Here is a 57,671-nt window from a genome sequence, read left to right on the forward strand (position 1 = left end):
CGGCGGTATGAAAATACCGCCGCTGTTTCTATGTAAGGTTTTGTTTATTTGTATTCCTTGGAAACAATGACGTTGCCGTCCTTATCCACGTATTCCACAATCAGCGACTCTGCGCCGGAAACCTGTTCTTTGAGTTCCTTAAGGCCAGCCTGGAAAGTAGAAGCCATCTGCTCCATGCCGCTCTCCAGAGTCTGCTTGGCCGCGTCGGCATCTCCGATGTCCGTGGTGAACTGATAGCGGTACACCAAGGAGTTTTCTCTTTGGATCAGCTCCAGCTTCATACCGCTGCTGTCCAGCGTGTCCTTCATCGACTCCATCTGCGATTGGATGCTGCTGATATACTTATCCATGCTGCCCGCGCCGGAACCACCGCACGAGGCAAAAGACAAGCACATGACAAGACAGCATACTGCAACCAAAAGTTTCTTCATCCTGATCTCTCCTCAAAAAGTTTTTTGCCCCCTACCGCAAACGCCGCAATGACGGAAAGGGAAAGAAGCATAAACGTCCCAGAGCGAAGCCCTGGGACGTTTGGAGCGGGAAACGGGATTCGAACCCGCGACTTTCGGCTTGGGAAGCCGACGCTCTACCGCTGAACTACTCCCGCGAAGTATTCCAGATTATAGCACGGGTTCGGAAAAAATGCAAGAGGTTATGGAATACTTTGTTCGAATAATTTTCCCGCCTGATCCGGTTGGTCGCAGACGGCGAAAAACACATACCCGTTCTTTTCCAGAATCACAGAGGTGGAAACTTTGGTGTATTCGGTGTTGCTGTAAGACCGGTAAGAGGATTCCTTCAGGCTGATATGCTCGCCCACCGCGTCCTTGACCGACGAAACCGATTCCTTGGAAGACGCCTGGATGATTCCGATTTCATCCGCGTTTCCCTCCGTGTCGCTGACCAAATACGCGAAATCCGCCACCTCGCTGTCCTTGAGCACAAAGTGCAGAGACATCTGGGGCTTTTTGATCACAGAATAGTCCTTGATCTCCAGCTTTGCCGCGATCGCTTCCACCTTTGCCGCCGCGTCTTGCTCATAAGCGGCGGTGGACGCATCGTTTGAGGAACAGGAAACAAAAAGCAGGCAAATCAAACTCAATATGGCCAATCCTCCCACACGGAAGAAGAAAGCCAAACGCTTGCGCATATTGTTTCACCACACAACCTTCAAAATTCCAACAGAACAAGAACCGACCCTTTGCGGTTCCCTTCTTATTATACTACAAACCAAGGCTTACGCAAGCTGACAAAACAGACAGAAAAGAAAAGAGAAGAAAGTGCATATCATACAAAGAAAAAGAAACGATGCTTTTTGCCGGTTTCCAGCAAAAAGTCCGGAAAACAGGAAGAGAAAATTTCCCCATTGTAAAGAAGGGGAAAGGCATGGCTTTACATAAAAATGACGAAGCGATTCGGCTGTTCCCAGGAGTAATCCACATTTTCCACCGAGTTTTCCACCGAACAGGACCGGGACAACCGCTTTTTTTCGTGAAAATGTGGAAAACTTCGTTTGTTTTGCCCATTTTCCACATGTGCCCGGTGGAAAACTGAAGTTTACGTAATGCGGGAATAAACACCAATTTCGTAGATATACGGCGAGTTATCACTCCTTGACGGATAAGGGAGCTTTTGTACCCAGTTGATTGCAGAATTGGAACGGCGCAAAACCGGGTCAGGCGGAGACGCCTGAAGAGACCGCAGCGGCCTGTTCTTCCACCGAAAGGATGGAAGCCCCCTTATAATAGTGGGTGAGAATGTCCTGCCATTTGGTGCCCTGGCGCGCCATGTAATCTGCTCCGTACTGGCTCATGCCCACCCCGTGGCCGTATCCCTTTACCGTGAAGGTGAATACCCCGTCCGCCGCCAGGATGCTGAAATTTGCCGACCGAAGCCCCAAAGCCTCCCGAATCTGCCGGCCGGACAAGGTCCCGCTTCCCACGGCGATGGAAGTCACCGTGCCGGCGGGACTCAGCTGCGCTTCTCCGAACCAGGCCGCCGTATCCTCCGGCAAGGTCAGGTCCGGGAAGGCGGTCAGCAGGGCCGACTGCAAATCAGCCGCCCCAAAGGAAACCTGGGTCTGGTATTCGGGGGCCAGCGTGTCGCCCGGGCTTTCCACCGACTGCAGGTAGGCGACGTCATTGCCCCAGTAGACCCCGGCGGTTTCGGTTACGCCGCCGGAAATGGCGTGATAGACCGCCAGAATCGGCTCGCCCTCGTACACCAGCAGCTTACCGGAAACCTCCTTGACGGCCGCCTCAATGCGCTCCCAGGCGGCGGAAAAGCTGTCTCCCCACTGAGCCTGAGCTTGTTCTTTGGGGATATAGCCTTCCTTTTGAGCGGTATTGACGGTAAAATAGGCGCCTTGCAGGGAGGGGTCCGGGCTGGCCTTCTGCTGCTCGCGCTTGCGGTAGGCACCGGTGTAAGCTGCCACCGCCTGGGCTTTGAGGGCCTCCGTGTGGAAGGAGGGAGGCATTTCCGCCGCTACCGCCCCGCACAAATAGTCGTATGCGCTCACCGTCAGCACCTTCCCGTCCGCCTCATCCAGCAGCAGGAAAGTGTCCTCCGGCTTTGTGGGGGAAGGGGATTGGCCCTGGGGCTGGGAGAATAGGTTTGTCCCCGCCATCAGCGGCAAAAAGAGCATGCAAATCAGCAAGGCAAGCGCAAGACAAAGATACCGTTTCATAACCCGCTCCTTTGTTCATCTTGAGAATTGTTTTGATTGTCATTCCTGCATGTAGGGGATGAAAAAAGGAAAATGCCGGAGCAACTTCCCCAAAAATGCAGGAACTCTTTCGCAAACTTTCAAAAAAATCGAAAAACCCGTCGGATATTCTTGACTTTGACCGGGTGGTATTATAAAATGACAACTAACGCTATGATTTGGAAGCATTTGAATGGAGGAGATACCGTGACGCCGTACGCCAACGAAGACCTGCGGGGGGATACCCTTAAAGATTTATGCGACGAGTTTCGGAAAAATAACCACATCCGGGCGGAGGACTACGAACGCTTTGGAGTCAAGCGAGGCCTTCGCAACCAGGATGGATCGGGCGTCATGGCGGGCCTAAGCCTCATTTGTAATGTCCACGGCTACGTGCTCGACGACGGGGAAAAGAAGGCGGTGCCCGGCAAGCTGATCTACCGGGGCGTGGACATCAACGACATTGTGGACGGCTGCGTCAAAGAGCAGCGGTTCGGATTTGAGGAAGTGGTGTGGCTCCTGCTCTTCGGCAAACTGCCAAACCCGCGCCAGCTGCATATGTTCGCAAGGCTGCTGGCCGATTCCAGAGAGCTGCCGGAATACTTTGTGGAGGACATGATTATCAAAGCCCCGTCCCCCAACATTATGAATAAGCTGGCTCGTTCGGTGCTTGCCCTTTATTCCTATGACGACGACCCGGAGAACAATTCCCTGGAGAACCTGATGCTCCAGTCCATCCACTTGATCGCCCAGTTGCCCACCATCATGGTCAACGCCTACCAGGTTAAGCGCCGGCACTATGATCGGGAGACCATGTACTTTCATCCGTTGGACCCCCAGCAGGACACGGCGGAAGCCATTCTGGGCACCTTGCGCATGGACCGCAAGTTCACCCCCGAGGAGGCAAGGCTTCTGGACTTATGCCTGATTCTCCACGCCGAGCACGGCGGAGGCAACAATTCTACCTTCACCACTCGTGTGGTCACCTCCTCCGGTTCGGACACCTATTCGGCCATTGCCGCGGCCATCGGGTCTTTGAAGGGACCCCGCCACGGCGGCGCCAACATCAAGGTTATGGAAATGCTCGGCTACCTATTAAGAGGAGTCAAGGATTATGACGACGACGAGGAAATCGCCCGCTTCCTGGAAAAGATGATCGACCGGGAGGAAGGGGACCGGTCCGGCCTCATCTACGGCATGGGCCACGCGGTTTACACGCTCTCCGACCCGCGGGCGCTGATTCTGCGCGACAATGTGCAGCCTTTGGCCGAAAAATGCGGCCTTAGTGACGAACTGAAGCTTTTGGAGGCGGTGGAGCGGCTGACGCCTCAGGTGTTTGCCCGAAAGAAGGGAAACACCAAGGCCATGTGCGCCAATGTGGATTTGTATTCCGGGCTTGTCTACCGCTGCCTGGGGATTCCCCAGGAGCTGTTTACCCCCTTGTTCGCCGTTTCCCGGATCGCCGGATGGTGCGCCCACCGGATGGAGGAATCGGAGATGGGCAAGCGGATCATCCGTCCGGCCTACAAGTCGGTGGCGAAAATGTCCACCTATGTCCCTCTTTCCCAGCGGGAATAAGGCTGCCAAGCGAAGGAGTGGGAAAATGCAACCGGTCCGATTACATCCGCAGTGCATCCGCTGTTTGCTTGAGAAGCAGTTGAATCATTTTCCTCAGGGCATATCCGAGGAAGAACAGATTGTATATATGCAGCGGGTCCTGCGTACGCTTGCAGATGCGCCCAAAACGGCCAGCGCGCCGGTTGTGGTGCGTGAAATTGGCAGAATTCAAAGGCAGATGTTCGGCTATGAAGAGGACTATTCGGAAGTAAAAACCCATTTTAACCAGATCATGCTGGAACGGGAAGAGGAGATCCGGGGAAAGCTGCGCCGGGCGAAGGACCCTTTGAAGCTGGCGGTACAGTATGCCATGACTGGAAACTACATTGATTTTGGGGCCATGCAGAAGGTGGACGAAGCGAAGCTGGACCGGTTACTCCAGCAGGCAGAGGAGCTGCCGCTGCAGGAGCAGGAATACCAGTCCCTCAGGCAGACTTTGTTAAGCGGGAAGAGCGTGGTATATCTAACGGATAACTGCGGTGAAATCGTGCTGGACAAGCTGCTGATGCAGGAGATTAAACGGATCAACGAACAGGCGCGTGTTACGGCGGTCGTCCGTGGACACAGGGTGCTCAACGACGCGACGATGGAAGACGCCAAACAGGTTGCGCTGGCCGACGCGGCATATGTCATGGATAACGGCAGCGACATTGCCGGCACATGCCTGGACGACATTTCCCGGAAAGCGAAACAGGCACTGGACCAGGCGGACGTAATCCTGGCCAAAGGGCAGGCAAACTTTGAAACGCTGTGCAAATGCGGAAAAAATGTGTACTATCTTTTTATGTGCAAATGCAGCTTATTTGCAGACCGGTTTGGGGTGCCGATGTATCACGGCATTTTGATTCACGACAGGAACTGCTGCGCTTAAGCTGGATATGATTATGTCATGATAAAAGCCGGACGGCGAGTGAAAGCTCGCCGTCCGGCTTTTTGTGCAGTGACAGGAAAGAGACCGGCAAGGGTCTCCCTTTTATTCCTGGGCGCCGCACTATTTCTATAGCTTCGATCCGGCGTGTTTTTCCTGCGGGCCGCCGCTGCTTTCAGGCCTTCGCATTGCGCCGTAAAACCGCAGAGAGGCCCTGCTTTCACCTTTTGTCCGGCAGGTCTGGTTAGTTTACATAAGATATCGACTCGTCTCCAAATTACCCCAGGGGGAATCTGGAATTTGAGAGGATATCTTTGGCAGGTTGCTGTAAGAAAAGAGGAAAGGAAGGCCTATTTTATACAAATTGGTAAATTAAAGCAGGAGCAACCGGGATTCCCCAGGATTTGGTGTGAAAAGTTTACAAAATCGCGTTCCTTTTCTATTGCAATGGAGGCGCGTTGTCGCTATAATTGATACCAGTGGTGCGAGATGGAGCCAAAAAGCATTAAAATGGTGTAAGATGGAGCATAACACAACCGAAGGGAGGGGAACGCCGTGCTCTTGGGCCGATACCAGCATACTTTGGACGCCAAGGGCCGTGTGTTTGTCCCCGCAAAGCTTCGGGAGACGTTGGGGGAACGCTTCGTCGCCACCAAAGGCAAGGATGTTTGCATCTGCATTTACCCTATGGAAGAATGGTCCCGGCAGGAGGCAAAGCTTCTGGCCCTGCCGTCGAAATACAGCGACCTGCAGCGGTTTTACTTTTCCAACGCCGCGGAACTCGAGCCGGATAAGCAAGGGCGCGTCCTGCTGCCCGCCGACCTGCGGGAGTATGCCGGGCTTGAGAACGACGTGGTCATCATGGGGGTGGGCAACCGGGTGGAAATCTGGAACGCCGCCGACCGCCAGGCAAACACCAGTGAGTTAACGCCCCAGAGCGCGGCCATGCTTATGGACGAGCTGGGCATTTAAAGAACACAATCCAAGTCAGAAAGGGTGGTACGCGTGGAATTTTCCCATCGTCCGGTGCTGCTTGACGAATGCATCAACGCGCTTGCCATCCGGGCAGACGGCGTTTATGTGGACGGGACCGCCGGAGGCGGGGGGCACTCCCAGGAAATTGCCAAGCGCCTGACCACCGGGCGGCTCGTCGCTATTGACCAGGACCCGGACGCCATTTTAGCGGCGGGTGCCCGGCTTTCTCCCTATCCCCAAGCCACCCTAGTCCGCTCAAACTTTTCGCGAATGGCCCAGGTACTCGGGGAACTGGGCATTTCCAAGGTGGACGGGGTCCTTTTGGACATCGGCGTTTCCTCCCATCAGCTGGATACCCCTGAGCGGGGATTTTCCTACCATGCCGACGCGCCGCTTGACATGCGCATGTCCCAGGAAGGCCCCTCGGCCAAGGATCTGGTAAACGGGCTTCCTGAACGGGAGCTTTCGAGAATTTTATTCGAATACGGAGAGGAGCGCTATGCCAGGGGAATCGCCCGGGCCATCGTGCGCCGGCGGGAGCAAGGGCCCATCGAAACCACCGGCGAACTGGTGGATGCGATCAAAAGCGGAATGCCCGCAGCCGCCAAACGAGAACAGGGCCATCCGGCCCGCAGGACCTTCCAGGCCCTGCGCATCGAGGTAAATGGCGAGCTCGACCGGCTCAGGGAAGGGCTTGAAGCCGCGTTTTCGTCGTTAAAGGTAGGCGGGCGGCTGGCAGTCATCACCTTTCACTCGCTGGAGGACCGGATTGTCAAACGTCAATACGCCGCCTGGTGCAAGGGCTGTACCTGCCCGCCGGATTTCCCGGTGTGCGTCTGCGGCAAGACCCCTCAGGGGAAGCTCTATACGCGAAAGCCCATTGAAGCGGGAAAAGAGGAGCTCGAAGAGAACCCCCGCAGCCGCAGCGCCAAGCTGCGGGTCATTGAAAAAATCAAGGAAGAATGAGGAGGAAATCCCCTCCCGTATGAATAGAAAGGAGGCAGCGGAGTGGCCGCCAGCCAGAGAAACGAAGCCTATGACTTTTCCCTGTTTGAAGAGCGGGAAAGCCGGGTCATACGGATGCCGGAAAAGAAAAAGGAAAAAAAAGTGCAGAAGGCCAGCGCCGTGGAAGGATACCTGCGGGCATTTTTGCTGGTGGTCGCCGCCGCCGTCGCCCTTTCGGTGGTGGGCTACATGGTCTACTGCAAGATGACTCTGTCCGAACTGGGAGACCAGCTGGTGAACGCCAAGGCGGAGCTTACCTTGGCGGACAGCGAGTTTATCCGCCTGCAAACCGATTTACAGGAAAAAATGGCTACCCGTAACATTGAGGAGCAGGCTAAGGCCCTGGGAATGGAACGGCCCCAGGCCAACCAGATCGAATACGTCGTCATCAACGATACCGACAAGGTGGAGGTAGCGCAGCCGTCCCAGGAGAAGGGGTTCTTCGAATCCATCTTCGACACGATCGCAAGCTGGCTGTCATAATGAGAGCAAAGGCGAAATATGTATGATGTGGAGCGCCGCGTCCGGGAAAGGGACGGCGCGGACACAATAAAAAAACGGAGAGTTGAGAGAACATCTTAACTCTCGTTTTTTCAAAGGGAGGAAAGAGGAATGTCGAAAGGCCCGACGAGGAAGATGGTCGTGAAAATGACGGTGCTCATGGTGCTTCTGGTCTTTGTCGCCTTCGGTACGGTGCTTGGACAGTTGGTAAACATCCAGTTCATCAACGGCGACTACTACCAGGAAAAGGCCATCAACCAGCAGCTGCGCACTTCGACCATCAACGCGGCCCGCGGCACCATATACGACTGCAATATGAAGGCAATGGTCACCAGCGGCACCGTCTGGACGGTGGTGCTTTCTCCCGCCGACATTGATTCGGACGAGAAGCTAAATAAAATTGCCGACGGCCTGGCGCCAATTTTGGGCATCGACCGGGCTGTCATCATGGAAAAGGGACAGAACAAAAAGTCCCAGTTTCAGATCATCGCCCGTAAGGTGGAGAAGCCGGTGTTCGATGCCATTTCCACCTTTGTGGTGGACAATGACATTGGAAATGCCGTGGTCATGATCGAAGACTCCAAGCGCTACTATTCCTACGGCGACCTGGGCGCTTCCATCATCGGCTTCACCGGCACCGACAACCAGGGCCTCCAGGGCATCGAGGCCGCTTACGACAACGTGCTCCAGGGCGTGCCCGGCAAGGTGGTAGTGGCCAAGAACGCCTACCAGACCGACATGCCCTTTGACTATGAAACCCAGATCGAACCTCAGGACGGGAGCAGCCTGGTTCTGACCATCGACGAAAGCATCCAGGCCTTTGTAGAACGCAGTCTGGAAACGGCGGTGCAGGAGAACGACGTGGGCAACCGGGCCGCCGCCATCGTTATGAATGTGAAAACCGGCGAGATTCTCGCCATGGCCACCGAGCCGGACTACGACCTGACAAAGCCCTTCGAACTTTACGACCCGAGCCTGCAGTCCATCATCGACGCGGCGTCGGAGGAGGACAAAGAAAAGACCACTACGGATGTATTCAACTACCAATGGAGCAACAAGGCCATCACCGATACTTATGAGCCGGGTTCCGTTTTCAAGACATTTACCTCCGCCATGGCGCTGGAGGAAAAGAAGGTTTCCGCGTCGGATACCTTTTTCTGTCCGGGCTACCAGATTGTGGGTGGCATTCGCATCAACTGCGCGAAAACCACCGGTCACGGCTCCTTAGACTTCTGGGGCGCGCTGCAAAAGTCCTGCAACCCCTCCTTTATGCAGATCGGCGAACGGGTGGGGCCCCACCTGTTCTTCCAGTACTTCAAGTCCTTCGGCTTTACCGAGAAAACCGGGATTGACCTGCTGGGAGAGGCCGCCAACACCGGCCTTTACCACAAAGAGGAAGACTTAAAGCCCGTCGAGCTTGCCACCTCTTCCTTCGGCCAGACCTTCAAGGTTACCCCCATCCAGATGATCACCGCTTTCTGCGCGGCGGTCAACGGCGGCAACCTGATGGAACCCTATATCGTCAGCAAGGTGCTTGACAGCGACGGCAACATCATCGAGAGTACCCAGCCTACCGTGCGCCGCCAGGTGATTTCTGCAGAAACCTCCGCGGAACTTTGCAAGATGCTGGAATCGGTGGTGTCCATCAGCGGCGGACGAAACGCCTACATCCCCGGCTACCGGGTGGGCGGCAAGACCGGTACCTCCCAGAAGCAGGATAAGTGGAATGAAGATCATACTGCTCGTCCTTACCGCATTGCTTCCTTCTGCGGCTTCGCCCCGGCGGACGACCCGCAGATTGCCATGCTGGTTCTTCTCGACGAACCCCACGGAGACAACGCAAACGGCGGCGCCATCGCGGCACCCGTGCTGCGCGAGGTGTTCGAGGACGCCCTGCCTCATCTGGGCATCCAGCCGGTCTACAGCGAAAGCGAGCTGGAAAACGCCGATACCAGCGCCCCGGCCCTGGTGGGCCTTACCACCTCCCAAGCCCAGACCAAGCTTACCCAGTCCGGCTTTAAAACCAAGATCATCGGCTCGGGCGATACGGTGCTCAAACAGGTGCCGTCTCAGTACAGCACCATGCCCCGCGGCGGGACCGTAGTGCTCTATACCTCCTCGGATACCGGCCAGGAAGGGGACGTGGTGGTGCCCGACTTTGCCAGCATGACCCTGTCCCAGGCAAATGCGGCGGCGGTGGGCGCCGGGCTCAACGTGCGCATCACCGGCATCGGGCTGGAAAGCACCGACGCGTACTGCTCCAAGCAAAGCATCGCCGCGGATACGACGGTGCTGCGCGGAACCGTCATCGAGCTGGAATTCCTGCACAAGGTGGATGAAAACGTCGGCAACCTGATTGAATAGCATAAAAGCAAACCACAATAGAAGAAGGAGGCCCTGCCATGACGCTCGGCGAGCTGCTGGCGCCCCAAAGGGTGCCGCAGAGCTTGACCGACGTGAAAATCAGCGCCATCGCCCGCAACATCGAGCGGGTGACGCAGGGAAGTCTATTTGTTATCACCAAAAAGCATCTCCATGAAGGAACACAGCTGGCCCACCAGGCCCTCAAGGCCGGGGCTGCCGCCGTGGTCACCCAGGAGGACTTGCAGCTGGAGCGGCAGGTTCTGGTGGAGGACACTGCCGAAAGCTACGCCAAGCTCTGTTCCGCCTGGTTCGGCCATCCCGCCCAGAAGCTCAAGCTCCTGGGCGTCACCGGCACCAACGGAAAAACCACCGTCACCCACATGCTCAAGGAAATCTTAGAGCAGGCGGGGCACCGGTGCGGCCTGGTGGGAACCATCGGCAACGAAACCGGCAAAAGCGCCCTGGAAGCCCACAACACCACCCCCGACGCTTTCGAGCTCCATTCCCTGTTCGCCAGGATGGTGGAGGAAGGGTGCGAGTACGCGGTGATGGAGGTTTCCTCCCATGCGCTCGACCAGGGCCGGGTAGCCGGCTTGACTTTTGAGGCGGGCGTGTTTACAAACCTGACCCAGGACCACTTGGATTATCACAAAACCATGCAAAACTACCTGCTTGCCAAGCGCAAGCTGTTCGAGCAGTCCAAGCAGGCGGTGCTCAACCTGGACGATCCGTACGGGCTGAAAATCGCCGACGGCCTTTCCTGCCGGAAGGTTACCTTCTCCATCCGCTCCGGCAACGCCGATTACTTTGCCGATTCCTTCACCCCCCACCCGGCAGGAATTGATTTTAACCTGATCGCACCCCAGGGGAAAAGCCGGGTGAATCTGAAGGTGCCCGGAGCGTTTTCCGCGTCGAACGCCCTTGCCGCGGCGGCCTGCGCCCTTGTGGTGGGCATCCCGTTTTTGACGGTGACAGCGGGGCTCAATGCCTTCCCCGGAGTCAAGGGCAGGCTGGAGCTGGTAGAGACCGGGCGGCCCTTTACCGTGGCCATTGATTACGCCCATACCCCAGACGGGCTTCGTAAGGTCATTGAGGCGGTGAAAACCTCCGCAAAAGGGCGGGTGGTGGTCCTCTTCGGCTGCGGCGGAGACCGGGACCGCACCAAGCGTCCCCTCATGGGGCGGGTGGTTGCGTCCATGGCCGATTATGCTATAATAACCAGTGACAATCCCCGCACGGAGGATCCGAAGAAGATCATCGACGAAATCCTGGAAGGGATGGGAGGCGGAAGGGCGTCCTATACCGTTATTGTTAATCGGGCCCAGGCCATCCGTTTCGCCATCCAAAACGCAAGAACGGATGATTTTATCCTGCTCGCGGGAAAGGGCCACGAAACCTACCAGGTGCTGCGCGAAGGGGTCATTCCTTTCGACGAACGGGAGATTATAAAAGAGGCGCTCAAAGAGCCGCTTTCCTAGCGGCGGAGAATCAGGAGAAAAGGGGAAGCTAGATGAGAATGTCGGTATCCGAAGCGGCTATGGCCGTGGGCGGAAAATGGGAAACGGACGCGGTCTTTTCCAGCGTCTGCACGGACAGCCGAAAGCTCAAGCCCGGATGTCTGTTTGTGGCCGTGGAAGGGGAAAACTTCGACGGCCACGCCTTCATCCGCGCCGCCGAAGAACAAGGCGCGGCGGCGGTTTTGTGCCACAAGCGGGTGAAATCGGGCTTGCCTGCCATTCTTGTGAAAAACACCCAGACGGCCCTTTTACGGCTCGCCGCTTATTACCGCTCGAAGTTTGACATCCCGGTGGTGGGCCTGACCGGCAGCGTGGGCAAGACCACTACCAAGGACATGACCGCCTGTGTCCTTGCAAGCCGGTATCGTACGCTTAAAACCCAGGGCAATTTCAATAATGAAATCGGCCTGCCGCTGACCGTGTTCCAAATGGACGAAACCACCCAAGCAGCGGTGCTGGAAATGGGTATGAGCAATTTCGGGGAGATTTCCCGCCTATCCCAGGCGGCGGCTCCCACTCTGGGAATCATCACGAAAATCGGCGTGTCCCACATGGAGACGCTGGGCTCCCAGGAAGGAATCCTCAAAGCGAAACTGGAACTGCTCGATGGGTTAAAGTCAGGAGCGCCACTCTTACTCAATGGGGACGATCCGTTTTTAAAGGACATTACTTATTCAAGCCGCCCGGTGCTTTTCTTCGGGATCGAAAACCAGGCGTGCGACTTTAAAGCGGAGGACATCGAGCAGGGGGAAGACAGCACCCGCTTTATGGTGTGCTATGAAAGAAAGCGGTATCCGGTTACTCTGCCTACCATCGGGCTTCACAACGTCTATGACGCGCTGGCAGCCTTCGGGGCGGGGGTCACTCTGGGCGTGCCGCCCCGGGCGGCGGCCAAGGCACTGTCGGGATACCTGCCCTCCGGCATGCGCCAGCGGGTGGTGCGCTGTGAGGGCCTGACCGTGATTGAGGACTGCTACAACGCCAGCCCCGACTCGGTCAAAGCCGCCCTGACCGCCCTTGGGGAAATGCCCTGTAAGGGACGGCGGGTCGCGGTGCTGGGCGATATGCTGGAGCTGGGCGGCATTTCCGAAGAAGCCCATCTTTCCTGCGGCATGCAGGCGGCGAAGAACGCCGACCTTTTGTTTGCGTTCGGCCCCTTGGCAAGCGGGTATGCGAAAGGGGCGCGTGAGGCCGGCATGCAGGCGGTATGGGAGTTTGACGGCAGGGCGGGCAAAGGACCTTTGATTGACGCGCTGCTGGAAGCATTACAGGACGGGGACGCGGTTCTTTTTAAGGCGAGCCGAGGGATGAAGCTGGAAGAGGCCATCGCCCCGCTTTATGAGAGGTGGAAAAAACAGTGTTAGGTGCGGCGACAGGGATAGCGGCCTTGGTGGCGTTTGCGGTAACGGTGCTGCTGGGCTTTGTGGCAATTCCATTTTTAAAACGGCTGAAATTCGGGCAAAGTATTCTGGAGGACGGCCCGACCTGGCATATGAAAAAGCAGGGAACCCCCACCATGGGCGGTATTATGCCCATCGCGGGGGTGGTCTGCGCGGTGGCGGTGACCTTTTTGGTCTTTACCATCGCCTGGCCCACCGTGCTGCCGGGTGAGACCTCCCTGCAGAAAACCAGGCTTTGGTTTGGGCTTTTGATGGCCCTGTGCATGGGCCTGATCGGGTTTCTCGACGATTATATCAAGGTAGTCAAAAAGCGCAACCTGGGCCTTACTTCCAAGCAAAAGCTTTTTTTGCAGATTCTCGCCGCCTTGGTGTACGCCATCCCGGTGTACCTGGCAGGGGAGCACGGCATGTACATCCCCTTTTACGGGGACTTTGAGATGGGGATCTGGTACATTCCCGTCATGGTGTTCATCATCGCCGCGGTGGTCAACGCCGTCAACCTGACCGACGGCTTGGACGGCCTGGCATCCAGCGTCACCTTCTTCGTCTCGGTGACCTTCATGGTCACGGCGGGGCTTCTGAGTATGCTGGGAGTGGCCATTGCGGGCGCTGCCATGGCAGGCGCCTGCCTGGGCTTTCTGGTGTGGAACTTCTACCCGGCTAAGGTGTTCATGGGAGACACCGGCTCCCTTTTCATGGGCGGAATGGTCTGCGCGCTGATTTTCGGCGTGGATATGCCGCTTTTGTTCCTGCCGGCGGGCATCATTTTCCTGGCGGAAACCCTGTCGGTCTCCATGCAGGTGATTTTCTTCAAGCTCACCCACGGCAAACGTCTGTTTAAAATGGCGCCGCTGCACCATCATTTTGAAATGAGCGGCTGGCGGGAGGTCAAGGTGACCACCGTCTTCTCGATTGTGACGATTGTCGGCTGTATCGCAACGCTTTTACTTGTGATTTACGACCGTATTTTATAACCACACCTGCGCACCCTAACCCATAAGAGAACTTGATTTTGGGACCTTCGTTTATACGCTTGTATATACGCGCCCCGGGAGGAGGAATATGCAGATGCAGTCGCAGCCAAGCAAAAGAACCGTCTCATCGGGGCATCCGAAAAAGCGCCGGCCGGCCGCAAAGCCGCGTCCGACGGTCAGCCACCCGGCGACCGAGAAGGCAAAGCATCAGCACAGGATAAAAAAACGTCCGGTTCCCGCTGCCGACGCTCAGACGGCCAGCCTGACCCGCGGGAGCGAATCGCCGCTCAAGCGGCGCAACAAGCTTTTTTCCGCCGGCGGATCCTTTGATATTCCGTTTTTCATCATCGTCATGGCGCTGCTCATCATCGGCGTGCTGATGATGTTTTCCGCCAGCTACGCTTATGCCTATTATTCGTCCAAATTCGGCAACGACGGCTTGTTTTTTGTAAAGCAGCAGGTGCTTTTTGCCGTCATCGGCGTGGCGGCCATGCTCTTTATTTCCGCCATCAACTACCGGGTGCTCCATTTCTGGTCGCTGATTATCTTCGGCATCAGCGTGCTGCTGCTCATTGCCGTCCTCTTTTTCCCCGACCGCAACGGCGCGCACCGGTGGATCCCTTATCCCATCAACTTTCAGCCGTCGGAAATCGCCAAATTTGCCGTCATCGCCATTTTTGCGCATTTTATGAGTCTCAACCAGAAGCGGATGAACACCCTTCGCCATGGGGTTTTGCCCTATGTGTCCATCCTGGTTGTGGTGAGCGCTCTTCTGATTGTGGAGCCTCACCTGTCCGCCACCATCCTGGTGTGCGCCATCGGCGGCATCATGATGATCGTGGGGGGCACGCCGCTGAAATACTTCGGCATCGCCGCGGGTGCGGCAGTGGCTTGTTTCGTGGTGGTTTTCTTCTTCCCGAACCTGCTCCCTGGCGGCGTCGGGGAAATGGTGCAGGAAAAGCTCGCCCATGCCTACCAGCGCATCGAGGTCTGGCAGGATCCCTTTGTGGACCTGCGAGGGGACGGCTGGCAGACGGTCCAGTCCCTCTACGCCATCGCCTCCGGCGGCTTTATGGGCGTGGGACTTGGAAACTCCAGGCAGAAATACATGTATATCTCCGAGCCGCAGAACGACTTTGTCTTCGCGGTGGTGTGTGAAGAGCTGGGCTTTGTGGGCGCGGCGGTCATCATCATCCTGTTTGCGCTGCTGGTCTGGCGCGGATTTGTCATCGCCATGCGGGCGGAGGATAAGTTCGGCGCCCTTTTGGCGGTAGGTCTTACCGTACAGGTGGGCTTGCAGGCTTTCCTGAACATCGCCGTGGTCACCAACACCATCCCCAACACCGGTATCAGCCTGCCCTTCTTCAGCTACGGCGGCTCGTCGCTGATCATGCTGCTGGCACAGATGGGGGTGATCCTCTCGGTGTCCCGAGGGTCGAAGCTGCGAAAATCGGTTTAGAGAAGTCTAAGAGGAGGAGGGAATTTTGATGCGGGTGCTGCTGGCCGGCGGGGGAACCGCCGGACACATCAATCCGGCCCTGGCCATCGCGGGAGAAATCCGCAAAAGGGAGCCGGACGCACAGATCCTGTTTGTTGGCAATCCCAAGGGAATTGAGGCTAAGCTGGTGGCGAAGGCGGGGTATGACTTTCGCCCAGTGGACGCGCGGGGCTTTTCCCGCAGTCTGTCGCCCAAAGGCATCGTCTATAACTTAGGCGCCCTTCGCCGGGTGATGACCGCCACCGGCCAGGCGAAAAAGATCATCGAGGAATTTAAGCCCGACATCGCCGTAGGCACCGGCGGCTATGTCAGCGGCCCGGCCCTGCGCAAGGCGGCCAAGATGGGGATCCCCATCGTCATTCACGAGCAAAACGCCTATCCGGGCGTGACCAATAAAATGCTGGCAAAGTCCGCCCAGTGCGTCATGCTCGCTGTGGCGGATGCGCGCAAGCATTTTGAGGGGGACGCCACCTTTGAGGTGACCGGCAATCCCCTCCGCCAGGAAATCTTGCAGTATACCAGGGAACAGGCGAGAGAGGAACTGGGTATTCCAAAGGACGACCTGCTGATCCTCTCCTTCGGCGGAAGCCTTGGGGCGGACCGGATTAACCGTGCCATGGCCGACCTGATCGCCTGGTGCTACCCGCTCAAAAACGTGCGGGTCATCCATGGGACCGGCCGGGCCGGGTATTCCTGGACGCCCGCTCTCATCGAGCAAAAAGGCGTGCCCCTAAACCGGGCGAAGAACATCGACGTGCGCGAGTACATCGACGACATGGCCCGCTGCATGGCGGCGGCGGACCTTTGCATCTGCCGCTGCGGGGCGATCACCTTGAGTGAATTGCAGGCCATGGGCAAGGCGTCCATCCTGATCCCGTCTCCCAACGTCACCGCAAACCATCAGTATCATAACGCCATGACGCTGGTCAAGCGGGACGCGGCCTGCCTGATTGAGGACGATAAGCTTACCGGCGAGACCCTGGTGCATACGGTAAAGGAGATCCTCGCGACCCCAGACCGGCTCAAAAAGATGGGCGAGCGGGCCAAGGAAACCGCGATTTTAGATGCAGGCGAACGCATCTACCGGGTAATCACCCGCGTTCTAAAGCAGAAGAAGTAAACCCTGTCTTGCACCCAAAAGCACGTACCGGCATACGATAGGTTGCAGGGGAATTTGATTCCTCGGTTGTGCTTTTTATAGGAAAGGGTGCTGAAAATATGGCAAAACTGATGGTACAGGGCGGAAAGCGCCTTTGCGGCGAACTGACGGTGCACGGCGCGAAAAACAGCGCGCTGCCTCTTTTGGCGGCGTCCCTCCTGGGCGACACTCCCAGCATCATACATAATTGCCCGGAGCTTTCGGATGTGGACTCGTCCATTCATATTCTAGAGTGGCTGGGTTGCCGGGTGAAGAGGGAAGGGAGCACCATCGTCGTCGATTCCTCCAGCATCGACCGGTGCGACATTCCGGATAATCTCATGCGAGAAATGCGTTCTTCCGTGGTGTTTTTGGGCGCCATCGCCGCCAAATGCGGCAAGGCGCGCATCAGCTTTCCCGGCGGGTGCGAGCTGGGACCCCGTCCCATCGACCTGCATCTGACCGCGCTGCGGCAGCTGGGCCTAACCATCGACGAGGGCCATGGGGAACTGGACTGTTATGCCAAAAATGGCCTTACCGGCACCGAGATTACTCTGTCTTTCCCCAGCGTGGGTGCCACGGAGAACATCATCCTGGCCGGCGCCACGGCGAAGGGGACCACCCGGATCCTCAACGCCGCCAGGGAACCGGAAATCAGCGACCTGGCCGATTTTCTAAACGGCTGCGGCGCGCGCATCTATGGAGCCGGGGAAGGGACCATCCGCATCGAAGGGGTTTCCCGCTTGAGCGGGACCGAGCATACCGTCATCCCCGACCGCATCTGTGCGGCTACTTATATGGCCGCCGCCGCAGTCACCCAGGGAAACATCTGCCTGCGGGGCATCATCCCCGCCCACTTAGGCCCGGTTCTCTCCCTGTTTTCCGAGGCCGGGTGCGACCTGTCCCTCAACGGGCGGGACCTGCGCATTACCGCCCCGCCCCGGCTGCACTCGTTGAAAACCGTGCGTACCATGCCCTACCCGGGCTTTCCCACCGACGCCCAGGCGCCGGTCATGTCCATGGCCGCCCTGGCCGACGGTACGAGCGTCTTTGTGGAGAACATCTTTGAAAGCCGCTATAAGCACGTGGGAGAGCTGATGCGGTTGGGCGCCCACATCAAGGTGGAAGGAAAGGTAGCCGTGGTGGAAGGGGTACCGCGCCTGTCCGGTGCGCCGGTGGAAGCCACCGACCTGCGGGGCGGCGCTGCGCTGGTGGTGGCGGGCCTGGCGGCCGAAGGCGTCACCGAGATTACTGGCCTGCACCATCTTGACCGGGGCTATGAACATATGGAAGACACGCTTCGCGCCGTGGGTGCGGTGTTGGAGAGAGTATAAATAAATTAACTGGCACAGTGAGGATGTAGACATGAGCGAACGTAAACCAGTTTCCAGAAAGAAGCGCAGGACCCGGGGAACCGGGTCCTTGCGCACGCCTGCCTCCGCCCCGTCCCGGGCCGCGTCCCAAAGCGGCGGCAAGCGGCAGGTTCGGGTGCCGGACGAACGCCGTCCGGTGCGGCGCAAGCGGCGGCGCATGTCGGTGAAGCTCTATGCCGCCGTCATGGCCGTTTTGGTGCTGGGCGTGGCCGTCACACTGTGCTTTACCGTATTTTTCAACATTCAGACCATCACCGTTACCGGCGACAGCCGGTACGATTCGGAGCAGATCATCAAAACCGCCGGCATCCTGGAAGGGGACAACCTTCTTTTGGCTGACTTGCAGGCCGCCCAGAAAAAACTATTGACCGAGCTTCCCTATCTGGAAACAGCCCACATCCGCCGCAAGCTGCCCACTGGCCTTTCCATTGAAGTGAGTGAGGCGCAGCCGGAATTCACCTTTGCCATCGACGGGAAATACGCGGTGGTCAACCACGCCGGTAAAGTGCTGGAGCTGACCGATACCCCCATGCAGTCCATTCCCCTGGTGCAAGGTTTGTCGTTTTTGGAGGCAAAAGAGGGGCAGCATTATGAATTGGAAAAAAAAGACAAAGAAATTATCCTTTCCGACTTGACAAACGCCCTGCGTGAGAATACCCTATTAGACAAGACTTCTGAAATCGACTTTTCCGACCCGGTGGACATCCGGGTGGAATACGGCCAAAATGTGACCATGCTGCTGGGTTCCGGCAGCGAAATCGACGCGAAGATCGCCGTGGGCAAGGCGGCTATGGAAAAGAAGGCGGAGGAAGCGGCGGGCAAGAAGATGACCTTGATATTGACGGCCACTCAGGCGACGGTTAAAATTGAGGAATTATCCGAGTAAAGGGGACAGTTCTTCGCCCCCAAAAGGCGGTGCAAGACAAGGTGCAAGAGGAAAAACAGGTCCCTGTGCAGACGGAGACAGCGGGAAAAAAGGACAAGCATTGGGGCGGAGGCAAAGCGTCGGGAATCGCGGTCGTCACGGTGATCTTTCTCCTGATCGGGTTTGGCATCACCCTGCAAATCCGCAGTGTGAGCCAAAACGAGGCGCAGGCCCAAAGCCCGGAAATTCTGCGGGCCGAGACCCTGCAAAAGGATGTCAACGCCTTGCAGGAGCAGAATAAGGCGTTGGAAACCCAGCTTTCACGGGCCCGGGCGGATTTGGACGAAATCCGAAACGCCGCGGGCAATACCGATAAAACCGCGGAGATTTTGCGCCAGCAGCTTGAGCAGACCGAACGGTTCGCAGGCCTTACCGAGCTGAGCGGCCCGGGCGTGGTGGTCACGGTGCACGATAAGCAGAACCCCGGTGCCGACGCCGGCGTAAGCCCGGAAAAATACATGGTCCATGAAGAAGACCTGATGAAGATCATCAACGAACTGCGCGACGCGGGCGCCGAGGCCATCTCGGTCAACGGGGAGCGGGTGGTGGCCATGTCGGAAATCCGCTGTGCGGGCAGTACGGTGAGCATCAACAACAACCGCTACAACGCCCCCTTCGTCATTACCGCCGTGGGCAAGGCAGAGGATCTCAATTACGCGCTGACCATGCGCAAGGGAGTTGTGGACCTGCTTACTCCATACATTGACGTCAAGGTGCAGGTACAAGCAAGCGTCACGGTGCCGGCCTATGTGGGCTCCACCGATTTTCGCGTCGCAGACTGAGAAAGAAGGAACGTAGGATGACCGCAGTGTTTTCCATACTGGGATTGGCGGTTGGGATTGTGCTGGGCCTCTTTTTCCCCATGTACATTTCTCCTGCCTGCACTACCTATGTGGCGGTGGCCCTTCTCGCCGCACTTGACTCGCTGTTGGGCGCCCTCCATGCCCAGGCGAAACAGACCTTTCAATTTAACATCTTCGTCACCGGCTTTTTCTTCAATACGCTGATGGCGGTGGTGCTTACCTATTTTGGCAATTTGCTCAGTTTGGACCTCTATTTGGCTGCGGTAGTGGTATTTGGCACACGAATTTTTCAAAATATCGCGGGTTTACGCAGAATTTTATTAAATTGGAATTCAAAAAAGAAGAAAGATGATGTATAATAGAGGACAAATCCATTTGGTTTGCTTTGATACAGGATGAAATACGGCTCGCCAGCTTCGCGCGCGGCGAAACAGTGCCGGTAGCCTATACCGGGAAATGAGAAGAACAGTTCGGTGGGAGGATTTGTAAAATGGCCTTTGAGTTTGCCAATGACTTTGAAATGACACAGATTAAAGTGGTCGGCGTAGGCGGCGGCGGCGGAAATGCCGTCAACCGTATGGTGGGTTCCAATATGCAGGGCGTGGAATTTGTGTCGGTCAACACCGACCGCCAGGCGCTGTCCATTTCCCAGGCGACCCACAAGATCCAGATCGGCGTCAAGCTGACCGGAGGCAAGGGCGCCGGCTCCAACCCCGACAAGGGGCAGCGGGCGGCGGAGGAAAGCCGTGACGAAATCGCCAACGCCTTAAAGGGCACCCATATGGTGTTCATCACCGCCGGCATGGGCGGCGGCACCGGCACGGGCGCGGCTCCGGTCATCGCGGAGGTGGCCAGGGAGCAGGGCATCCTGACGGTGGGCATTGTAACCAAACCCTTTGCCTTTGAAGGCAAGCGCCGCATGGAGCAGGCCGAGCAGGGCATCACCGCTCTGCGCGAGCATGTGGATTCGCTGGTGGTCATCCCCAACGAGCGCCTCAAGACCGTTACCGACACCAAGATCACCATGGTCAACGCCTTCACCATGGCTGACGACGTGCTTCAGCACGGCGTGCAGAGCATTTCCGATTTGATCAAGGTTCCCGGCTTTATCAACCTGGACTTTGCCGACGTAACCGCGGTCATGAAGGACGCGGGCTACGCCCATATGGGTGTGGGCGAGGCCAGCGGCAAGGACAAGGCGGAGCTGGCGGCCCAGGCGGCCGTGGCCAGCCCCCTGCTGGAAACCTCCATCAACGGGGCCAAGGGCGTCATCATCAACATCACCTCTTCGCCGGACATCGGGCTCGACGACATCGACCTTGCCTCCAGCATGATCACCAAGGCCGCCCACCCGGATGCCAACATCATCTGGGGCGTGGCGTTTGACGACAACATGCAGGACACCATGCGCATCACCGTCATCGCTACTGGCTTTGACAAGGCGGAGCAGGAAAAGGTCCAGCAGCAGGCAGCGTCCTCTGCCGCGGTGTCAGGTGCAGGGGAACCGGCCAAAACCGATGCCCAAGCGAACACCGACGATCCGGACTTTTTCGACATCATGTCCCTGTTTAATAAGCGCCAGAACTAAGGCGGAATAAGGCCGGCGGCGGAGAGAACGTGCTTTTTCCGCGGTTTGGTTCTAACCGTGCAAAAACCTGCATAGAAATAGTGGTTTGGGTCCAGGATGTGACAGAATTCGTTGATTCTGTTCCATATAATGGAAACACCGGCCGTCCGATTCGTCGGGCGGCCTACTTTTTTAGGCAGGCGGTGAGTCACAGTGAAAGAACAGTCCCTCGGTACGCAAGGGGTGAAAAAGCGCGGCGTGTCGGACAAGGCGCTGCGTTTCGCGAGGACGGCGGGGTTGGCGCTGCTGGGCGTGCTTCTCTCCCAGGCGACGGTATTCGAAAACCTGGCGCCATTCGGAGTGGCGTTTGCAGCGGCGGTGCCTTTTCCCAGTGGCTTGGTGGTCGCTATGGGTACGGCGCTGGGGTACCTGCTGCCCGGCGCGGGGTTCACCGCCATGCGGTATGTGGCGGCCTTATTCGCCGTGACCTCCATCCGCTGGGCCCTGGCGGGCGCGGGAAAGGTGTCCCGCCATCCGGCCTTTGCTCCCATTGTGGCCTTTTTGGCTACCTTGCTTACCGGCTCCATCCCGCTTGTGGTGCAGGGTATGACCCTGAACGCCGCGGTAACCGGCGTAGCCGAAGCGCTGCTTGCCGGAGGTGCGGCTTATTTCTTTCACATCAGTGTGGGGCTTCTCTATTCGCCCTGGTCCGCCTCGTCGCTGAGCCGCCAGGAGCTTTGCAGCCTGGTGATCTCAGTGGGGGCCGCCCTGGTGGGCCTGACCGGGATTGACTATATGGGCGTTTCGCCCGGCCGGATCGTGGCGGTCGCCCTGGTCCTCTGCGCCGCCCGGTACGGGCACGAGGCCGCGGGCGCTATCGCCGGAGTGGCCGCCGGGCTCATCATGGGCCTGAGTGGCGCCGGTATGCAGCACCTGGGCACCGCCTATGCCTTCGGCGGGCTGATGGGCGGGGTGTTCGCCCCCATGGGCAAGCTGGCCACCGCCCTGTCTTTCCTCTTGGCAAACGGTATTGTGGCCGTGGCCGTGGGCGGCTCGCCCGGCGTGTACGCGGGTATTTATGAAGCGCTGGTTGGCGCTCTCGTGTTCGTGCTGATTCCAAAGAGCCTGGGGGCTGATCTTTCCAAGGCGCTCAACCCGAAAAGCGACGTTCCTTCGGCGGAAGGGCTGCGCCGGGCCATCGTCATGCGGCTGGGCTTTGCCTCTAAGGCGCTGGGAGAGATCTCCCAGGCGGTGGGCGTCGTCACCGATAAGCTGCGCAAAATCAGCGCTCCGAATATATCCACCGTTTACCAGCATGCCAGCGACGACGTCTGCAAGGACTGCGGCCTGCGCATGTTCTGCTGGGGCCCGGCCTATAACGATACCCAGAGCGCCCTCAACGATATGACCGATGCCCTCCGGGAAAAGGGGACCATCACCCTCGACGACGCACCCTCCCAGTTCAAGCGCCGCTGCTGCCGGCCGGAGGACATGGTCAAGGAAATCAACCACAGCTACCAGAATTTCAGCATTCGCGAAGGCGCCGAGCGCCGAGCGGCGGAAATCCGCGCGGTCATGGCCGACCAGTTTGAAGGAATGTCCCGGATGCTGTCGGAGCTGACCGAAGAATTCGAGGAAGCGGAATGCTACGATACCGAAGCGGCATCCCGGGTGAGGGAGGCCCTTGAGCAAAACGGGCTGCTTCCCTTGGAGGTCAGCTGCGTGGTGGACCGGTACCGCCGCATGGAGGTCACCGCTTCGGTGGCGGGCCACGCGGGCATCCGCGTCAACAAAGCAGAGCTTACCGACGACGTGTCCCATGCCTGTGACCGGGATTTCTCCCATCCCACCGTGGACTGGGCCGGGGATGAAGCGCGGCTGGTCTTTAAAGAACGGGCGGCATTGTCCATCCGTATCGGGGAAGCCCAGCATGCAAGCGGAGACGCGCCCTTGTGCGGCGACTCCTACGAAACCTTTTCCGACGGCCGTGGTCACGAAGTCCTGGTCATCAGCGACGGCATGGGCCGTGGCGGCCGGGCCGCCGTGGAGGGCGCTATGGCTTCCGGCCTGCTCGAGCGTCTGGTCTGTGCCGGATTCGGCTATGACAACGCTCTGAATATCGTCAATTCGGCCCTGCTCGTAAAATCCGGCGACGAGGCTCTGGCCACCTTAGACGTGGCAAGCCTTGACCTTTATACCGGGAAACTCATTGTGCGCAAGGCGGGAGCGCCCATCACCCTCCTGCGGCGAAACGGCCGGATCCTCAAGTGCGACACCGTTTCCCTGCCGGTGGGCATTCTGCGGGACGTGCGCTTTGAGCAGTCGGAATACAAGGTGGCGCCGGGCGACGTGGTCCTGATGATGTCCGACGGAGTGGACACCGAGGAAATCGGCTGGATTGAGGACGAGCTGATCGGCTTTGACGGGGAAGACGCCCAGGAGTTCGCCGATCATCTGCTTAAGCTGGCCCTGGAGCGGGCGGGCGACCACGAGGACGACATGACTGTTCTGGTGGGCGCGGTGCGAAAGGGCGCATAAAAAGACCTATCCTTGCATCCGGAGCGGAAAACGAGTAGAATGAGAAAAAAGGAGGGAAGCGCCATGGAAAAGAAGAACCGTCGTTTTCTGCCCGGAATTTGTATGCTTTTGTTGGGAATTGTCATTGGAATTTTTCTTTCTCCCGTAAAAAGAGGGATGATCGTAGGCAGCTATAACGGCAATGGAGCCAAATTGCCGGAGGACCAAGAAGAAGGGAACGCGAAGAGCGGCTGCTGAACACAAAGGCCCCGGCGGAATTTTCCGCCGGGGCCTTTGCCTGTACCCGCACAGGAACGGACTATAGACTTTGACCGGCACTGGTCGCCTCAAAATCACTGCATTTCTTCGCAGGCGGCGGATCTCTGCAGTGTTCGGGCGTTCTATGACCGTGCCCAAGCCTTTTGCCGCCAGAACCGAAAGAAAAAACGGCGCGGTTATGCTTTATAATTATACCCGAGCGAAAGTTACAACTCTATTTTAGCACAGGATGCGGTTTGCCGGCCGTCGGCTCCGTCTTGATAAAACCGCATGAAAAAAGGCCCCGGCTACAAAGCCGGGGCCTTTGAGAAACTTCTTAGTCGCTGATGAAGGGCAGCAGAGCAATGTGACGGGCACGCTTGATGGCGACGGTCAGCTCGCGCTGATGTCTGGCACAGGTGCCGGTAACACGGCGGGGCAGAATCTTCGCGCGCTCCGAAATGAAGCGGCGCAGACGGTTGACATCTTTGTAATCGATATTCTCAACCCGGTCGACGCAGAAGCTGCAAACCTTTTTGCGGCCTTTGCGTCCACGGGGACGGTCAGAGCGGTCATAAGCCATGAGTCAGTTCCTCCTTGTAGTCTCGTTCAAATTCATTAGAACGGCAGATCGTCGTCCTCGATTTCCTGGAAATCTCCCGCGTCGCCGCTTTGGTAGGACGTAGGCGCGGCAGGTGCCGGAGCCGGGTCATAGGAAGGCGCCGAAGCGGAATCCCGTTTGGGCTCGGCGAAATATACATTGTCCGCCACGATCTCAAACGCTTTGCGCTTGATACCCTGGTTGTCGGTATAACTGCGGGTCTGGATAGAACCCTGCACCGCTACCAGCATGCCCTTGTGAAAATAGCGGGAGACGAACTCCGCCGTTTTCCGCCACGCGGTAATGTCGATGAAATCCGTCTGGCGCTCGCCGCTTTGGGACGAGAAATTGCGGTCCACCGCCAAGGTGAAGCGGGTAACCGGGATGCTGTTGGGCGTGTGCCGAAGTTCCGGGTCGGCCACCAGCCGACCCATCAAAACTGCATGATTGAGCATAGCGGCCTCCTTACGCTTCCTTGCGTACGATGATGGAACGAAGCACGCCGTCGGTGATCTTGTAGATCCGGTCCAGCTCCGCGATGAAGGCAGGAGCGCTCTCAAAATTGTAGAGAACGTAATAACCGTCGGTTTCATCGTTGATGGGGTAAGCCAGGCGGCGTTTGCCCCACTCGTCCACGCTTTCGAGGGTCGCGTTCTGCTCGATGAGGGTCTTGAACTTCTCCACCGTCGCCGCGACCGCTTCCTCGCCGCTCTTCAACGAAACGATGAGGACGGACTCATACTTGCCAGTTACATTTGCCATGTCGTTTGCACCTCCTTTTGGACTATGGCCCCCGCCCTTTTTCGGCAGGAGCAAGGATGAAACGCGCATTAGCTGCGCGTTAACAGATGAATTATAGCAGAAAGCATCCAAGCAGTCAAGAAAAATCTGCTTGGATGCTCCAAAATCTGCTTTTTTCGGTTCGCCGCCTCAAAGTGTTTTGCACAGCTCCCTGAGATACGCTTTGAACCCTTCGCCCACCTCCGGATGGGTGAGCGCCACCTCGCAGGTCGCCTGCAAAATGCCCAGCTTGTTGCCCATGTCGTACCGCTTGCCGGTAAAGTCCACCGCGGTCATATGCTTGGTGCGGCAAAGAACCTTCATGGCGTCGGTCAGCTGGATTTCGCCGCCTGCGCCCGGCTTTGTGTTTTCCAGGAGCCTGAAAATCTCCGGCGGCAGCACGCAGCGGCCCAAAATCGCGTAATGGGATAAAATCTCCTCCGGCTTTGGTTTTTCCACCATGTCGGTAACGGTGAAGAGGTTGTCCCGAATGGGGGTAACCGCCAGGGAGGAGTATTTGAGGATCGCCTCAGTGCTGACCTCCTTGACGCCCACCACGCCCAGGCCGAATTCCTCGTAAGCCCGGCAAAGCTGGCCGCAGGCGGGATCCGCGCCGATAATCACATCGTCGCCGTAAAGAACCGCAAAAGGCTCGTCCCCTACAAAGCTTCTCGCCTCATACACCGCGTGCCCGAGCCCTTTGAGCTCCCGCTGGCGCAGGTAGGTGATGTTGGCAAGCTCGGAAATGGCTTTGACTTCTCTGAGCATCTCCTCCTTGCCGGTGGCGGACAAACGCTCCTCCAGCTCCGGGCTGCGGTCAAAGTGGTCCTCCACGATGCTTTTGCCCCGGCTTAAAATAATTAGAATGTCCTCAATGCCGGCGGCCACCGCTTCTTCCACAATGTACTGAATGGAAGGCTTGTCCACAATGGGAAGCATCTCTTTGGGCATCGCCTTGGTGATGGGAAGGACCCGGGTGCCCAGCCCCGCGGCCGGGATAACAGCTTTTTTGATTTTCATTTTTATTTTCTCTCCATTCTGCGAAAGAGAAAGGCGCCGGCCGTTCTCTTTCCATATTGGGGACGGACCGAAAGGCCCGCACTAAAAAACATAGAGCAAGAGCAGGGCCAGGACCCCGGCTACCGCCACATTGAGCCCAATAACGATCAAAATGTTGACCGCCTTGGTGCCTCCCTTTTTCATCAGCGCCTCCTGATAGGCCAGCGGGTCTAGACCCCGCGCCCGGATGCGCTTGATGCTGCGCAGCACATAGGCCATGTAAAGCCGGTTGCTGAAAACAAGCAGCAGCAGACGCACGGCAAGGCTCACATAGCTGAATACGGTACTGAGAATGGCCAGAGTCTGAGAGGGCTCGAAGGTTTGCGCGCCGGAGGCCAGAGCAATGGTGTACTGGGCGTAAATAATCGTCGACGGAAGAGACAAAAGGGTGGTCACCGCAAACAGCAGAGCAAAAAAACCGCTCATCCGGCGAAACAGCACCCAAAACCGGTCGAGAAGGCCAGCGGCGAAGTTCAGGCTGATGGGGGACTTGTTTTTCTGCATCTGGTAAAACCGAGGCAGATAATAAGAAGCATTCTCTCCCACAAAGGAGGCAATTTCCGGCACCGGGATGCCGCCGATGGAATGCCCCGGATCCACGCCGCCGTATGGGTCGAGCATGATGGGGCCGAAGGGAGAGAAGGGCTGGTCTCCCGGCTGGGGTCGGGGCGGAGGCGGCGGCTCGCCGTTAAAACGGGTGGATGGGTTGCCGTCTTTAAGGGAAAGGCTGCATTTGACGCAGAATAAGGTGCCCGGCGGGTTTTTATAGCCGCACCGGGGACATACCCCAGCCAGCGGGTCGTCTTCATCCGGCTCTTGCGCCTGTCGTTCGGGACGCTGCCACTGCTCCTCGGTGCCGTGGGTGTCCGCATAGGCGCAGTGCCCCTCTTTTCGGTAACATTCCCGGTGATGAGGCGCGCCGCAGACCGGGCAGACCACCACGTCGTCATCCGCCTTGAAGGGCTGGTGGCAGACCGGACAGCTCAGGTCGGTATAGGAAATCATAGAAGAACCTCCCGTGTTCAAAAGGCCACAATCGCTTGCCAAATTTTCCGCTTTTCTTTACTATTATAACCAAACATCCCCGTTTGTTCAATCCTTCTGAACGAAAAGATTATTCTGCCCTCTGCGTTTTCCTTTACTTTGCGGCGGTTTCGCACTATAATACATCTGTTATGGCAACGGCGTCTGCGCAAAAAAGACGCTTGAATCTGCAAAAAAGGATGAAGAGAACGTGATACAGTACGAAGAATTAAAATTGAAGCTGGAAGGCATGCAGCCCGAACTTTCGGAACTGGCCGAGGCCATGGGACTCAAGGCGTTGAAGGAGGAACAGGCGAAGCTCGAGGAGCAGTCCGCCCAGCCGAACTTCTGGGATGATATGGACAATTCTCAGAAGGTTCTCCGCAAAATCAGCGGCATCAAAAACAAGATCGCCGCCTATCAGTCCTTGTCCGACGATTTCGAGGAAACCCTTATGCTCATTGAGATCGCTGACGAGGAAGGGGACCTTTCTCATTTGGACGAAGCCAAAGAAGGCGTAGAGCGGGTGCAAAACGAGCTGGAAACCCAAAAGCTGTCCACGCTGTTAACCGGCGAATACGATCAGAACAACGCCATTCTTACCTTCCACGCAGGCGCGGGCGGCACCGAAGCCCAGGATTGGGCGGAGATGCTCTACCGGATGTACACCCGCTGGGCCGAGCGCCACGGCTTCAAGTATAAGATTCTCGACTATCTCGACGGGGAAGAGGCGGGAATCAAAAGCGCCTCCATCCTGGTAGAGGGGCTCAACGCCTACGGCTATCTAAAGAGCGAGGTGGGGGTGCACCGGCTGGTGCGGGTGTCTCCCTTCGACGCGTCGGGCCGGCGGCATACGTCCTTTGCCAGCTTGGAAATCATCCCGGAAATCAACGACGAAATCCAGATCGACATCAAGGACGAGGACCTGAAGGTGGACACCTACCGTTCCTCGGGCGCGGGCGGCCAGAAGGTCAATAAGACCTCCTCGGCGGTGCGTATCACCCATCTTCCCACCGGCATCGTGGTAGCTTGTCAGAATGAGCGCAGCCAGCATCAGAACCGGGCGGTGTGTATGACCATGCTCAAGTCGAAGCTGGTGGAAATTAAGGAGCGCGAGCACCTGGACCGCATCGAGGACATCAAGGGCGAGCAGAAGGAAATCGGCTGGGGCTCTCAGATCCGTTCCTATGTATTTATGCCCTATACCCTGGTAAAGGACCATCGTACCGGTTATGAAATGGGCAACATCAACGCCGTCATGGACGGGGACCTGGATGGGTTCATCAACGCCTATTTGAAAGCGCAAAGCCTGGGCCAGCTTCAGGAAAACCTGGATCTGTAACAACAGGAATTCACTGGGATCCATTGTGAGAATATCTTACCTTTTCCGTGGAAATATAGTTGAAAAAAGTAACTTTTTCTGCTAGAATGAATGAGATCATAGGACGGGCTGCGCCCGCCTATTGTCTCATTTTTTCTTTTATCGGCGAAAATAGGACAAGCTCCCAAGAATGCAAACTTGTTGCAGCGAAAAGGGATGGGATGCAGCCTGGGAAACGCAAGCCCGGCGCTGCAGGACGGAGGTTACAATGAAAAGATCCAAGCGAATGATTGCGGCGGCCTTGTTTCTGGCAATGGTCCTTTGCGGCGCGCAGTCGGTGTCGGCGGCGCCCGCCTATTCGGAGCTTTCTGCGGTGGCGGACACGCTGTATGCCGTTAAGGCGGAACCTGGCACCATCCATGTGGGGGATTCGGTGCAGCTGCAGGTGGTGACCGGGCGCAGCACCACCCATGTGCAGGTATATGACCAAAACGGCAGTCTGGTCGCCCAGGCGACGGACGGCGCGGTGGACAAAAGCGGCCGGCTTTACTGGACGGTTTCCTTCTCCATTTCGCAAGTGGGGGAGAAGTCCTTCCAGGTGGTAGCGGGCAACCGGTATGTGGATTCCGCCAACCGGGAGATAACCATATCGGTGCTTTCCAACGTGCCAAAGCCGGTGGTTACGGCGGTGGAACTGAAAAACACCTCCGCTTATTGTACGGTGGAGAATTACCCGGATCTCGCCAAGGTTCGTCTGGAGCTGCGGGATACGGCGGGAAACGTGGTTTATGAAGACTATCAGAACGAAAAGCTGGAAGCCGGGACCTATACGGTGACCGCCTATGTGCGGGATGACCCTTACGGCACGGCATCCGAGCCTTACGCGTTCCAGGTAACCCAGAGCGAGGTGGACGCTTACCGCCTGCTGCGGGACGCCCGGGTGGTTATCGTGGCTAACGAAGGGACGTACACCACTGTTATTCCTGATGACAACAACGCTCTGAGCATCGGCTGCTTGGGATGGCACGCTACCCGCGCCCACGACCTGGTTAAAAATATGCTCGTGCAGGACCCGAAGACGGTGGAAAGCCATCTGACCGGTTCTTCCATGCTCGACGAGCTGCACCAGACCAATTACATCTGGAACAACCGCATCCTGACCTCCTCGGAAGCCTCCATCATGCGCGGCCTTCTGGCTACCGATGTAAGTAAGACCGTGCAGGACGCCACCGCTGAGGAAGACATCTCCGCTTATCTGGTCTACGGCCGCAATCGTGGGATTACCGAAGAAGGTGCGCTTATCTACTATGCGGATCTTTATAACCAAAGCCCCAAGCGCGCCCGCGAGATTCTGGAAGCCATCCAGGAGGACGGCAAAGCCCTGAACCTGGACAATTTCCATGCTTACGCGCTGGAAAACCCGGTCATGGGAAAGTATACCTACCGGCGCAACCTGACCTATAATACCCTCAAAAAGCTGGGATACGTATAATAGCATATCTTTTCCAGTTAGCAGTTGATTTCTTCTGGTCGCCTATGGTATAATAAAGTGAAAAGTGTACATATAAGGAGATGCATGTCGTGAAAAAGATTCTGGTTGAAACCTCTGCCCGCCATGTTCATCTGTCCGCCGCCGACCTGGCGACGCTGTTTGGCGAGGGCGCGCAGCTTACCGTTAAGAAGATGCTGTCCCAGCCGGGCCAGTTTGCCTGTGAAGAGCGGGTAACGGTGGTCGGCCCAAAAAAGGAGCTTAAGAACGTTTCCATCCTAGGCCCGGTGCGTCCCAGCTCCCAGGTGGAAATTTCGCTGACCGACGCCCGTTCCATCGGTATTGCCGCTCCGGTGCGCGAGTCCGGTGATATCGAAGGCACCCCGGGATGTAAAATTGTCGGTCCCTGCGGCGAAGTGGAGATCCCTTGCGGCGTCATAGCTGCCAAGCGCCATATTCACATGACTCCGGCCGATGCCCAGGAATTCGGCGTAGAGGATAAGCAGATCGTCGGGGTAAAGATCACCTCCGCGGAACGAAGCCTGACGTTTGGCGACGTGGTGGTGCGTGTCAGCCCGAAGTTCGCTCTGGCGATGCACATTGACACGGATGAATCCAATGCGGCCGGCTGCACCGGTAACATGGAAGGCGAAATCATCAAATAAGTCGTTGTCCGAATTCGATGCGCTGCGGCAGTCGAAAAGGGTTGCCGCAGCGTTTTTTTACCTCGATCATTCGAGCCAAAACAAGCAGAAAATCAGTTTTATGATTTTTTTCGAAAAACCCGCAAAAATCTCTTGACAGCGTTCCAACTTCACGGTATAATAAGCAACGTTGCATGAAAAGCAAGTACAAACCAACCTTGTTTTACCGGAAAAGTACTAGTTTTTCGGATGCAATTGCCCAGTAAGATGGCCCGGTAGTTCAGCTGGTTAGAACGCTAGCCTGTCACGCTAGAGGTCGACGGTTCGAGCCCGTTCCGGGTCGCCAATGCTGATATAGCTCAGGCGGTAGAGCGCATCCTTGGTAAGGATGAGGTCTCCAGTTCGAATCTGGATATCAGCTCCAGAAAAGCCCTGTAATCGAAAGATTGCAGGGCTTTTTGCTTAGGCCTTAAAAGGCGGCTGGAGAGTATGAACCTTCAGCCGCCTTAGTTAAAATTTCAGTTTGGGGATATGATGTTCAGACAATAAAATGCATTCCGTTTTTTCTCTCATTTTCCCAGATTATTTGTAATTTTTGCGCCTTCGGTCAATGAAGAACACACTTTTCACAAGGACCTAGCCCCTTTTGCAATGCCTGTGTCAGCGTACAAGGATAATACTTGCCGTTTCCACACGGATTTTCGTAATGATATTTTTTACCTGTCCTGGTGTAATACACAGTGATAGAATCGTTTGGATTTGGTTGTGCTGCTGCCGAAGAAGCTGGAGGCGTTTCCTTCTGGGCTTCTGTTGGTGCAGGCGCGGAGGAGGCTTTAGGTGCAGAAGAAGATTTGGGAGCTGACGACGAAGCAGTGCGGCTCTCCACGGGTGGATTTGACGACACCGTTGTAGACGACAATACAGGAACTTCCCTTGATGCGGTAGTAGCCTTTGAGGCTACCGAAGATGAACTTGATAAGTCTGAATTTGAAGAAAGCGAGGAATTTAATCGTATATTCGAGACTTGGCTTGACGAGTCTCCACTATTTGAGCAGCCAGCAAAAACAGACAGACATAGTAAGATTGACAACAAGGCACATGCTAATCTTTTCATTTTACATCCTCCCACTGTTGACAATATTCGCCAACAAATTATAATAATTGTGGGAGGTGAATATTTTTCACACGAATCCTCTCATCATTAGTCACTCGGCTCTGGTACAGCTGGGTGGCTTTTTTTATTTTCTATTTTTATGTGTTGCCTAATACGTGCAGAGAAGCTGGTATATGGTGTGTTCTAATGGGCACTTGTGCAGATACAAAACTCCGTCATTTTCTCTGCGCGAAGCGCAGGACGTAGCTGTAGGAGATCATATTGCATAGTTCCCTTCAGCTACGTCCCTTACTTTTGATCGCTCATCTATGACCGGTTGCAGCAAACTGCCGTGTAGCTCTTGGCGTCGGATTCTGGAAAAGAGCATTGCGTTATCCGGCCTGCCGCTCTCCGAAAGTTTTGACAGCGCCTTCTTCCCGGCAGCCGGACCAGTTGAGGCGGTAAGTTACAGCACCACGCCGTCCTTAAAAATGGAAATTTCCCGAAAGCCGTTTTCCTCCGCCCGGGTTTGCGTACCGCTTGCGACCTTGAGAACAAAGTCCAGCAGCCGGTCTGCGGCGCTATTTAGGCTTTCCCCCTGGGCTACGGTACCGGCGTTAAAATCGATCCAGCCGGGCTTCTTTTCAAACAGGGCGGTATTGGTGGAAATCTTCACCGTGGGCGCAGGCGCGCCGAAGGGCGTGCCTCTGCCGGTTGTGAATAAAATCAGATGTGCTCCTGCGGCGGTAAGGTCGGTGGCGCTCACTAAGTCGTTGCCCGGGCCGCTGAGAAGATTGAGCCCTTTTTTCGTCACTGCCTGGCCGTATTCCAGCACGTCCACAATCTGGGCGCTGCCTCCCTTTTGTACGCAGCCGCACGATTTATCCTCCAGGGTGGTGATGCCGCCGGCCTTGTTGCCGGGGCTGGGGTTTTCGTAAACCACCTGCCCGTGGCTGGTGAAATAGTTCTTGAAGCTTTGAATCATGGCCACCGCTTTGGCAAAAACCGTTTCATCGGCACAGCGGTCGAACAGGATGGACTCGGCGCCGAACATCTCGGGTACCTCAGTGAGCACCGTAGACCCTCCCAGGGCAATCAGCCGGTCGGAAAAGCGTCCCACTGTGGGGTTGGCGGTGATGCCGGAAAGCCCGTCCGACCCTCCGCACTTCATTCCCACCACCAGTTCTCCCGCAGGGATGGCCTCCCGGGTAAAGGTCTTAACATAGTCGGCCAGCTCCTCCAAAAGAGCTGCACCGGCCTGCATTTCGTCCTCCACGTCCTGGCAGGTAAGGAATTTGACCCGACGGTCGTCCCAAGTACCAAGCTCGGTTTGAAATTGCTCCATGGTTAAATTCTCGCAGCCAAGCCCCAGTACCAGCACGCCCCCGGCGTTGGGATGGCGGGTAAGTGCCGCCAGAAGCCGTCGCGTCTGTGCGTGGTCGTCTCCCATCTGGCTGCACCCGAAGGGATGGGGGAAGGTATAGAGTCCCTCCACGCTGCCGGAAACCAGGTGCTGGTTTTCCCGAACCAGCCGCTGGGCAATGGAATTGACGCATCCGACGGTGGGAAGAATCCAGATTTCGTTGCGGATGGCGCACCGGCCGTCCGCCCTGCGAAACCCCTGGAAGGTCCGGGGAGATACCGGAGGCAGCGCAAAGGCCTTGTGGCGGTACACATAGTCGCCTTCTTCCGAAAGGCCGGTGCGCACATTGTGGGTGTGCACCCACTCGCCCGGTGCGATCTGGGCCTTGGCAAGGCCGATGACGCAGCCATATTTTCGTATGGGTTCTCCAGCCGAAAGGGCAATGAGTGCGATTTTATGGCCTCTCTGGATGTCCTGCAAAGCCGTTACACACACGCCGTCCTCCAGCGTTATCGTTTCTCCCTTTGCGATGGGCTCCATCGCCACCGCTACGTTGTCAAGCGGGTGAATCCGGATGGCTTTCATGCAAGACACTCCTCCATTGCCTGGTACATGCCTACGGCCTTTATGCGCATGAGCGCCTGGGCCACGGCATCCTCAAATCCGGGAAGCGCCGCCAACTGGGGCCCCCACATCCGCTCGTTGTTCACCACTGCCCGGGCAATGTCCGCTTCGTCGTCATTGCGATGGTCATAGTAAAAGTCCAGCACCCACGGATCGTCCTTAATTTCGTAAGTGTTTTCTCCCCGTTTGCCGACGAGGCAGTTTTCTCCCTTCTCCTTCCCGTTGTGATAGAAGGCGACGTAGGCCGCGAAGGAGAAGGTCAGGCACTTGGGCAGACTGCCGGTGCGCTGCACATACTCCACCAGACTCGGCATAACCCGGGCTTTCCACTTGGAGGTGGAATTGAGGGAGATGGAAAGCAAGCTGTGGTCGATATACGGGTTTTGGAACCGTTCGGTAACGGCGGCGGCAAAATCGGTAAGCTCGTTTTTGGGCAGGTCGAGGGTGGGGATGATTTCGTCATAAATGGCTTTGTTCATAAAGCCGTGGATCACCGGGTCCTCCATGCAGGAACGCACAATGTCCTGCCCCGCCAGATAGGCGCCCAGCACCATCGAGGTATGCGCGCCGTTTAAAATGCGAACCTTGCGCTGCTTATAGGGCGTATGGTCGTCCACCACCAAAATGGGCAGCTTCGCCTTCTCAAAGGGCAGCTCGTCCTTGATGGACTGGGGCCCCTCGATCACCCACAGGCCGAACACTTCGCCGGTATCCAGCAGATTGTCCTGATAGCCCAGCTCCTGGCAGATATCCGCCGCCTCGCTGCGGGGATACCCGGTGACGATGCGGTCCACCAGAGTGGAGCAGAAGGTATTCTCTGTTTCCACCCACTTGGCGAACGGCTCTCCCAGCTCCCACAGGTCCACATACTGCTTGACGCATTTTTTCAGCTCCTCGCCGTTATGGTCGATGAGCTCGCAGGAAAGGATGATAAACCCGGGAAGCCCCAGTTTGAACCGCTCGTAGAGAAACGCGGTCAGCTTGCCCGGAAAGCTGGACGGCGGCGCGTCGTCCGCCTTGCAGGCGGGGTCGAACACAATGCCCGCCTCGGTGGTGTTGGACACCAGAAAGCGCAAATCCGGGTTTTTGGCGCAGTCGAGCACGGCTTTGTATTCCTCATAGGGATTGAGGCAGCGGGACACGCAGGAAATGACCCGTTTGCGGTTGACCGCCTCTTTGTTTTCCCGGCCCCGCAGGAACAGGGTATAAAGCCCCTCCTGGTCGTTGATGAGCTTCGCTAGACCCGGCGCAATGGGCTGGACCAGCACCACTTTGCCGTCAAAGCCTGCTTTTTCGTTCATCTGGTCGATAAAGCAGTCCACAAAAGCCCGCAGGAAATTTCCCTCGCCGAACTGCAGCACCCGTTCGGGCGCGTCCTTGAGCAGATAGCCGTCGTAACCCTGGTCCTTTAGCGTTTGGTAATTGAGCAGATTCATGTTATTCGCCTCACGATTTTGATTGATTCCCCCAAAACGGCCCCGGCAAAGGGCTCGCCCAACGGGAAGAAAAAAGAATCCAATTTATCTTGCCGGCGGGGCGCAAAGCAGCGCCCGCCCGTCCTGTTTACAGGTGAAAATAGCGCACCGCGTTTTGATAGCACACGCCTTCCACAATCCGCTTGAGCGCCCGCTCGTCGTTGGGATATTCCCCGTTTTCCACCCAGCCGCCCAGCAGGTTGCACAAGATGCGGCGGAAATACTCAAAGCGGGGATAGGAGAGGAAGGAACGGGAATCGGTGAGCATCCCCACGAAATTACCCAGCAGGCTTAAGTTTGCCAATGATTTCATCTGCTGTTCCATGCCCTCCTTGTGGTCGTTGAACCACCAGGCGGAACCGTGCTGAATTTTGCCGGGCACATCGGTGCCTTGGAACGCGCCCAGCATGGTGTCCAGCAACGCGTCCTCGTTGGGGTTGAGGCTGTAGAGGATGGTGCGGGGCAGCTCGTCAGTTTGTTCCAGCGCGTCCAGGAACGCGTAAAGGGCAGGAGCGCAACTGATGGCGTTCATGCAGTCAAACCCGGTATCCGGCCCCATCTGCCCAAACATCCGGGTGTTGGTGTTGCGGATGGCGTTGTAATGAATCTGCATGACCACGTCTAACCGATGGTAAGCCTTCGCCAGGCAAAGGAGAATCGTGGTCTGATAGCCCTCCGTTTCTTCGACGGTGAGGGCCTCTCCGCGCAGCGCCTTTTGGTAGGCGGCGTCGGCCTCCTCCATGGAGCAGGGGCGGTACATCACATAGTCAAGCCCGTGGTCGCTGGCCCGGCAACCTCTCTTTTGAAAGAATTCCAGCCGTTCCACCAGCGCGCCGCACACCTCTTCCACGCTGGCAAGACGTTCCTTGCCCACGCTTTTCGCCAGCTCCTTTACATAGGCGGTAAAGCCGGGCTTATGGATATTGATCGCCTTGTCCGGGCGGAAGGAGGGGCAGACCTGAAAGGATATGGTGGGGTCCGCCGCGATTTTTTCATGCCACTCCAGAGAATCCACCGGGTCGTCGGTGGTGCCGATGAACGCCACGTTCGCCTTCTTTATGATGCCGCGCACCGTAAGGTCGGGGTCGTGGCGCAGCTTGTCGTTGCACAGGTCCCAGACCTCCTTGGCGGTATCCAGGCTCAAATGCCCTTCATACCCGAAGAAACGGCGCAGTTCCAGGTTGCACCAGTGGTACATGGGATTACCGACGGCCAGCTCCAGCGCTTCTACAAACTTTAAAAACCGCTGGTAGCCGTCCTGTTCCCCGGACACATAGTCCTCACTGACCCCGTTGGAGCGCATGACGCGCCATTTGTAATGGTCCCCGAAATAGGAGCCGTCAGCCTGCTTTCCGCCCAGCCATACCTGAGCCAGATCGTCAAACCGCCGGTCCTCGTAAATCTCCCTGGGAGAAATGTGGCAATGGTAATCCACGATCGGCATTTTGGCTGCGTAATCGTGGTACAGATGCCTGGCTGTTTCGCTTTCCAAAAGGAAGTCCTGATCCATAAAACTCTTCATGTCTGCTGCCGCGCGTTTTTGGCGCGCGCTCCTTTCTCAGTGAAAAATGGGAGAATCGCTGCAGGGTGCGTATGCGGCTTGTCCCGGCCCGGCCGTCCGCCGCATACGCGGAGAAACAATGCCCGCATATCCTTTTCGCCGCCCCGGTAAAAACCCACGGCTCACAGGGGCCTTTTCCGGCTTCATTATAGCAGTGCCGCCTTTTAATTACAAGGGTGAGACCAGACGAATGAGAAGGGGAGAGTGCGGTGAATTTTATCGAAAAGTGCATCGGCCGTCCGCCTTGATTCAGCGATTGTCGTAAGCGTCGTTTTCTTCCCTGCGCGCGCCGCAAACGGAAACGCTCGTGTTTTTAAACGTAATATTTTGTGTGTAATTGATGATCCCCAGTTCCTCACACCAGATGTCCACGTTTTCAAAGATCAGCCCTTTGATGGGCATATCCGCAAATCCTTCCATATGGAAGGCGCGGCTGATCCCCTTATAATCCGGTTCATTGTGAGATTTCACGTTACAAATCCGGATATTGCTCACCTGGGTGTTGGGTACCTGAGAGGGGATCTGCTCCAAAAGCTTTTTCCAGTGATCGGGAATTTCCCCTGTGTATCCTTCCGGCAGCGTACACACGCTGTAGCCCGGGTTCCAGTCCAGCACGAAGTGAAACGGATATTTTACATTGACCATCTCCAGCCCGTCCACCAAAACGTCCCGGATGTACCCTTTCCTCACCCGGGAGGACTTGATGCGGAATCCGCAGTCCGTGCCGTGGTACTTGAGGTTTCTCAGGGTAATGTTATAGATACCGCCGGACAGTTCGCTTCCCAGCGTCACGCCGAAGCCGGAGCGAATCTCGCAGTTTTGCACCGTAATGTCGTGGCAGGGACGATTGACCCGGTATCCGTCCGCGTCCCGGCCGGACTTGATGCAGATGCTGTCGTCGTTGCAGGAGGTCACGCAGTTTTCCACCAGCACATGCGCGCAGGAATCAATGTCGATGCCGTCGGTGCTGGGGCTTTGTATGCCGCAGTCGGCAATTTGTACCCCGTCGATGTGCACGTGGCTGCTGTATACCACGTGCACGTTCCAAAAGCCGGACCGGGAAGAGGTAAAATCCCGCAGCGTCACATTTTTCGAATCGTATACCACCACGTTGCGCATCCGCATGCAGTCGTAGTCCGCCGCCCAGCGCAGGCCCTTGGCGTCGTATTCCTTGCGGTAGCCGCCCTTCATGTCTGCTCCCCAGTATTTGTTCCACCAGTACTCACCCTGGCCGTCGATGGTTCCTTTGCCGCTGACGGTCACGTCCTCCTGCTGGTTGCAGTTGAGAATGCCCGGATACCAGTCCATGTCCACTCCCGCCACCCGGGTAGGAATCAGCGGAATTTGGGTTTCGTCCGTGGTGCCCAGCAAGACGGCGCCCTCCTCGAAACGAAGCTCCATGTGGCTTTTTAAAAACAACGGGGCCGTCAGGTAGACGCCCTTTTCCAAAAGCGCCACGCCGCCCGCCTTCGCCGCTTCGTCGAAAAGCGACTGAAGCTCGTTTGTCACCAGGCGTTTCCCAGAGGTGTCGATTGCGCGGTCGGAAGATTTGAAAATTGGTTTCATGAGTGTGTGTAAGAAGCCTGCCGGAAGGCGGCTTCTTCCTTTGCTCCTTTCCATCGCTTACTTTTCGCCCTGTGCGGCCGGTACATTCCTCATACCGATCATGATGCTGTTGAGACCGCAGACATGGCCGATGACAATACTACCCGCTTTTTCCGGCGCAGTCAACGTTGTATTTTTGATTTCTTCCGTCACGTGAAAGATTTTATTCTTGCAAATTCCCTCGGTAAGCCGGCAATCGTGTGTATGGGCGCAGTGATTTCCTGCTCCGCTTCTTTTCGTCAATGCGGAAAGCTTTGCATCGAAGGCTTTGAAAAGCAAAAGGCCGGGGCAACAGACGCGTCCGTTGCCCCGGCCTTTTATTCCCGACCCCACCCGTCTACCGCAGGCGGTTTGCCGTTTTGCCCGCTGCTTTTGGAGCCGGGGATTATGTTTTGAAGTATTCCGAAAAGTCCCGGCGGATGACGTCGATGTTTTCCGTATACCGTTGCATGTGCTTAGTCGCAATGCTTTCGGCCAGCGCTTCATCCCGATGCTCAATGGCACGGACAAGCTCTTCGTGGTCCTGCATGATATTCCTCATCGGTTTACACCGGAAGCTCAGCACTGTCGTGCGGTCGAAATGGGGCGCTACGCTTTCCACCAGTTCATACCAATAGCTTCTTTGGCACTTTTGATAGAGAATCCGGTGAAATTCCTTGTCTAGCTGAAAAATCTTATCCTCCTGTTTTCGGCTGATGTAAAGCTTCCATACCGCTACGTTTTCCCAAAGACAGTCGATGTCCGCCTGGTTGAGCTGCCGGCAGGCTATTTTTGCGAGTTCGGTTTCCAGCACGCTGCGCAGGTGGCGCACCTCTTCTACAATTTTTGCGTCGATATACGAAACATAAGTCCCGATTTTTGGGAGGATGGTGATGAGCTTTCTCTGAGCCAGCTCCAGCTCCGCCTCCCGAAAGGGGGTGCGGCTGACCTGGAGAAGCCTGCATAGCTCCTGTTCCCGAATTTGCGCGCCCGGCTCCAACTGGATGTTGACAATGTTGTAAAGCAGTACACGCGTCACATAATTGCGTGCCGACTCGTGCGGCTGCCTATCTAAAATCGAAAGCATGGTATGCCGCCCTCCTCTCTTCTGGAAATAAATTCATTATAAAAGAAAGCGGCGAAATTTACAAGTCTTGTTCTCCCGCTGCCTTTGGCACATCCCGGCCGGTTTCCCATTACCTCTGCTCCGCCTCGATGGCACAATCGGCGCACCCTTCGAGAATTTCCCGGCGTCGGATGGTTTCCTTCATGGAACCGTCGAGGACAAAGCGCCCCTTCACGGTCAGCCCCTGCACCTGCCTTGCGTACAGGCAGGGAATCTCGTGGGGATATACGTCACGGACAGACGGCTGCTCGTCGAACACGTCCGGCTTATGCTTGCTCTGCTGCTTCCAGGTGATGTTTACCTCTTCCAGACGGATGTTTTCAATGGGCGAATACTCTTCGCCACCCAGAAAGATACAAGATTCCGCCGTCAGCGTCAAATGGTCAAAGGTAAGGTTGCGGATTTTGCCCGGTAGGCGGTCCACGCCGGCTCGTTTGGTGGCGGAGAGGAAAATGGGCTCACCCTTGCCCCACCAGAGCGGCGCGCCCTTGCACATGGCGCCGTCGGCATAGCGCAGGGTGTTGCCGGTGACATGGTGCACATGGATGTTTTCCACCGTTCCCCCGTCGCGCACCCAGATGCCTACCGCCCGGTTGGAATCCTGGACCCGGCAGTGTTTCAGCTCGATGTTGCGGATGTCGCCCCAAGTCTCGGTTCCGATTTTTAATGCGGAGTCCCGGGAGTGGAGCACGCAGTCCTCAATGAGAATGTCCTCGCAGTTGCCGTACTTTTCCCACATGGGCTTGGTCGCCTTGACCACGATGGCGTCGTCGCCTCCGCGCACGTTGCAGCCGCGCACCACCACGTCTTTGCAGCAGTCCGGATCAATGCCGTCGTTGTTGGCGCCCCGGACGTTGTTGTCGATTGTGACGTTTTCCACCAGCACGTGCCTGCAGCCGGCCATGTGCAGCGTCCAAAAGGCCGCGTCGTAAAAGGTCACGTCCCTCACCGTCAGGTGCTCCACGTCCTCCAAAAAGGTGGTTCTGGGGCGAAAGCTTTTGACCATCAGCGGACACTCGTGATACCCGTTGTCCGCATTGGCGTCATAGAACACCTCCCGGCCCTGGCCGTCAATGGTGCCCGGCCCGGCGATGGTGATGTTCGTTTCGTGCATGGCAAACAGAAAGCATCCGCCTTCCCAGCCTGTGGCCTGATTGTCGTCGTCGAATTCCTTTGCGAAATCAATGGTATCCTGTGGGTTGAGGCTGGAGACCAGCACCGCGCCCTCATCCAGATAAAGCTCTACCTGGGACTTTAAGCGCAGAGAACCGGACAAAAACCTTCCCGCCGGAACCACCACTCTTCCTCCGGTTTTAGCGCACGCATCGATGGCGGCCTGTATCTGCTTTTGGCAGTTGGATGTTCCGTCCGGGACCGCTCCAAACGTCAGAATGTTGTAATCCATTGTCTGTCTCCTTTTTGTTTGGCTTTTTCCCCAGTATAACATCCTTCCTCCGCGAGCACTAGACTCTTTTATAAAATTCTTGCGCTGACTCCCGGAGGCGCCTTGCGAATGAATTCTCCCGGAAAGAATCTCTCTGAATAGGAAGAACGAAGTGCGATTTTCGAAAAGGTAGAACAGCGAGAAGGTGTTTCTGTGAAAATCGCTCTTTTGCGGACAAGCAAAAGCGCCCGCCGCCCAGCGTAAAAAGAAAAAGGCCCATTGTCATCCACCAACTTATCGTACGGCTGTCACTGGGTACAAAACTGGTTGGAAGAGGGGAAGGTTGTTGGGCTCTTTGGCGCAAGACAGCCGGTTGAAATTTTGCCCCGCCGCGCCTATAATAAAAGAAACGTGTGGCGACATTAAGAGGGGTTTGAGGGATGCAATGAAAGGGTGGATCAAGGAAAAACTGCATGCCAATTTGTTGGATTACAAGGTGTTCTTAAAGTGGATTTTGTTTGCCTGTCTGATTGGCCTGCTGGTGGGCGGGATCGGGACCTTGTTTCACTATAGCATCGGCTGGGCAACCGTGCTGCGCAAGGAGCAGCCGTGGCTTCTCTGGCTGCTGCCGGTAGCGGGAATCGCCATTGTCCTGCTCTATAAGGTTTGCGGGATCGACGAGGACAAGGGCACCAACCTGGTGCTGCTGGCGGTGCGCGCCAACGAGAAAATCTCCGCGCGCATGGCGCCGCTGGTTTTCATCGCCACGGTGCTGACCCATTTGTGCGGTGGTTCCTCCGGACGGGAAGGCGCGGCGCTGCAAATCGGCGGCAGCATCTCGTCGAAAATCGGCCGCCTGCTCCGGTTTGACGAAAAGGACGAGCGGATTATGACCATGTGCGGCATGAGCGCGGCCTTCGCGGCCCTGTTCGGCACGCCGCTGACCGCCGCTATTTTTGCCATGGAGGTGGTCAGCGTTGGGGTGATGTACTATTCTGCCATCGTCCCTTGTATCCTGTCGGCCGTGATCGGCTTTGCGGTGGCGGATTTTTTTGGGGTGGAGCCCGAGCGGTACCAGCTGGTGGGCATTCCCCGGCTCGACGTGCTGCCGGTTTTACAGATCATACTGCTGGGGGTACTGTGCGCGGTTTTGAGCATGCTTTTCTGCAAAGTCACCAAAGGGACGGGCAGCCTTTACCGGCGGTTCCTGCCCAATCCGCTTTTGCGCATCGCCGTGGGCGGCGCTTTGGTGGTGGGGCTTACTTACCTGGTGGGAAGCTTTGACTACAACGGAGCTGGGATGGACGTCATCGATGAAGCCCTCTTTGGCCGGGCAAACCCGGAGGCCTTCGCGCTGAAAATCCTATTCACCGCCATCACGCTGGGCGCCGGGTTCAAGGGCGGCGAGATCGTCCCCACCTTCTTTGTGGGTGCTACCTTCGGCAACACCATGGGCCGCCTCATCGGCCTCAATCCTTCCTTTGGGGCGGGAATCGGGCTGATCTCCCTGTTTTGCGGCGTGACCAACTGCCCGCTTACCTCGCTGATTATGAGCATCGAGCTTTTCGGGAAGGACGGGATGCTCTTTTTCGCCATTGTCTGCGCGGTCAGCTATATGCTTTCAGGCTATCACGGTCTATACAGTGAGCAGAAGATCGTGTATTCGAAGATCAAGCCTGAGTTTATCGACAAAAAGTCCGAATAACCGCTTTGAACTGGGAGAAAGGTAGAGTGGCGGCGAATTGTCCTACTTTTTCTATAGCATGAGTGAAAATTTGTACAAATTGGGGCTTGGTTTCTTTCCAAAAGACAGGCGATTGTACGAAACCCCGCAGGATCCTGGACAAGCGCTTGAATGTGGCGGCAATATGCCATATAATAGATAAGTAAGGGAGTAAGCACAGCGGTGAAGGTTTCTTTGCCCCGTGCGTCCTGTGTGCAAACGGCCGGTTTTTCCGCCTATGTGGGAGAAATCTGCGGCCCTCGCTGTTTTGCTGTCTATCCAAAACATCATTATTAGGAGGTTTTTCATCATGGAACTCAAAAATTTCTCTCTGGAAGGTAAGATCGCCCTGGTTACCGGCGCTTCCTACGGCATCGGTTTCGCCATTGCCTGCGGTATGGCCAAGTGCGGCGCGACCATCTGCTTTAACGACATCAAGCAAGAGCTGGTGGATAAGGGAATCGCCGCTTACAAAGAGGCCGGCATCGAGGCCCACGGCTATGTGTGCGACGTCACCGACGAGGATGCCGTCAATGCGCTGGTCGCCACCATTGAGAAGGAAGTCGGCGTGATCGACATTCTGGTCAACAACGCCGGTATCATCAAGCGCATTCCCATGTGCGAGATGACCGCCGCTCAGTTCCGCCAGGTGATCGACGTGGACCTGAACGCTCCCTTCATTGTTTCCAAGGCCGTTATCCCCTCCATGATCAAGAAGGGCCACGGCAAGATCATCAACATCTGCTCCATGATGAGCGAGCTGGGCCGCGAGACCGTTTCCGCATACGCGGCGGCTAAGGGCGGCCTGAAGATGCTCACTAAGAACATCTGCTCCGAGTACGGCGAGTACAACATTCAGTGCAACGGCATCGGCCCGGGTTACATCGAGACTCCCCAGACCGCTCCGCTGCGTGAGAGACAGCCCGACGGCAGCCGTCATCCCTTCGACCAGTTCATCGTCTCCAAGACTCCGGCCGCCCGCTGGGGCACCACGGAAGACCTGGTCGGCCCGGCCGTCTTCCTGGCTTCCGATGCGTCCGACTTTGTCAACGGCCACATCCTTTATGTGGACGGCGGTATCCTCGCCTACATCGGCAAGCAGCCCCAATAAGTTTGTTTTCCAGAAAAAGCTCCCCTTACGGTACGCCGCAAGGGGAGCTTTTTTATAGATGATAATGGTATCTGCTGAATAAATAGCAAAGCGTTATTGGATTTTTTTATGCTCCTTAATCTTCTTTATCAGTGCTAAACCGTCCGCTCCTTCAAATTTTAAAGCAAAACACAGATTGCTGTTGAGCAAGTATTCCAAATCCATATATGTATAGTTGCATCCTGGGCGTACTCCTATATTGCTTCCCCATGCGCATTCTCTCAAAGAGCCTTCCCATTCGTCCGTAAGAGAGTATAGTTTGGATTTGAATTGCGAATTATACAACAGCACTTGTACAAAAACCTCATCTCCGCTGATCGAATAACGAAGCATTCTGTAGATAACAGCTTCGTGATCAATCAGGTATCGTGCAGCATCGTCCGTAATAGACCAATAGGCGAATCCCTTTTTGTATTCCAGATGATATTTCTTAAAGAGGTCCACGGAAAGCAGCTTCTGTATAAACTTAAGGCTTTCTCTAAGACCGCTTTTTATGTGCCCAGATAGACCTGTTAACTTCCCGCTTTCATGGAACAAATGATAATACTTGACTCGTTCGATTGTCGTGGTATGATTGTCAAATCCAACAAATTCGGTTCCCTTGTGCGCATCAAAAAAAGCATGCATATCATCCTGATTTTTTAGTGGAAAAGTGGACCCGGTAAGAAAATGGTAGTATTGATATGGCCCGTTTTGTACGGCGGCCTTCAGCAGTTTCAACGTGCAATCCACTTGAGAATATCCCGCCCACTGGACGTTGTTTCTTGGTATGAAATAAAGGTTGCTTTTTTGGGGAAGGTATATATTGGAGTCGATGGAAGATTTCGCGTCTATATGCAGATAGATATCATTTCTTACGTCATCAATTGCTTCCAATAAAAGGACCAATAGATCAGGACGGTGATGAGCCATGATCAGATAAGCATGACGATTATCAGCCATTTTTGTAATTCCTCCTGGGTATCTGAGTCGGTTTCTGCTTATAGGATACCAGATGCACATAAATAAGTCTATCCCCTGATAACGAAGACAAGAGTTAGGTGTATTTTTTATAGTGTGGGTGATTTTCATAAATATGTTCAAAGTAAATTTTATAAAACAAGGTAAAGGGGAAGATCAAATCTTCCCCTTTACCTTGTTGAGCGCGCCCTTTTCTAGACGGGATACCTGCGCCTGGCTGATGCCGATTTCATTGGCCACCTCCATCTGGGTTTTGCCTTGGAAAAAACGCAGAGAGAGGATTTTCTTTTCCCTGGGAGAAAGGTTGTTGATGGCTTCCTTGAGGGCGATCTCATCGAGCCAGTTGCTGTCGTCGTTCTTGTCGCCGATCTGATCCATTACGTAGATGGTGTCCCCGCCGTCGGAATAAACCGGCTCGAAGAGGGAAACCGGCTCGACAATGGATTCCAGCGCCATCACCACTTCCTCCCGTTTGACCCCCAGTTCCCTAGCGATTTCCTCCACTGTGGGTTCCCTAAGGTTGCTGCCCGTCAGCCGTTCCTTGGCCTGCATGGCCTTGTAGGCCATATCCCGCAGGGAGCGGCTGACCCGTACGGAATTATTGTCCCGCAGATAGCGGCGGATTTCCCCGATGATCATGGGTACCGCGTAGGTGGAGAAACGGACGTTCTGAGAGATATCGAAATTGTCGATGGACTTAATCAGTCCAATGCATCCCACCTGAAACAGGTCGTCTAAGTTCTCGCCCCGCTGAGTAAAACGTTGGATGACGCTGAGCACCAGCCGCAGGTTCCCGTTAACCAGGTCCTCCCGCGCCTGCTTGTCGCCTTCCTTGCACCGCTTTAGCAGCGCCATCTTTTCCGACTCCGTCAAAACTTTCAGCTTCGCCGTGTTGACCCCGCAGATATCCACTTTGTTAAACTGCATCAAGCCGCCCCCTACCGATGATTTCCATTGTCAGTAAGAGTATGACCGGAAGGGAAGGGCGGCATACAGAAATTCCAGGTTCTTCAATTTAAGAAATTTTACCAGTTATCCGGCCCGCTCCAGTTCCTTTTTGAGCCGTTCGATGATCCGTTTCTCCAGGCGGGATATGTAGGATTGGGAGATGCCCAGCCGATCGGCTACCTCCTTCTGGGTGTGCTCCTTTTCCCCGCACAGCCCAAAGCGCAGCTTCATGATCTGCGCCTCCCGGTCGGACAGGTGCTCCACTGCACTGAGCAGCAGGTCCCGTTCCACCTGCTGTTCGATGCCCCGGTTGACCACGTCCGGGTCGGACCCCAGCACGTCGGAGAAGAGCAGCTCGTTGCCGTCCCAGTCCACGTTGAGAGGCTCGTCGATGGACATTTCGTTTTTCAGCTGCACGCTTTTGCGCAGATACATCAAAATCTCGTTTTCGATGCACCGGGACGCGTAGGTGGCCAGCTTGATGTTGCGCGACGGGCAGAAGGTGTTGACCGCCTTAATCAGCCCGATGGTGCCGATGGAAATCAGATCCTCCACGCAGTTGTTGGGAGATTCGAATTTCTTCGCAATGTACACCACCAGCCGCAGGTTATGGGTAATCAGCGGTTCCCTTGCCTTGGCGTCGTCCTGGGTTTGAAGTTTGCGGAAAATCACCTGTTCCTCCTCCTGTGTCAGGGGAGCGGGCAGCGTTTCCGGCCCGTTGATGTAGTGAACCTCCTCCATGAGCCCCAGCCTTACTTTGAGCAGGTTGACCCATTTCTGTACCGCCATCCAAATCGGTTTTGCCACCCGTTTCATTGCCATAACCTCCTGCACTTATTTCATAGGAAGAAGCTGTGGATTCATCAGCCCCCGGTATTCTCCCGAGGAGAGATTGGTGTCGGACACGGCCACAAATGCCCCCTGCACCGTCACCGGCTCCTCTTTGGTATGTATGACGATCTCATCCGCCTTGAAGGAGGGAAGAAGACCGTTTGCGCCCACGCTTTTGTAGGGGATCACCCGGTAGCGCCGCTGCCAGGCCTCCGGCAGGCGGACACAGGCGGCGCTCGCGTTCTGAAAGGCGGGACGGACCGGGTCGGGTAGCAGCTCCCGCACGCTTTGATATTCCGCCAGAACAACCGGCGAACCGGTGAAGGATTCGGTCAAGGAATTGCCGGTGTCCGCCAGGGTGCGGAGCGTTACGCTGCGCCCCTCCACCGTCACCGTCAGGTCATAGATAGATTTGGGCGGCGCCCCTTTCTGGAAGAACCGGTGAAACAGGGACAAAAGCAGATAGGCCGCCGCTGCGGTGACCACCAGCAAAAGCGGGGAAATGTCGAAATAAAACGCGCCGTTTCCCATGGCAAGACCGGGAGGCGCCACAAAGAGCCAGAGGGCGAAGGCAATGCCGGCAAAGGCGAAATTCACGGTAAAAAAGCAGGCATAGAGCTTTAGAAACCGTTTGAAAGAGGCGGCGTGAAAGGAAGCGAGGACAATGAGAGCGGAAAAGACCGCTTTGGTGGCGATGGAAAAGAGAATGCCCAGCTCCGGCAGCAAAATCACAAAGGAAAACAGGGCCCCCAGCGCCGCGCCCGCCAGCAGGCGCAGACGTTTGTACGGCTGATGGGCGAGCCTTGCGGTAACCAGAAGCAAAAAGAAATTCATAAAAAGGTTGACGGCGAATAAAATGTCCACATAGATGGTCTGGGTCATATCCGCCCGCCTCCTTTTCCTCTTCGATGCTTGGCCCACAATGAGGGCGTACCTTTAGTATATATGGCAGGGGCGGCGAAATTATGTCACTTCCGATTGTCATATTTTCAGTTTTCAAGGGAGACGGAAAAGGGAATAGAAAACGGCCGCTGCCGGCGGAGGCGCCGGCAACCGATGTGGTTGCCGTGCTTCTCCGCACATGCAGCGGCCGTTTGACCGGTTTGTGAACCTATTCGTGGGATTCGATGACTTCCCGGTCGCGGAACAGCAGAGAAATGCACCACAGTCCGCCCAGGAGAACCAGCGTATAGATGACACGGCTTACCGCCGCGCCCTGTCCGCCGAACAGCCATGCCACCGCGTCAAACTGGAACAGGCCGATGCTTCCCCAGTTCAGGGCGCCGATGATGACCAAGATAAGCGAAATCTTATCAAGCACTCTTGTCAACTCCTTGTCAACTCCTTATCAAACGTCATTTTCACTCTCAGTATGCCATCAAATGTGTTACTTTATACCGAGAGCCGGATTCGTTTGCAAAAATTTGGGATGGCCCTTACAAGAAGAAGCCATGGCCCTTCCCGCAGGTATCCAATGCCGTAAGACCCGGCTGCAATTGCCGCATTTAGGCAAATACGGTTTTACTTGCTTGCCGCCCGGCAGGCTGAATAAGGGAAAGATGCCGGCGGCGCGGATCGTTTTCAGCAAAATGGATGAGGCTCTTGCCAGGAGAGCCAAACGGGGGAGAACCTTGTTTTTCTTACAATCGCAAGAAAAACGGAAAAATCCCTGCGGAATGTTCTCCGCAGGGATTAGCTTTGCCCAAATTCGGCGGTTTATGCAGACGCTTGCTCTTTTTGCCGTTTGATGACTTTTAAACGGGAAAATTCTTCCCGGTCCTTTTCTTCCAGCGCTTCCGTGATGAATTTTACCGTTTCATCAAAACGGGGAATGATGATATTTTTGAGCGCATTGGCCCGTTTTTGCGTTTTGCGGATGGCGTTTGCCAGCCGGTACACACTGTTTTCCACCTCCGCCAGCTCCACCGTCAGCATTTTTACCGCGTAAAATTTGATATACGCTTCGTCGAGCAGGGAGTTGGAGGATTCGAAGCCATAGCTCAACGTGGCGGGCTGCGCGTCGATGGACACCAGCGGAATTTCCACGCCCATGACGCTGCGGTAAGTGATGTGCACCCCTTCTTCCACCGGCGTGGCGCCGGCGATTTCGTCGCAGATGCCCAGGGAGATGTTGGCCCGCTGCAGGGCAATGTAAGCGCTCGAAAAGGTCTCGTCAATCTTATTTTGAATTTCGGTGGCCTTGTCGATGAGGGACATCATTTCCCGAATCAGGATGTTTCGCTTGCGGTCGAGCAGGTCAAACCCCAGCCGGGCCAGGTTTAACGACCGCTTGGTGTCGAGCAGGTTGCCCTTGGTGGGAGAAATCTGCTGGTTCACAATGCCTCACATCCCTTCTTATAAGGCGCCGGCCGTTCCCGGCGTCTCGCTTTGCTTATAGTGCTTTTCGAGCATCTCATCGTCCACACGGTCCAGCTCTTCCTTGGGAAGCATGGAGAGAAGCTGCCAGCCCAGATCCAGGGTTTGGTCGATGGTGCGGTTTTCGTGAAAGCTCTGATTTAAAAACAGGGTTTCAAACGCCTTGCCGAACTCAATGTACCGGTGGTCGATGGGGGAGAGCTCCTCCTCGCCGATGACCGACGCTAAGGACCTTGCGTCCTGCACATGGGCATAAGAAGCAAAAAGCTGGTTTGCAAGGGCGGAATGATCCTCTCTCGTGTAGCCCTCGCCAATGCCGTCCTTCATCAGACGAGACAGAGAGGGAAGCACCGATACCGGCGGATAAATGCCCTTGCCGTCAAGGCTCCGGTCGAGCACGATCTGACCTTCGGTGATGTAACCGGTCAGGTCGGGCACCGGATGAGTAATGTCGTCGTTGGGCATGGTCAGAATCGGAATCTGGGTGACCGACCCGGTGTGCCCCTCGATCATGCCCGCCCGCTCGTAAAGGGAAGCGAGGTCGGAATACAGATAACCCGGATAGCCCTTGCGGCCGGGAATCTCGCCCTTGGACGAGGAGAATTCACGAAGTGCCTCCGCATAGGAGGTCATGTCGGTCATGATGACCAGCACGTGCTTATTCTGCTCAAAGGCCAGATACTCCGCCGCCGTCAGCGCGCAGCGGGGGGTCAGAATGCGTTCGATGATCGGGTCGTTTGACAGGTTTAAGAACATGGTAACCCTGGACAGGGTACCCGAATCCTCAAAAGAACGGCGGAAGTACTGGGCCACGTCGTTTTTGACGCCCATGGCCGCAAACACCACGCAAAATTCCGCCCCTTCCTCCTCCGCGATCCGAGCCTGGCGCACGATCTGTACGGCAAGCTCGTTGTGTTTCATGCCCGAGCCTGAGAAGATGGGTAGCTTCTGGCCCCGGATTAGGGTCATCAGGCAGTCGATGGAGGAAACGCCGGTGTTGATGTAATTGCGCGGATAGGTGCGGGAGACCGGATTCATCGGCATGCCGTTGACATCCGCGAACTTCTCCGGAAACACGTCCCCGAGACCGTCGATGGGTTTTCCCTTGCCGTCGAAGATGCGCCCGAGAATCTCCGGAGACAGCGCTAGCTCCATGGGTCGCCCAGTCAGGCGGGTGCGGGTATTTGTCAAAGAAATGCCGCGTGTCCCTTCAAAGACCTGGATAATGACCCGTTCGCCGTCGATCTGTACAATACGGCCGGAACGGGATTCGCCGTTTTGCAGCTTGATTTCCACCATTTCCTCAAACCCGGCGTTTTTTACTCCGTCCAGGGCGATCAGCGGTCCGCTGATCTGATTGAGACCGATATATTCGAGAACCATAGGTTATCGTCCCTCCCAAACTTTACGCGGTCAAACCGGCGATGGTATCGTCGATGTATTTGATGTAGCCGTCCAGCTCCGAAAGCTTGTCGTTGGGCACGTCGTACTTGATGCGGATAAGCTTATCGAACAGGCCGGCCTCCGCCACACGGGAAATGGGAATGGAGGCGGATACCAGCTGGCGCGCGCGGTTATAGAGATGCAGGATCACCTGCATCATTTTCAGCTGCTTTTGCATGGGTACGTAGGTATCTTCCTTGTGATAAGCGTTTTGCTGCAGAAAACCCAGCCGAATGACCCGGGCGATCTCGATGACCAGCTTCTGGTCGTCGGGCAGCACGTCCGCGCCGATGAGCTTGACGATTTCCATCAGGTTGCTTTCCTCCTGCAACAGGGAATTGATCTGCGCCCGGCAGGAAAGAAAGTCCTTGCTGACGTTTTTCTCATACCATTCGGCAAGGTCAGTCACATACTCGCTGTAGCTGGTCATCCAGTTGATGGCCGGATAATGCCGCTCATAGGCCAGCGATTTGTCCAGCGCCCAGAAGCAGCGGGTGAACCGCTTGGTGTTTTGCGTAACCGGCTCGGAAAAATCGGACCCTTGCGGGGAAACCGCGCCGATGACGGTTACCGAACCTTCTTTGCCGTTTAACGTCTTCATGTATCCCGCCCGCTCGTAGAACTCGGACAGGCGGGAAGGCAGATACGCCGGGAAGCCTTCCTCCGCAGGCATTTCCTCCAGACGACCGGAAATTTCCCGCAGCGCCTCCGCCCAGCGGGAGGTAGAGTCGGCCATAATCGCCACGTGATACCCCATGTCCCGGTAATATTCCGCTAAGGTGATGCCGGTGTAGATGGAGGCCTCACGGGCCGCCACCGGCATGTTGGAGGTGTTGGCGATCAGCACCGTCCGGTCGGTCAGCGGCCGGCCGGACTTCGGGTCGATCAGCTCGCTGAATTCCTCGAGCACCTGGGACATTTCGTTGCCCCGCTCGCCGCAGCCGATGTACACGATGATGTCCGCGTCTGACCACTTGGCGAACTGATGCTGGGTCATGGTTTTCCCCGTGCCGAAGCCGCCCGGAATGGCGGCCGTGCCCCCTTTGGCAATGGGCAGAAGGGAATCAATGACCCGCTGGCCGGTAATCAGCGGAATGCTGCAGGGAAGGCGTTCGGCCACCGGCCGGGGAATGCGGATAGGCCAGCGCTGGGACAGCGTGAGTTTATGGATGTGTCCCTTCTGGTCCTTTAACTGCGCGATCGTATCGCTCACCTTATATTTCCCGCTGGGCTTTGCCGACACGATCTCTCCCGAAAGGTTCGGCGGAAGCATCAGCCGGTGGGTAATCAGCGGCGTTTCCGGGCATTCGGCGTACACGTCTCCGCCGCCCAAACGGTCCCCGGGCTTTATGAGCACCGTTACCTGCCATTCCCGGTCAGGATCCAGGGCCGGGATGTTGCAGCCCCGGCCGATAAAGGGGCCGGTAGCCTGCTCGATGGCTTTGAGCGGCCGCTCAATACCGTCGAAAATGTTGCTGATGATACCGGGACCAAGCTCCACGCTCATAGGCATTCCCGTGCCCTTGACGGGCTCGCCCGGCCGCACACTGGTCGTCACCTCATAGACCTGGATGGTCGTAAACTTCGAGGTGATGCCGATCACCTCGCCGATGAGCCCGTCGTTGCCCACGTACACCATTTCCTGCATGGAAAAGTCCGCGGTGTCCTTCACCGTGACAACCGGGCCGTTGACGCCGTAAATCACATTTTTCTCTGCCATGCGGCTTTCACCCCCGTCAGATTGCGCCGAAGAAGCCGAAAAAGGCCCGGCGCGAAACGTTTTGTCAATTTGCTTTAGCCGGCTCCACCGACAGGCCCGCATGCTCGGCAAACCAGACGTGCTGGCTGTCGAGGCGGGTGTCCAGAGTCTCGTCGGCCATCAGGCCGAACTCCCGGCATTCCATGCGAAAGCCGCCCAAACGGATGGAATCGTCCGCCTTAACCTGGCAGCCCTCCGAAAAGAGTTTGCTTAAGTCCCCGCCAAGGGGCAGGTCCGCTTCTCGCAGGTACAAGGTGACCTCTGCTTTCGGGAACAGCTTCGCCGCTTCCTTTGCCAGGCCTTCGAGAAAGGCCGGGTATGCGTCCGTCTTCGTGAAGGCTTCGATTTCCTTCTTTGCCTCGTCAAACACGTCTTTGGTGATCTCGCCGCGCTTTAACAGGGCGGCCCGGTGGAGCTTGAGTTCCTTTTGGGACAGATCCCGGCGGATGCCGGTGCGCATTTTGGAGATTTCCTGCTGAATCAGGTGATAGGCGTCGGTCAGCGCCTCGGTCTCCGCCTTTTCCAGCTCCGCTTTGTTGAAGGCTTCCGATTCCGCCAGGATCCGCGCCCGGCGTTCCTCGGCGTCCTTGTTGATGGCCTGTATGAATTTGCTTAGCTTTTCGTCCTGTAAAGCCATAGTCGAGCCTCCTCATTCATATCTTCACGCCGATGGCCTCACGCACATACTGCATGATGGAATCGGACGGGCGGGCCGAACCGTGGCGGTCCGGAATCTGCACGATCAGCGGGCGGTGGCTTGTGAGCTTCATGTCCAGAATGACTTCCGGGCACAGCTTCATCAGCCCCTCGGTGATCAGCACGATTCCGATCTCGCTGTTTTCCTTGGCTTCCTTCAGGGCCTGGCGGACCTCCGCTTCCTCGTGGACGACAACGCCTTCGATCCCCGCGAGCCGCATGCCCACCAAGGTATCGATGTTATCGCTGATTAATTGAAAACGCATCGTGGTTTCACCGCCTTTGTTATGTGCGCCCAAACGCTTTTTACGATACGAACAGGATCAGGATGGAAATAACCAGGCCGTACAGGGCGATGGATTCGCCCAGGGCCACGAAGATCAAAGACTTGGAGAAGGCCTTGGGGTTTTCTGAGGTGGCGCCGATGGCCGCCGGGGAGGCGGACGCCACAGCGATACCGCCGCCGATACAGGCAAGGCCCACCGCCAAAGCCGCCGCTAAGTATTTCATGCCGTCGGCGTTGGCCGCAGCGGCTGCCGCATCCGCGTCGCTGGTGGCGGGAGCCGGGGCTGTGGCGGGAGCAGCGGTAGCCACTGGCTGGGCGTTGTCGTCCGGGGTAGCCGCTGAAACCGCGAAGGGCATAGCGACCGCCAGCAGCATCACTGCGGCAAAAGCGGTCAGGTTGACGCGCAGGGCCTTGCGGGGAGAATTGCCTCTCTTAAGACTGCGGATGGAGAGAACGAGCGGGATGCACATAGCGGCTAAAATCAGAACTGCAAACAGAGCATACATTAGTATTTCCTCCTCATAATTCAGGTTCCCGTCACCGGGCGATAGGGAAAACCGGCCGGAACGCTACTGATTTTGTGTCTTTCTCGACCGGATGGACAAAAAGGGTTTGCCGTTGCCGGAGTAGAACCGGCTGAACATTTCGTAGTATTCCAGACGCAGCACCTGGATGGCCACAAGAAGGGCTTCCAGACAGGCGACGATGACATTGCCGATGACCACCGCGATGGTATACCCCACCGGATCGAACAGCTCGGCGATGACGAATACTACCTTCATCATGCCCGCGTGCACCAGCACGAAGGCGCCCACCCGCAAAAAGGACAGGGTGTTGGACAGGTAGCTTAAAAGAAAATCAAAGAGCTCGAAGAAGTTGCCGGAAATGAATTCGCCCACGCTGTCTTCGAAAATCTTCGGCTTTCGTCCAACCAGATTTCCAAGCGGCTCCCGAAAGAACATCACAAGCAGCGGGAGCACAATCAAAAACAGAATATAGGGCAGGCTGAAGAGGTTTAAGCCCGTGGCGAAGAGCAAAGCGCCCGCCGTTAGGATGGACGCGTAGAAGACAAGCCCCGCCGCCCCGCTGGGGCCGAAGAGGGCATCCGCGTACCGTTTTCGTCGAAGCCCCGAAAAGATGTTGATGACCATGGCCACCATATTGAGCACGCAGCCGATGGCAATGGATGCGAGCAGAATCAGAGTAATGTTTTCCGGCTCCATCACCCTAAAGGGAGAGAGGCCGAAGCTTGCGTAAATAGAGTCGAGAGCGGTCTCAAAGCCGAACACCGACCCGAAGATACAGCCGAACAGCGTAGAGAAAATACTCGTGCGCATCAAGATGGGACCGATGGACATATGCCGTTTCTTGTACATATACAGTCCCACCAAAAACAGCAGGATGCCCTGCCCCACGTCGGCGAACATAATGCCGAACAAAATGCAGTAGGTGATGCTGATGAAAACGGTGGGGTCCACCTCGTCGTAATCCGGCAGGCCGAACATATCCACGAACATCTCAAAGGGCCTTGCGAGCCACCTGTTTTTGAGCCGGATGGGCGGAGTTTCGTCCCGCGGCGCGTCATCCGGCGGCTCGAACACCACCTGCACCGCTTCCATGTCGTCAAACCGGTGGAAGAATTCCTCCTGTTTTGCGGCCGGGATCCAGCCGATCAGGTGGAAAAGCGTCCCGTGCTTGGCGGCGTACCGCCTGAGATCGAACGCATCGCTTAGATAGGTCAAGAAAGAGTATGCGTTCTCGATTTTTTCGTGCTGCTTTTCCCAGGACGTTTGAATTTTTTGCGTCAGCTGCGAAAGCCGCTTGCGGTCTACGGCCACCTTTTTCTGAAACCGCTCGATTCCTTCTTCCGGGGTCCCGTTTACCCCGGGAACCCGCAGCCGTTCGAAGTACAGATGGGAGAAAATCCGGTCTACTTCCTCCACCTGCTCCCGCGGGCAGAAATACACGCCCCAGTAATGGGTGGTGTCCACCGACCCGGGGAAGAACATCACATAGGGATTGTCCTCATACGCCTGCAGCTTCGGGTAGCTGTCCCTGGGGATGCGCCCGAAACGCACCTTGATGAACTCACAGGAGAACACCTCGTCGAGCCGGACGTTGAGCCCGGTAAAGTGGGACAGCTGTGCGATGAAGGTTTCCCCCATGGAAATGTCTTCCTTGAGGGCGCGAAACTGTTGGTCCAAGGTCCTGAATTCGTCCGACACATGGTCCACAAACTGCCCAAGGCCTTCCCGGTCGTAATTGACCGGCGAAGTGACCGGCGTCAGCTTAAGCGGCGGCGCGTGAGATTTGGAAAGCTCGTCGAGGGCCTGCAGCATCGGCGTATAGGGGTTATCCTGGCTGATGGAGGCGTAGCCCTTGCTGTCTTCCAGGAAGGTCAGCGTCGATTCCGGATGAAAGTCCTCATCAATGCATACCCGTTCCAATGCCGTGTCCATCGTGTCCAGTTTTCCCAGCACGTTGACCAGCAGCATTTTTTCAATCGCCATGGTTCACTCTCACCTCCTGCCCTTAAGCATGTTCCAGAATCAGGAGCTCCCGGATTTTGTCAGGGGGCAGCTGGTATCGGATGCCTTCGATGATATTGATGATGTTGCGCAGTTCGTTTTCTGCGATGATGGTGTAAGCCAAAAACACGGCCGGCGGATTCACAGAGAAGCGCATGGTGTGCAGCGCTTCCCGGAAAACCAGGGCCGACAGAGTTTCCTCCAGATAGCCGCCCTGCGTTTGCGAAAGCCGGTGGCCGTACTTGGTCCGCTGAAAGACGGCGAATGCCTCGTTTGCCGTCTTGGCGTGAAGCATGGCGTCCAGCTCCTCTTTTTTGATCACATGCTCGTAAGGAAGGAGCCGGGACCGGATTTCATCCGGCGACGCGGTGGAAAATGCGTTTTTGTAACGCAGGATGCGCAGCACGTTGTCCAGCTCCACCGTCATATAGTAAAAATCCAGCAACTCCTTTTTCATCTTGCCCCGGGTGTGCCGTTCAATCAGCGCAAACGCCCGGTCGTATAAATAATGGTAGAGCCGCGTTTCAATGGTAGTCAGGTCCAGCTCGTCGGGCCGCTTGCCTGCATAAGGGGAGAGAAGCGGTTCAAATGGCGTGCCTTTGAGCACCGCTAAAATATCATCAAAGGTCTTGCACTTGGCTAGATCCATGAGACGGATGTCGGTATGGTGCTCGAAAAAGGTGGGAAGATGAAAGAGGTATTCGTCTTCCTGCCCGTAGTTTAAAAGCCGGATACAATGGAGAATCTGCTGAATTTCGCCTCTGAGCACAATGATTTCGTAGAAAAACTCCCGTCCCGCGTATTCGAATACGCACAGAGACGAATAGTCCTCAAAGGATTTACGCCGAAGAAGCTCCTCAAGCCTGCCCCGGTGAACGTCCACCGAACGGACCTCGCTCAAAAAGGGACCGAAATAGGTACGGTTTTTCAGATAGAGAGCCGCTTCCCCTACCGACTGGCAGGCCAGCAGCTCGTTAAAGTTCTGTAAAGTCAGCCGCTTGCCGAATTTGGCGCGTGCCTTTGCGGATAAAGCGTTGTGAGAATAACTGCCAGCCATCGCGTTTCGCCTCCTTTGGCCAGGCTTTTTCCTTTATTCCCGGCCCAGGGTGCGGTTGACGATGGTTTTGATCCAGGCGTCCTTGTTGCGTTCAGCCGTCCGGTCAAGGGAATCCATCACGCCGGCGTACGTTTTCTGGGTTTGCTCCCATTCTTCCTCGGCAAAGCCCCGTTCCTTTTCTTCCAGCTGTTCGACCTTTTTGCGGGCCCGGGTCAGATACTCGTCCTTGAGCGCCTGGCTCTTTTCCTCGACGGTCATTTCCGCCTGCATGCGCATGGAAGAGGCGTCCTCGGTGAGCTGGCGCGCCTGCTCATCCATTTCAAGGATGCGCTTGATCATTTCTTGCATACGGATCCCCTCCTAAAAGTCGTAAAAGGGAGAACGCCAGTGGCGCTCTCCCGCTAAAATGCCCGAGGTATTTTGGTGATTGAGTGCATGCCGATGGTTGTTATTATATACCCGTTTTTTCGTCATTACAAGGTACAAATTACTGAATAAAACCCAACCAAACCATAAATTTCGTTACAATTTGTTGAAAGGCCAACTTAGTTTTTCAGACTCTGAAGCGGTGCCGGAATCCGTCCGCCCCGGCTGATAAAGCGGGCCGGCGACATGCGGTTGACCTCCATGACCGGACCGCCGCCCAAAAGGCCGCCGAAACTCAATTCCTCGCCCACCTTCTTGCCGATGGCAGGGATTACCCGCACGGCGGTGGTCTTGGAGTTGACCATACCGATGGCCGCCTCGTCGGCGATGATGGCGGCGATGATTTCCGCGGGCGTG

At 56.3% G+C, this 57,671-nt stretch carries 54 protein-coding genes and 3 tRNA genes (1 of these 57 running past the window's edge); 27 read left to right on the plus strand and 30 right to left on the minus strand.

Annotated elements, in window-relative coordinates; all coding sequences use genetic code 11:
* Positions 1-44: 44 nt before the first annotated feature.
* From WMO26_RS07900 to spoIID, 4 genes are all read right to left on the minus strand, one after another.
* Positions 45-431, minus strand: a complete 387-nt coding sequence (locus WMO26_RS07900) for a DUF4854 domain-containing protein (protein WP_349219403.1) — start codon at positions 429-431, stop codon at positions 45-47.
* 101 nt (positions 432-532) lie between these two features.
* Positions 533-607, minus strand: a tRNA-Gly gene (locus tag WMO26_RS07905).
* Positions 608-652: 45 nt separating this feature from the next.
* Entirely contained in the window at positions 653-1,102 is a 450-nt protein-coding gene (locus tag WMO26_RS07910) for a DUF4358 domain-containing protein (protein ID WP_349219405.1), read from the minus strand.
* 573 nt (positions 1,103-1,675) lie between these two features.
* Complete coding sequence (gene spoIID, locus WMO26_RS07915; RefSeq protein ID WP_349219406.1) at positions 1,676-2,686, minus strand: stage II sporulation protein D; 1,011 nt, start codon at positions 2,684-2,686, stop codon at positions 1,676-1,678.
* A 177-nt stretch (positions 2,687-2,863) separates the two neighbouring features.
* Between spoIID and WMO26_RS07920 the strand changes: the two genes are divergently transcribed.
* The 18 genes from WMO26_RS07920 to WMO26_RS08005 all read left to right on the plus strand — a co-directional run bounded on the left by WMO26_RS07920 (position 2,864) and on the right by WMO26_RS08005 (position 24,004).
* Complete coding sequence (locus WMO26_RS07920; protein ID WP_349219408.1) at positions 2,864-4,282, plus strand: citrate synthase; 1,419 nt, start codon at positions 2,864-2,866, stop codon at positions 4,280-4,282.
* 25 nt (positions 4,283-4,307) lie between these two features.
* Positions 4,308-5,192, plus strand: a complete 885-nt coding sequence (locus WMO26_RS07925; RefSeq protein ID WP_349219410.1) for a damage-control phosphatase ARMT1 family protein — start codon at positions 4,308-4,310, stop codon at positions 5,190-5,192.
* 552 nt (positions 5,193-5,744) lie between these two features.
* Positions 5,745-6,161, plus strand: coding sequence for a division/cell wall cluster transcriptional repressor MraZ (gene mraZ / locus WMO26_RS07930; RefSeq protein WP_349219412.1), 417 nt, complete (start codon positions 5,745-5,747; stop codon positions 6,159-6,161).
* Between the two features lie 33 nt (positions 6,162-6,194).
* Complete coding sequence (gene rsmH / locus WMO26_RS07935) at positions 6,195-7,130, plus strand: 16S rRNA (cytosine(1402)-N(4))-methyltransferase RsmH (protein WP_349219414.1); 936 nt, start codon at positions 6,195-6,197, stop codon at positions 7,128-7,130.
* Between the two features lie 42 nt (positions 7,131-7,172).
* The gene (locus tag WMO26_RS07940; protein ID WP_349219416.1) at positions 7,173-7,652 is read left to right on the plus strand and encodes a hypothetical protein; all 480 of its coding nucleotides are present in this window, start codon (positions 7,173-7,175) and stop codon (positions 7,650-7,652) included.
* Positions 7,653-7,781: 129 nt separating this feature from the next.
* Complete coding sequence (locus tag WMO26_RS07945; RefSeq protein ID WP_349219418.1) at positions 7,782-10,034, plus strand: penicillin-binding transpeptidase domain-containing protein; 2,253 nt, start codon at positions 7,782-7,784, stop codon at positions 10,032-10,034.
* A 38-nt stretch (positions 10,035-10,072) separates the two neighbouring features.
* Positions 10,073-11,512: a UDP-N-acetylmuramoyl-L-alanyl-D-glutamate--2,6-diaminopimelate ligase gene (locus WMO26_RS07950; RefSeq protein WP_349219420.1), complete on the plus strand. Its 1,440-nt coding sequence runs from the start codon at positions 10,073-10,075 to the stop codon at positions 11,510-11,512.
* Positions 11,513-11,544: 32 nt separating this feature from the next.
* Positions 11,545-12,915, plus strand: a complete 1,371-nt coding sequence (locus WMO26_RS07955) for a UDP-N-acetylmuramoyl-tripeptide--D-alanyl-D-alanine ligase (RefSeq protein WP_349219422.1) — start codon at positions 11,545-11,547, stop codon at positions 12,913-12,915.
* The gene (mraY, locus tag WMO26_RS07960; RefSeq protein ID WP_349219424.1) at positions 12,909-13,925 is read left to right on the plus strand and encodes a phospho-N-acetylmuramoyl-pentapeptide-transferase; all 1,017 of its coding nucleotides are present in this window, start codon (positions 12,909-12,911) and stop codon (positions 13,923-13,925) included. Before WMO26_RS07955 ends, mraY begins: the two co-directional genes overlap by 7 nt.
* Before the next feature lie 94 nt (positions 13,926-14,019).
* A complete protein-coding gene (ftsW, locus tag WMO26_RS07965) occupies positions 14,020-15,384 on the plus strand; it encodes a putative lipid II flippase FtsW (protein ID WP_349219426.1) in 1,365 nt (454 codons plus the stop codon).
* A 28-nt stretch (positions 15,385-15,412) separates the two neighbouring features.
* A complete protein-coding gene (gene murG / locus WMO26_RS07970) occupies positions 15,413-16,543 on the plus strand; it encodes an undecaprenyldiphospho-muramoylpentapeptide beta-N-acetylglucosaminyltransferase (RefSeq protein ID WP_349219543.1) in 1,131 nt (376 codons plus the stop codon).
* 98 nt (positions 16,544-16,641) lie between these two features.
* On the plus strand, positions 16,642-17,895 hold the full coding sequence (gene murA / locus WMO26_RS07975; RefSeq protein ID WP_349219428.1) for a UDP-N-acetylglucosamine 1-carboxyvinyltransferase: 1,254 nt from the start codon (positions 16,642-16,644) through the stop codon (positions 17,893-17,895).
* Between the two features lie 31 nt (positions 17,896-17,926).
* The gene (locus WMO26_RS07980) at positions 17,927-18,820 is read left to right on the plus strand and encodes a cell division protein FtsQ/DivIB (RefSeq protein WP_349219430.1); all 894 of its coding nucleotides are present in this window, start codon (positions 17,927-17,929) and stop codon (positions 18,818-18,820) included.
* 41 nt (positions 18,821-18,861) lie between these two features.
* Positions 18,862-19,641 carry a DUF881 domain-containing protein gene (locus tag WMO26_RS07985; RefSeq protein ID WP_349219432.1) on the plus strand — a complete coding sequence of 260 codons (780 nt, stop codon included), beginning with the start codon at positions 18,862-18,864 and terminating at the stop codon, positions 19,639-19,641.
* Between the two features lie 17 nt (positions 19,642-19,658).
* Positions 19,659-20,021: a small basic family protein gene (locus WMO26_RS07990; RefSeq protein ID WP_349219434.1), complete on the plus strand. Its 363-nt coding sequence runs from the start codon at positions 19,659-19,661 to the stop codon at positions 20,019-20,021.
* Positions 20,022-20,152: 131 nt separating this feature from the next.
* Positions 20,153-21,250, plus strand: a complete 1,098-nt coding sequence (gene ftsZ, locus WMO26_RS07995) for a cell division protein FtsZ (RefSeq protein WP_349219436.1) — start codon at positions 20,153-20,155, stop codon at positions 21,248-21,250.
* A gap of 192 nt (positions 21,251-21,442) precedes the next feature.
* Positions 21,443-23,767, plus strand: a complete 2,325-nt coding sequence (locus tag WMO26_RS08000; RefSeq protein WP_349219438.1) for a SpoIIE family protein phosphatase — start codon at positions 21,443-21,445, stop codon at positions 23,765-23,767.
* A gap of 63 nt (positions 23,768-23,830) precedes the next feature.
* The gene (locus WMO26_RS08005) at positions 23,831-24,004 is read left to right on the plus strand and encodes a hypothetical protein (RefSeq protein ID WP_349219440.1); all 174 of its coding nucleotides are present in this window, start codon (positions 23,831-23,833) and stop codon (positions 24,002-24,004) included.
* 337 nt (positions 24,005-24,341) lie between these two features.
* Here WMO26_RS08005 and rpsR read toward each other — a convergent pair whose 3' ends face one another.
* The 5 genes from rpsR to WMO26_RS08030 all read right to left on the minus strand — a co-directional run bounded on the left by rpsR (position 24,342) and on the right by WMO26_RS08030 (position 27,449).
* Positions 24,342-24,587, minus strand: a complete 246-nt coding sequence (gene rpsR, locus WMO26_RS08010) for a 30S ribosomal protein S18 (RefSeq protein WP_349219442.1) — start codon at positions 24,585-24,587, stop codon at positions 24,342-24,344.
* Positions 24,588-24,622: 35 nt separating this feature from the next.
* A complete protein-coding gene (locus WMO26_RS08015; RefSeq protein ID WP_349219444.1) occupies positions 24,623-25,060 on the minus strand; it encodes a single-stranded DNA-binding protein in 438 nt (145 codons plus the stop codon).
* Positions 25,061-25,070: 10 nt separating this feature from the next.
* Complete coding sequence (rpsF, locus tag WMO26_RS08020) at positions 25,071-25,367, minus strand: 30S ribosomal protein S6 (protein ID WP_349219446.1); 297 nt, start codon at positions 25,365-25,367, stop codon at positions 25,071-25,073.
* 168 nt (positions 25,368-25,535) lie between these two features.
* Positions 25,536-26,405, minus strand: coding sequence for a UTP--glucose-1-phosphate uridylyltransferase GalU (gene galU / locus WMO26_RS08025; RefSeq protein ID WP_349219448.1), 870 nt, complete (start codon positions 26,403-26,405; stop codon positions 25,536-25,538).
* 81 nt (positions 26,406-26,486) lie between these two features.
* Entirely contained in the window at positions 26,487-27,449 is a 963-nt protein-coding gene (locus tag WMO26_RS08030; protein ID WP_349219450.1) for an RING finger protein, read from the minus strand.
* A gap of 229 nt (positions 27,450-27,678) precedes the next feature.
* Between WMO26_RS08030 and prfB the strand changes: the two genes are divergently transcribed.
* The 6 genes from prfB to WMO26_RS08060 all read left to right on the plus strand — a co-directional run bounded on the left by prfB (position 27,679) and on the right by WMO26_RS08060 (position 32,126).
* Complete coding sequence (prfB, locus tag WMO26_RS08035; RefSeq protein ID WP_349219452.1) at positions 27,679-28,809, plus strand: peptide chain release factor 2; 1,131 nt, start codon at positions 27,679-27,681, stop codon at positions 28,807-28,809.
* A gap of 247 nt (positions 28,810-29,056) precedes the next feature.
* Positions 29,057-30,280: a collagen binding domain-containing protein gene (locus WMO26_RS08040; RefSeq protein WP_349219454.1), complete on the plus strand. Its 1,224-nt coding sequence runs from the start codon at positions 29,057-29,059 to the stop codon at positions 30,278-30,280.
* 80 nt (positions 30,281-30,360) lie between these two features.
* Positions 30,361-30,942 carry a phosphate propanoyltransferase gene (gene pduL, locus WMO26_RS08045; protein WP_349219456.1) on the plus strand — a complete coding sequence of 194 codons (582 nt, stop codon included), beginning with the start codon at positions 30,361-30,363 and terminating at the stop codon, positions 30,940-30,942.
* Between the two features lie 248 nt (positions 30,943-31,190).
* Positions 31,191-31,267 (plus strand) — tRNA-Asp (locus WMO26_RS08050).
* Positions 31,268-31,269: 2 nt separating this feature from the next.
* Positions 31,270-31,345: transfer RNA gene (locus WMO26_RS08055), tRNA-Thr, on the plus strand.
* Between the two features lie 316 nt (positions 31,346-31,661).
* Positions 31,662-32,126 carry a hypothetical protein gene (locus tag WMO26_RS08060; RefSeq protein ID WP_349219458.1) on the plus strand — a complete coding sequence of 155 codons (465 nt, stop codon included), beginning with the start codon at positions 31,662-31,664 and terminating at the stop codon, positions 32,124-32,126.
* Between the two features lie 354 nt (positions 32,127-32,480).
* Here WMO26_RS08060 and WMO26_RS08065 read toward each other — a convergent pair whose 3' ends face one another.
* From WMO26_RS08065 to WMO26_RS08080, 4 genes are all read right to left on the minus strand, one after another.
* Positions 32,481-33,962 (minus strand): UxaA family hydrolase, encoded by a 1,482-nt coding sequence (locus tag WMO26_RS08065; RefSeq protein WP_349219460.1) that lies wholly within the window; start codon positions 33,960-33,962, stop codon positions 32,481-32,483.
* A complete protein-coding gene (locus WMO26_RS08070) occupies positions 33,959-35,437 on the minus strand; it encodes a tagaturonate reductase (RefSeq protein WP_349219462.1) in 1,479 nt (492 codons plus the stop codon). Before WMO26_RS08070 ends, WMO26_RS08065 begins: the two co-directional genes overlap by 4 nt.
* Positions 35,438-35,564: 127 nt before the next feature.
* A complete protein-coding gene (uxaC, locus tag WMO26_RS08075) occupies positions 35,565-36,998 on the minus strand; it encodes a glucuronate isomerase (RefSeq protein WP_349219464.1) in 1,434 nt (477 codons plus the stop codon).
* A 288-nt stretch (positions 36,999-37,286) separates the two neighbouring features.
* The gene (locus tag WMO26_RS08080) at positions 37,287-38,546 is read right to left on the minus strand and encodes a glycoside hydrolase family 28 protein (protein WP_349219466.1); all 1,260 of its coding nucleotides are present in this window, start codon (positions 38,544-38,546) and stop codon (positions 37,287-37,289) included.
* A 180-nt stretch (positions 38,547-38,726) separates the two neighbouring features.
* Here WMO26_RS08080 and WMO26_RS08085 point away from each other — a divergent pair, with 180 nt between their 5' ends.
* On the plus strand, positions 38,727-39,038 hold the full coding sequence (locus WMO26_RS08085) for a hypothetical protein (RefSeq protein WP_349219468.1): 312 nt from the start codon (positions 38,727-38,729) through the stop codon (positions 39,036-39,038).
* Here WMO26_RS08085 and WMO26_RS08090 read toward each other — a convergent pair.
* Positions 39,028-39,708, minus strand: coding sequence for a GntR family transcriptional regulator (locus tag WMO26_RS08090; RefSeq protein ID WP_349219470.1), 681 nt, complete (start codon positions 39,706-39,708; stop codon positions 39,028-39,030). The genes WMO26_RS08085 and WMO26_RS08090 overlap by 11 nt on opposite strands.
* 109 nt (positions 39,709-39,817) lie before the next feature.
* Positions 39,818-41,152 carry a glycoside hydrolase family 28 protein gene (locus WMO26_RS08095; RefSeq protein ID WP_349219472.1) on the minus strand — a complete coding sequence of 445 codons (1,335 nt, stop codon included), beginning with the start codon at positions 41,150-41,152 and terminating at the stop codon, positions 39,818-39,820.
* Between the two features lie 424 nt (positions 41,153-41,576).
* Between WMO26_RS08095 and WMO26_RS08100 the strand changes: the two genes are divergently transcribed.
* Both WMO26_RS08100 and WMO26_RS08105 read left to right on the plus strand, forming a co-directional pair.
* Positions 41,577-42,836: a chloride channel protein gene (locus WMO26_RS08100; RefSeq protein WP_349219474.1), complete on the plus strand. Its 1,260-nt coding sequence runs from the start codon at positions 41,577-41,579 to the stop codon at positions 42,834-42,836.
* Between the two features lie 328 nt (positions 42,837-43,164).
* Positions 43,165-43,965 (plus strand): gluconate 5-dehydrogenase, encoded by an 801-nt coding sequence (locus WMO26_RS08105; protein WP_349219476.1) that lies wholly within the window; start codon positions 43,165-43,167, stop codon positions 43,963-43,965.
* Between the two features lie 93 nt (positions 43,966-44,058).
* Here the strand turns inward: WMO26_RS08105 and WMO26_RS08110 are convergent, their stop codons facing one another.
* The 15 genes from WMO26_RS08110 to WMO26_RS08180 form a co-directional block, all read right to left on the minus strand.
* Positions 44,059-44,946, minus strand: coding sequence for a beta-1,6-N-acetylglucosaminyltransferase (locus WMO26_RS08110; RefSeq protein WP_349219478.1), 888 nt, complete (start codon positions 44,944-44,946; stop codon positions 44,059-44,061).
* Between the two features lie 174 nt (positions 44,947-45,120).
* Complete coding sequence (gene sigG / locus WMO26_RS08115) at positions 45,121-45,891, minus strand: RNA polymerase sporulation sigma factor SigG (RefSeq protein WP_349219480.1); 771 nt, start codon at positions 45,889-45,891, stop codon at positions 45,121-45,123.
* A gap of 105 nt (positions 45,892-45,996) precedes the next feature.
* Positions 45,997-46,701 (minus strand): RNA polymerase sporulation sigma factor SigE, encoded by a 705-nt coding sequence (sigE, locus tag WMO26_RS08120; RefSeq protein WP_435431550.1) that lies wholly within the window; start codon positions 46,699-46,701, stop codon positions 45,997-45,999.
* Between the two features lie 45 nt (positions 46,702-46,746).
* On the minus strand, positions 46,747-47,625 hold the full coding sequence (locus WMO26_RS08125) for a sigma-E processing peptidase SpoIIGA (RefSeq protein ID WP_349219484.1): 879 nt from the start codon (positions 47,623-47,625) through the stop codon (positions 46,747-46,749).
* A gap of 229 nt (positions 47,626-47,854) precedes the next feature.
* Positions 47,855-48,064, minus strand: coding sequence for a DUF378 domain-containing protein (locus WMO26_RS08130; RefSeq protein ID WP_349219486.1), 210 nt, complete (start codon positions 48,062-48,064; stop codon positions 47,855-47,857).
* A 395-nt stretch (positions 48,065-48,459) separates the two neighbouring features.
* Positions 48,460-49,083, minus strand: coding sequence for a V-type ATP synthase subunit D (locus tag WMO26_RS08135; protein ID WP_435431551.1), 624 nt, complete (start codon positions 49,081-49,083; stop codon positions 48,460-48,462).
* 15 nt (positions 49,084-49,098) lie between these two features.
* A complete protein-coding gene (locus WMO26_RS08140; protein WP_349219490.1) occupies positions 49,099-50,502 on the minus strand; it encodes a V-type ATP synthase subunit B in 1,404 nt (467 codons plus the stop codon).
* 22 nt (positions 50,503-50,524) lie between these two features.
* Positions 50,525-52,282 (minus strand): V-type ATP synthase subunit A, encoded by a 1,758-nt coding sequence (locus tag WMO26_RS08145; RefSeq protein WP_349219492.1) that lies wholly within the window; start codon positions 52,280-52,282, stop codon positions 50,525-50,527.
* A gap of 64 nt (positions 52,283-52,346) precedes the next feature.
* Positions 52,347-52,958: a V-type ATP synthase subunit E gene (locus WMO26_RS08150; RefSeq protein ID WP_349219494.1), complete on the minus strand. Its 612-nt coding sequence runs from the start codon at positions 52,956-52,958 to the stop codon at positions 52,347-52,349.
* Between the two features lie 16 nt (positions 52,959-52,974).
* Complete coding sequence (locus WMO26_RS08155) at positions 52,975-53,283, minus strand: V-type ATP synthase subunit F (protein WP_349219496.1); 309 nt, start codon at positions 53,281-53,283, stop codon at positions 52,975-52,977.
* Positions 53,284-53,323: 40 nt separating this feature from the next.
* A complete protein-coding gene (locus tag WMO26_RS08160; protein WP_349219498.1) occupies positions 53,324-53,809 on the minus strand; it encodes an ATP synthase subunit C in 486 nt (161 codons plus the stop codon).
* A gap of 63 nt (positions 53,810-53,872) precedes the next feature.
* A complete protein-coding gene (locus WMO26_RS08165) occupies positions 53,873-55,813 on the minus strand; it encodes a V-type ATP synthase subunit I (protein WP_349219500.1) in 1,941 nt (646 codons plus the stop codon).
* A 22-nt stretch (positions 55,814-55,835) separates the two neighbouring features.
* A complete protein-coding gene (locus tag WMO26_RS08170) occupies positions 55,836-56,888 on the minus strand; it encodes a V-type ATPase subunit (protein ID WP_349219502.1) in 1,053 nt (350 codons plus the stop codon).
* Positions 56,889-56,921: 33 nt separating this feature from the next.
* On the minus strand, positions 56,922-57,236 hold the full coding sequence (locus tag WMO26_RS08175; protein ID WP_349219504.1) for a hypothetical protein: 315 nt from the start codon (positions 57,234-57,236) through the stop codon (positions 56,922-56,924).
* A 197-nt stretch (positions 57,237-57,433) separates the two neighbouring features.
* A protein-coding gene (locus tag WMO26_RS08180; protein WP_349219505.1) for a PFL family protein crosses the window boundary here: on the minus strand, positions 57,434-57,671 show its end. It continues 1,121 nt past the right edge of the window; the window shows 238 of its 1,359 coding nt (coding positions 1,122-1,359); its start codon lies beyond the right edge, outside the window; the stop codon is at positions 57,434-57,436.

The organism is Solibaculum intestinale (assembly GCF_040096205.1).
Lineage (GTDB): Bacteria > Bacillota > Clostridia > Oscillospirales > Acutalibacteraceae > Solibaculum_A > Solibaculum_A intestinale.

Bases quoted from the DNA above. Each gene is read 5' to 3' on its own strand.
- WMO26_RS07980 (WP_349219430.1), top strand. From the start codon at position 17,927: ATGAGCGAACGTAAACCAGTTTCCAGAAAGAAGCGCAGGACCCGGGGA.
- WMO26_RS08110 (WP_349219478.1), bottom strand. From the start codon at position 44,946: ATGGCTGATAATCGTCATGCTTATCTGATCATGGCTCATCACCGTCCT.
- WMO26_RS08070 (WP_349219462.1), bottom strand. From the start codon at position 35,437: ATGAATCTGCTCAATTACCAAACGCTAAAGGACCAGGGTTACGACGGC.
- galU (WP_349219448.1), bottom strand. From the start codon at position 26,405: ATGAAAATCAAAAAAGCTGTTATCCCGGCCGCGGGGCTGGGCACCCGG.
- WMO26_RS08005 (WP_349219440.1), top strand. From the start codon at position 23,831: ATGGAAAAGAAGAACCGTCGTTTTCTGCCCGGAATTTGTATGCTTTTG.
- sigE (WP_435431550.1), bottom strand. From the start codon at position 46,701: ATGGCGGTACAGAAATGGGTCAACCTGCTCAAAGTAAGGCTGGGGCTC.
- WMO26_RS07955 (WP_349219422.1), top strand. From the start codon at position 11,545: ATGAGAATGTCGGTATCCGAAGCGGCTATGGCCGTGGGCGGAAAATGG.
- WMO26_RS07920 (WP_349219408.1), top strand. From the start codon at position 2,864: ATGACAACTAACGCTATGATTTGGAAGCATTTGAATGGAGGAGATACC.
- WMO26_RS07900 (WP_349219403.1), bottom strand. From the start codon at position 431: ATGAAGAAACTTTTGGTTGCAGTATGCTGTCTTGTCATGTGCTTGTCT.
- WMO26_RS07945 (WP_349219418.1), top strand. From the start codon at position 7,782: ATGTCGAAAGGCCCGACGAGGAAGATGGTCGTGAAAATGACGGTGCTC.
- WMO26_RS08150 (WP_349219494.1), bottom strand. From the start codon at position 52,958: ATGGCTTTACAGGACGAAAAGCTAAGCAAATTCATACAGGCCATCAAC.
- WMO26_RS08170 (WP_349219502.1), bottom strand. From the start codon at position 56,888: ATGGCTGGCAGTTATTCTCACAACGCTTTATCCGCAAAGGCACGCGCC.
- WMO26_RS08160 (WP_349219498.1), bottom strand. From the start codon at position 53,809: ATGTATGCTCTGTTTGCAGTTCTGATTTTAGCCGCTATGTGCATCCCG.
- WMO26_RS08040 (WP_349219454.1), top strand. From the start codon at position 29,057: ATGAAAAGATCCAAGCGAATGATTGCGGCGGCCTTGTTTCTGGCAATG.
- WMO26_RS08125 (WP_349219484.1), bottom strand. From the start codon at position 47,625: ATGACCCAGACCATCTATGTGGACATTTTATTCGCCGTCAACCTTTTT.
- WMO26_RS08165 (WP_349219500.1), bottom strand. From the start codon at position 55,813: ATGGCGATTGAAAAAATGCTGCTGGTCAACGTGCTGGGAAAACTGGAC.
- WMO26_RS07950 (WP_349219420.1), top strand. From the start codon at position 10,073: ATGACGCTCGGCGAGCTGCTGGCGCCCCAAAGGGTGCCGCAGAGCTTG.
- ftsZ (WP_349219436.1), top strand. From the start codon at position 20,153: ATGGCCTTTGAGTTTGCCAATGACTTTGAAATGACACAGATTAAAGTG.
- WMO26_RS08175 (WP_349219504.1), bottom strand. From the start codon at position 57,236: ATGCAAGAAATGATCAAGCGCATCCTTGAAATGGATGAGCAGGCGCGC.
- sigG (WP_349219480.1), bottom strand. From the start codon at position 45,891: ATGCAGTTTAACAAAGTGGATATCTGCGGGGTCAACACGGCGAAGCTG.
- WMO26_RS08015 (WP_349219444.1), bottom strand. From the start codon at position 25,060: ATGCTCAATCATGCAGTTTTGATGGGTCGGCTGGTGGCCGACCCGGAA.
- pduL (WP_349219456.1), top strand. From the start codon at position 30,361: ATGCATGTCGTGAAAAAGATTCTGGTTGAAACCTCTGCCCGCCATGTT.
- WMO26_RS08090 (WP_349219470.1), bottom strand. From the start codon at position 39,708: ATGCTTTCGATTTTAGATAGGCAGCCGCACGAGTCGGCACGCAATTAT.
- WMO26_RS07990 (WP_349219434.1), top strand. From the start codon at position 19,659: ATGACCGCAGTGTTTTCCATACTGGGATTGGCGGTTGGGATTGTGCTG.
- ftsW (WP_349219426.1), top strand. From the start codon at position 14,020: ATGCAGTCGCAGCCAAGCAAAAGAACCGTCTCATCGGGGCATCCGAAA.
- uxaC (WP_349219464.1), bottom strand. From the start codon at position 36,998: ATGAAGAGTTTTATGGATCAGGACTTCCTTTTGGAAAGCGAAACAGCC.
- murA (WP_349219428.1), top strand. From the start codon at position 16,642: ATGGCAAAACTGATGGTACAGGGCGGAAAGCGCCTTTGCGGCGAACTG.
- WMO26_RS08140 (WP_349219490.1), bottom strand. From the start codon at position 50,502: ATGGTTCTCGAATATATCGGTCTCAATCAGATCAGCGGACCGCTGATC.
- WMO26_RS08155 (WP_349219496.1), bottom strand. From the start codon at position 53,283: ATGCGTTTTCAATTAATCAGCGATAACATCGATACCTTGGTGGGCATG.
- spoIID (WP_349219406.1), bottom strand. From the start codon at position 2,686: ATGAAACGGTATCTTTGTCTTGCGCTTGCCTTGCTGATTTGCATGCTC.
- rpsF (WP_349219446.1), bottom strand. From the start codon at position 25,367: ATGGCAAATGTAACTGGCAAGTATGAGTCCGTCCTCATCGTTTCGTTG.
- WMO26_RS08030 (WP_349219450.1), bottom strand. From the start codon at position 27,449: ATGATTTCCTATACCGACCTGAGCTGTCCGGTCTGCCACCAGCCCTTC.
- rpsR (WP_349219442.1), bottom strand. From the start codon at position 24,587: ATGGCTTATGACCGCTCTGACCGTCCCCGTGGACGCAAAGGCCGCAAA.
- WMO26_RS08145 (WP_349219492.1), bottom strand. From the start codon at position 52,282: ATGGCAGAGAAAAATGTGATTTACGGCGTCAACGGCCCGGTTGTCACG.
- WMO26_RS08105 (WP_349219476.1), top strand. From the start codon at position 43,165: ATGGAACTCAAAAATTTCTCTCTGGAAGGTAAGATCGCCCTGGTTACC.
- WMO26_RS08065 (WP_349219460.1), bottom strand. From the start codon at position 33,962: ATGAAAGCCATCCGGATTCACCCGCTTGACAACGTAGCGGTGGCGATG.
- WMO26_RS08095 (WP_349219472.1), bottom strand. From the start codon at position 41,152: ATGGATTACAACATTCTGACGTTTGGAGCGGTCCCGGACGGAACATCC.
- WMO26_RS08085 (WP_349219468.1), top strand. From the start codon at position 38,727: ATGGCCGATGACAATACTACCCGCTTTTTCCGGCGCAGTCAACGTTGT.
- WMO26_RS08100 (WP_349219474.1), top strand. From the start codon at position 41,577: ATGAAAGGGTGGATCAAGGAAAAACTGCATGCCAATTTGTTGGATTAC.
- murG (WP_349219543.1), top strand. From the start codon at position 15,413: ATGCGGGTGCTGCTGGCCGGCGGGGGAACCGCCGGACACATCAATCCG.
- WMO26_RS07925 (WP_349219410.1), top strand. From the start codon at position 4,308: ATGCAACCGGTCCGATTACATCCGCAGTGCATCCGCTGTTTGCTTGAG.